Annotated in this window: 57 protein-coding genes and 2 pseudogenes (1 of these 59 running past the window's edge); 15 read left to right on the top strand and 44 right to left on the bottom strand. The window is 37.0% G+C overall.

Annotation, left to right across the window (positions count from 1 at the left end; genetic code table 11):
• Both DWA31_RS08365 and dapF read right to left on the bottom strand, forming a co-directional pair.
• Positions 1-499 carry the 5' portion of a DUF484 family protein gene (locus tag DWA31_RS08365; protein WP_114326144.1) on the bottom strand. It extends 188 nt beyond the left edge of the window, so 499 of the gene's 687 nt are visible here — the first part of the coding sequence; it begins with the start codon at positions 497-499; the stop codon falls past the left edge of the window.
• A gap of 133 nt (positions 500-632) precedes the next feature.
• Positions 633-1,463 (bottom strand): diaminopimelate epimerase, encoded by an 831-nt coding sequence (dapF, locus tag DWA31_RS08360; protein WP_114326143.1) that lies wholly within the window; start codon positions 1,461-1,463, stop codon positions 633-635.
• Between the two features lie 295 nt (positions 1,464-1,758).
• On the opposite strand from dapF, the gene cyaY reads away from it, so the two are divergent.
• The 5 genes from cyaY to DWA31_RS08335 all read left to right on the top strand — a co-directional run bounded on the left by cyaY (position 1,759) and on the right by DWA31_RS08335 (position 6,603).
• On the top strand, positions 1,759-2,079 hold the full coding sequence (gene cyaY, locus DWA31_RS08355) for an iron donor protein CyaY (protein WP_114326142.1): 321 nt from the start codon (positions 1,759-1,761) through the stop codon (positions 2,077-2,079).
• Between the two features lie 24 nt (positions 2,080-2,103).
• Entirely contained in the window at positions 2,104-3,039 is a 936-nt protein-coding gene (gene hemC / locus DWA31_RS08350; RefSeq protein WP_114326141.1) for a hydroxymethylbilane synthase, read from the top strand.
• Positions 3,023-3,811 carry a uroporphyrinogen-III synthase gene (locus DWA31_RS08345; protein ID WP_114326140.1) on the top strand — a complete coding sequence of 263 codons (789 nt, stop codon included), beginning with the start codon at positions 3,023-3,025 and terminating at the stop codon, positions 3,809-3,811. The genes hemC and DWA31_RS08345 overlap by 17 nt, the downstream gene beginning before the upstream one ends.
• A 159-nt stretch (positions 3,812-3,970) precedes the next feature.
• On the top strand, positions 3,971-5,407 hold the full coding sequence (locus DWA31_RS08340; RefSeq protein ID WP_168427314.1) for a uroporphyrinogen-III C-methyltransferase: 1,437 nt from the start codon (positions 3,971-3,973) through the stop codon (positions 5,405-5,407).
• On the top strand, positions 5,404-6,603 hold the full coding sequence (locus DWA31_RS08335) for a heme biosynthesis HemY N-terminal domain-containing protein (RefSeq protein WP_114326138.1): 1,200 nt from the start codon (positions 5,404-5,406) through the stop codon (positions 6,601-6,603). The genes DWA31_RS08340 and DWA31_RS08335 overlap by 4 nt, the downstream gene beginning before the upstream one ends.
• 149 nt (positions 6,604-6,752) lie before the next feature.
• Here the strand turns inward: DWA31_RS08335 and fre are convergent, their stop codons facing one another.
• From fre to trxA, 4 genes are all read right to left on the bottom strand, one after another.
• Complete coding sequence (fre, locus tag DWA31_RS08330) at positions 6,753-7,472, bottom strand: NAD(P)H-flavin reductase (protein WP_114326137.1); 720 nt, start codon at positions 7,470-7,472, stop codon at positions 6,753-6,755.
• Between the two features lie 17 nt (positions 7,473-7,489).
• Positions 7,490-8,986 carry a 4-hydroxy-3-polyprenylbenzoate decarboxylase gene (ubiD, locus tag DWA31_RS08325; RefSeq protein WP_114326153.1) on the bottom strand — a complete coding sequence of 499 codons (1,497 nt, stop codon included), beginning with the start codon at positions 8,984-8,986 and terminating at the stop codon, positions 7,490-7,492.
• 88 nt (positions 8,987-9,074) lie between these two features.
• Positions 9,075-10,334, bottom strand: a complete 1,260-nt coding sequence (rho, locus tag DWA31_RS08320) for a transcription termination factor Rho (protein WP_114326136.1) — start codon at positions 10,332-10,334, stop codon at positions 9,075-9,077.
• A 303-nt stretch (positions 10,335-10,637) separates the two neighbouring features.
• Positions 10,638-10,964, bottom strand: coding sequence for a thioredoxin TrxA (trxA, locus tag DWA31_RS08315; RefSeq protein WP_114326135.1), 327 nt, complete (start codon positions 10,962-10,964; stop codon positions 10,638-10,640).
• Between the two features lie 159 nt (positions 10,965-11,123).
• Here trxA and rhlB point away from each other — a divergent pair, with 159 nt between their 5' ends.
• Positions 11,124-12,401, top strand: coding sequence for an ATP-dependent RNA helicase RhlB (gene rhlB / locus DWA31_RS08310; protein ID WP_114326134.1), 1,278 nt, complete (start codon positions 11,124-11,126; stop codon positions 12,399-12,401).
• Positions 12,402-12,418: 17 nt separating this feature from the next.
• Positions 12,419-13,375 (top strand): Ppx/GppA phosphatase family protein, encoded by a 957-nt coding sequence (locus tag DWA31_RS08305; RefSeq protein ID WP_114326133.1) that lies wholly within the window; start codon positions 12,419-12,421, stop codon positions 13,373-13,375.
• An 8-nt stretch (positions 13,376-13,383) separates the two neighbouring features.
• Here the strand turns inward: DWA31_RS08305 and hemB are convergent, their stop codons facing one another.
• The 8 genes from hemB to rpoH all read right to left on the bottom strand — a co-directional run bounded on the left by hemB (position 13,384) and on the right by rpoH (position 20,651).
• Positions 13,384-14,433, bottom strand: coding sequence for a porphobilinogen synthase (gene hemB / locus DWA31_RS08300; RefSeq protein ID WP_114326132.1), 1,050 nt, complete (start codon positions 14,431-14,433; stop codon positions 13,384-13,386).
• Positions 14,434-14,471: 38 nt separating this feature from the next.
• On the bottom strand, positions 14,472-15,296 hold the full coding sequence (locus DWA31_RS08295) for a GGDEF domain-containing protein (RefSeq protein ID WP_245942556.1): 825 nt from the start codon (positions 15,294-15,296) through the stop codon (positions 14,472-14,474).
• Between the two features lie 11 nt (positions 15,297-15,307).
• Complete coding sequence (locus DWA31_RS08290; protein ID WP_114326131.1) at positions 15,308-16,102, bottom strand: TatD family hydrolase; 795 nt, start codon at positions 16,100-16,102, stop codon at positions 15,308-15,310.
• A gap of 6 nt (positions 16,103-16,108) precedes the next feature.
• On the bottom strand, positions 16,109-16,906 hold the full coding sequence (gene tatC / locus DWA31_RS08285) for a twin-arginine translocase subunit TatC (protein ID WP_114326130.1): 798 nt from the start codon (positions 16,904-16,906) through the stop codon (positions 16,109-16,111).
• A complete protein-coding gene (tatB, locus tag DWA31_RS08280) occupies positions 16,903-17,382 on the bottom strand; it encodes a Sec-independent protein translocase protein TatB (RefSeq protein WP_114326129.1) in 480 nt (159 codons plus the stop codon). The genes tatC and tatB overlap by 4 nt, the downstream gene beginning before the upstream one ends.
• A gap of 3 nt (positions 17,383-17,385) precedes the next feature.
• Positions 17,386-17,655: a Sec-independent protein translocase subunit TatA gene (gene tatA, locus DWA31_RS08275; RefSeq protein WP_114326128.1), complete on the bottom strand. Its 270-nt coding sequence runs from the start codon at positions 17,653-17,655 to the stop codon at positions 17,386-17,388.
• 133 nt (positions 17,656-17,788) lie between these two features.
• Complete coding sequence (locus DWA31_RS08270) at positions 17,789-19,336, bottom strand: putative bifunctional diguanylate cyclase/phosphodiesterase (protein ID WP_114326127.1); 1,548 nt, start codon at positions 19,334-19,336, stop codon at positions 17,789-17,791.
• A gap of 460 nt (positions 19,337-19,796) precedes the next feature.
• Positions 19,797-20,651, bottom strand: a complete 855-nt coding sequence (gene rpoH, locus DWA31_RS08265; protein WP_114326126.1) for an RNA polymerase sigma factor RpoH — start codon at positions 20,649-20,651, stop codon at positions 19,797-19,799.
• Between the two features lie 192 nt (positions 20,652-20,843).
• Here rpoH and DWA31_RS17695 point away from each other — a divergent pair, with 192 nt between their 5' ends.
• Entirely contained in the window at positions 20,844-20,966 is a 123-nt protein-coding gene (locus DWA31_RS17695; protein ID WP_281268624.1) for a hypothetical protein, read from the top strand.
• A gap of 157 nt (positions 20,967-21,123) precedes the next feature.
• Here DWA31_RS17695 and ftsX read toward each other — a convergent pair whose 3' ends face one another.
• Genes ftsX through ftsY form a run of 3 tightly spaced genes read right to left on the bottom strand, consistent with a single transcriptional unit; the run spans position 21,124 to position 24,066 of the window.
• Positions 21,124-22,098: a permease-like cell division protein FtsX gene (ftsX, locus tag DWA31_RS08255; RefSeq protein WP_114326125.1), complete on the bottom strand. Its 975-nt coding sequence runs from the start codon at positions 22,096-22,098 to the stop codon at positions 21,124-21,126.
• The gene (ftsE, locus tag DWA31_RS08250; protein ID WP_114326124.1) at positions 22,091-22,819 is read right to left on the bottom strand and encodes a cell division ATP-binding protein FtsE; all 729 of its coding nucleotides are present in this window, start codon (positions 22,817-22,819) and stop codon (positions 22,091-22,093) included. Before ftsE ends, ftsX begins: the two co-directional genes overlap by 8 nt.
• A 38-nt stretch (positions 22,820-22,857) precedes the next feature.
• A complete protein-coding gene (ftsY, locus tag DWA31_RS08245) occupies positions 22,858-24,066 on the bottom strand; it encodes a signal recognition particle-docking protein FtsY (RefSeq protein ID WP_114326123.1) in 1,209 nt (402 codons plus the stop codon).
• A gap of 399 nt (positions 24,067-24,465) precedes the next feature.
• Here ftsY and rsmD point away from each other — a divergent pair, with 399 nt between their 5' ends.
• Positions 24,466-25,053 carry a 16S rRNA (guanine(966)-N(2))-methyltransferase RsmD gene (gene rsmD, locus DWA31_RS08235; protein WP_114326150.1) on the top strand — a complete coding sequence of 196 codons (588 nt, stop codon included), beginning with the start codon at positions 24,466-24,468 and terminating at the stop codon, positions 25,051-25,053.
• 30 nt (positions 25,054-25,083) lie between these two features.
• Here the strand turns inward: rsmD and DWA31_RS08230 are convergent, their stop codons facing one another.
• The 3 genes from DWA31_RS08230 to DWA31_RS08220 form a co-directional block, all read right to left on the bottom strand.
• Positions 25,084-25,719: a DUF416 family protein gene (locus tag DWA31_RS08230; protein ID WP_245942554.1), complete on the bottom strand. Its 636-nt coding sequence runs from the start codon at positions 25,717-25,719 to the stop codon at positions 25,084-25,086.
• A gap of 35 nt (positions 25,720-25,754) precedes the next feature.
• The gene (locus DWA31_RS08225; RefSeq protein ID WP_114326122.1) at positions 25,755-27,878 is read right to left on the bottom strand and encodes a coiled-coil domain-containing protein; all 2,124 of its coding nucleotides are present in this window, start codon (positions 27,876-27,878) and stop codon (positions 25,755-25,757) included.
• A gap of 141 nt (positions 27,879-28,019) precedes the next feature.
• Entirely contained in the window at positions 28,020-28,787 is a 768-nt protein-coding gene (locus DWA31_RS08220; protein ID WP_114326121.1) for a SapC family protein, read from the bottom strand.
• Positions 28,788-29,186: 399 nt separating this feature from the next.
• Between DWA31_RS08220 and DWA31_RS08215 the strand changes: the two genes are divergently transcribed.
• Complete coding sequence (locus DWA31_RS08215; protein ID WP_114326120.1) at positions 29,187-29,489, top strand: hypothetical protein; 303 nt, start codon at positions 29,187-29,189, stop codon at positions 29,487-29,489.
• 50 nt (positions 29,490-29,539) lie between these two features.
• On the opposite strand, the gene DWA31_RS08210 is transcribed toward DWA31_RS08215, so the two are convergent.
• From DWA31_RS08210 to DWA31_RS08195, 3 genes are all read right to left on the bottom strand, one after another.
• Entirely contained in the window at positions 29,540-29,776 is a 237-nt protein-coding gene (locus DWA31_RS08210) for a hypothetical protein (protein ID WP_114326119.1), read from the bottom strand.
• 263 nt (positions 29,777-30,039) lie between these two features.
• On the bottom strand, positions 30,040-30,993 hold the full coding sequence (locus DWA31_RS08200; protein ID WP_114326118.1) for a pyridoxamine 5'-phosphate oxidase family protein: 954 nt from the start codon (positions 30,991-30,993) through the stop codon (positions 30,040-30,042).
• A 33-nt stretch (positions 30,994-31,026) separates the two neighbouring features.
• Entirely contained in the window at positions 31,027-31,668 is a 642-nt protein-coding gene (locus tag DWA31_RS08195; protein WP_114326117.1) for a glutathione S-transferase family protein, read from the bottom strand.
• A 269-nt stretch (positions 31,669-31,937) separates the two neighbouring features.
• Between DWA31_RS08195 and DWA31_RS08190 the strand changes: the two genes are divergently transcribed.
• The gene (locus tag DWA31_RS08190; protein ID WP_114326116.1) at positions 31,938-32,843 is read left to right on the top strand and encodes a LysR family transcriptional regulator; all 906 of its coding nucleotides are present in this window, start codon (positions 31,938-31,940) and stop codon (positions 32,841-32,843) included.
• Positions 32,844-33,128: 285 nt separating this feature from the next.
• Here DWA31_RS08190 and glmS read toward each other — a convergent pair whose 3' ends face one another.
• The 5 genes from glmS to DWA31_RS08160 form a co-directional block, all read right to left on the bottom strand.
• A complete protein-coding gene (gene glmS / locus DWA31_RS08180) occupies positions 33,129-34,961 on the bottom strand; it encodes a glutamine--fructose-6-phosphate transaminase (isomerizing) (RefSeq protein ID WP_114326114.1) in 1,833 nt (610 codons plus the stop codon).
• Positions 34,962-34,983: 22 nt separating this feature from the next.
• Positions 34,984-35,751, bottom strand: coding sequence for a DeoR/GlpR family DNA-binding transcription regulator (locus DWA31_RS08175; protein ID WP_114326113.1), 768 nt, complete (start codon positions 35,749-35,751; stop codon positions 34,984-34,986).
• Between the two features lie 336 nt (positions 35,752-36,087).
• Entirely contained in the window at positions 36,088-37,458 is a 1,371-nt protein-coding gene (glmU, locus tag DWA31_RS08170) for a bifunctional UDP-N-acetylglucosamine diphosphorylase/glucosamine-1-phosphate N-acetyltransferase GlmU (RefSeq protein ID WP_114326112.1), read from the bottom strand.
• A gap of 356 nt (positions 37,459-37,814) precedes the next feature.
• The gene (locus DWA31_RS08165) at positions 37,815-38,135 is read right to left on the bottom strand and encodes a lipid-binding SYLF domain-containing protein (protein WP_342766953.1); all 321 of its coding nucleotides are present in this window, start codon (positions 38,133-38,135) and stop codon (positions 37,815-37,817) included.
• A 139-nt stretch (positions 38,136-38,274) separates the two neighbouring features.
• Positions 38,275-38,616, bottom strand: a complete 342-nt coding sequence (locus DWA31_RS08160; protein ID WP_114326111.1) for an ATP-binding protein — start codon at positions 38,614-38,616, stop codon at positions 38,275-38,277.
• On the opposite strand from DWA31_RS08160, the pseudogene DWA31_RS17490 reads away from it, so the two are divergent.
• Both DWA31_RS17490 and DWA31_RS17485 read left to right on the top strand, forming a co-directional pair.
• Positions 38,609-39,099: pseudogene (locus DWA31_RS17490) on the top strand (ISKra4 family transposase); the annotation flags it as partial. The gene DWA31_RS08160 and the pseudogene DWA31_RS17490 sit on opposite strands and share 8 nt — an antisense overlap.
• A 30-nt stretch (positions 39,100-39,129) precedes the next feature.
• A pseudogene (locus DWA31_RS17485) lies at positions 39,130-39,354 on the top strand (transposase); the annotation flags it as partial.
• A gap of 193 nt (positions 39,355-39,547) precedes the next feature.
• Here the strand turns inward: DWA31_RS17485 and DWA31_RS08145 are convergent.
• Positions 39,548-39,904, bottom strand: coding sequence for a hypothetical protein (locus DWA31_RS08145; RefSeq protein WP_114326108.1), 357 nt, complete (start codon positions 39,902-39,904; stop codon positions 39,548-39,550).
• 723 nt (positions 39,905-40,627) lie between these two features.
• On the opposite strand from DWA31_RS08145, the gene DWA31_RS08140 reads away from it, so the two are divergent.
• Positions 40,628-40,834: a hypothetical protein gene (locus DWA31_RS08140; RefSeq protein ID WP_114326107.1), complete on the top strand. Its 207-nt coding sequence runs from the start codon at positions 40,628-40,630 to the stop codon at positions 40,832-40,834.
• A 166-nt stretch (positions 40,835-41,000) separates the two neighbouring features.
• On the opposite strand, the gene DWA31_RS08135 is transcribed toward DWA31_RS08140, so the two are convergent.
• The 15 genes from DWA31_RS08135 to DWA31_RS08065 form a co-directional block, all read right to left on the bottom strand.
• Positions 41,001-41,423 carry a F0F1 ATP synthase subunit epsilon gene (locus DWA31_RS08135; RefSeq protein ID WP_114326106.1) on the bottom strand — a complete coding sequence of 141 codons (423 nt, stop codon included), beginning with the start codon at positions 41,421-41,423 and terminating at the stop codon, positions 41,001-41,003.
• Positions 41,424-41,482: 59 nt separating this feature from the next.
• On the bottom strand, positions 41,483-42,868 hold the full coding sequence (atpD, locus tag DWA31_RS08130; RefSeq protein WP_114326105.1) for a F0F1 ATP synthase subunit beta: 1,386 nt from the start codon (positions 42,866-42,868) through the stop codon (positions 41,483-41,485).
• A gap of 102 nt (positions 42,869-42,970) precedes the next feature.
• Entirely contained in the window at positions 42,971-43,834 is an 864-nt protein-coding gene (atpG, locus tag DWA31_RS08125) for a F0F1 ATP synthase subunit gamma (RefSeq protein WP_114326104.1), read from the bottom strand.
• Between the two features lie 38 nt (positions 43,835-43,872).
• Positions 43,873-45,414 (bottom strand): F0F1 ATP synthase subunit alpha, encoded by a 1,542-nt coding sequence (gene atpA / locus DWA31_RS08120; RefSeq protein ID WP_114326103.1) that lies wholly within the window; start codon positions 45,412-45,414, stop codon positions 43,873-43,875.
• Positions 45,415-45,429: 15 nt separating this feature from the next.
• Positions 45,430-45,963: a F0F1 ATP synthase subunit delta gene (gene atpH / locus DWA31_RS08115; protein WP_114326102.1), complete on the bottom strand. Its 534-nt coding sequence runs from the start codon at positions 45,961-45,963 to the stop codon at positions 45,430-45,432.
• A 12-nt stretch (positions 45,964-45,975) separates the two neighbouring features.
• On the bottom strand, positions 45,976-46,446 hold the full coding sequence (gene atpF / locus DWA31_RS08110) for a F0F1 ATP synthase subunit B (protein WP_114326101.1): 471 nt from the start codon (positions 46,444-46,446) through the stop codon (positions 45,976-45,978).
• A gap of 50 nt (positions 46,447-46,496) precedes the next feature.
• Positions 46,497-46,715 (bottom strand): F0F1 ATP synthase subunit C, encoded by a 219-nt coding sequence (gene atpE / locus DWA31_RS08105; RefSeq protein WP_114326100.1) that lies wholly within the window; start codon positions 46,713-46,715, stop codon positions 46,497-46,499.
• Between the two features lie 197 nt (positions 46,716-46,912).
• Positions 46,913-47,698 carry a F0F1 ATP synthase subunit A gene (gene atpB, locus DWA31_RS08100; RefSeq protein ID WP_114326099.1) on the bottom strand — a complete coding sequence of 262 codons (786 nt, stop codon included), beginning with the start codon at positions 47,696-47,698 and terminating at the stop codon, positions 46,913-46,915.
• Between the two features lie 58 nt (positions 47,699-47,756).
• On the bottom strand, positions 47,757-48,137 hold the full coding sequence (locus DWA31_RS08095; protein ID WP_114326098.1) for an ATP synthase subunit I: 381 nt from the start codon (positions 48,135-48,137) through the stop codon (positions 47,757-47,759).
• A 560-nt stretch (positions 48,138-48,697) separates the two neighbouring features.
• Entirely contained in the window at positions 48,698-50,872 is a 2,175-nt protein-coding gene (locus DWA31_RS08090) for a bacteriohemerythrin (protein ID WP_114326097.1), read from the bottom strand.
• Positions 50,873-50,950: 78 nt separating this feature from the next.
• Complete coding sequence (locus tag DWA31_RS08085; RefSeq protein WP_114326096.1) at positions 50,951-51,844, bottom strand: ParB/RepB/Spo0J family partition protein; 894 nt, start codon at positions 51,842-51,844, stop codon at positions 50,951-50,953.
• Between the two features lie 14 nt (positions 51,845-51,858).
• Positions 51,859-52,695 (bottom strand): ParA family protein, encoded by an 837-nt coding sequence (locus DWA31_RS08080; RefSeq protein ID WP_245942552.1) that lies wholly within the window; start codon positions 52,693-52,695, stop codon positions 51,859-51,861.
• 19 nt (positions 52,696-52,714) lie between these two features.
• Positions 52,715-53,350 (bottom strand): 16S rRNA (guanine(527)-N(7))-methyltransferase RsmG, encoded by a 636-nt coding sequence (gene rsmG / locus DWA31_RS08075; RefSeq protein ID WP_114326095.1) that lies wholly within the window; start codon positions 53,348-53,350, stop codon positions 52,715-52,717.
• A 33-nt stretch (positions 53,351-53,383) separates the two neighbouring features.
• Positions 53,384-55,273, bottom strand: coding sequence for a tRNA uridine-5-carboxymethylaminomethyl(34) synthesis enzyme MnmG (mnmG, locus tag DWA31_RS08070; protein WP_114326094.1), 1,890 nt, complete (start codon positions 55,271-55,273; stop codon positions 53,384-53,386).
• Positions 55,274-55,739: 466 nt separating this feature from the next.
• Positions 55,740-56,207, bottom strand: a complete 468-nt coding sequence (locus tag DWA31_RS08065) for a flavodoxin domain-containing protein (protein ID WP_114326093.1) — start codon at positions 56,205-56,207, stop codon at positions 55,740-55,742.
• A 956-nt stretch (positions 56,208-57,163) separates the two neighbouring features.
• On the opposite strand from DWA31_RS08065, the gene DWA31_RS08060 reads away from it, so the two are divergent.
• Positions 57,164-57,382: a TIGR02922 family protein gene (locus tag DWA31_RS08060; protein ID WP_114326092.1), complete on the top strand. Its 219-nt coding sequence runs from the start codon at positions 57,164-57,166 to the stop codon at positions 57,380-57,382.
• The last annotated feature ends 289 nt before the right edge of the window (positions 57,383-57,671 follow it).

Below are 57,671 nucleotides of genomic sequence, written 5' to 3'. Positions count from 1 at the left end.
GTTGTTGCTCACTTTGCTGTAAACGACCAAAGTAATAATCACTGTTTGATAAACGGTTTTGCATCACACCTTGGCAATCATTTTTTGATAAACTGTCATGTGACATATCAACACCGTTAATCAAATACAGTTTAAAAGCAGATAAAGACAGTAACTCTTTCGTGGCTTGCGTTAAGCAATCCAGTAATTCATTTGCTGATTTGCTATCTAATAACCGTAAATACAAGTCACTGTAAAGCATAAATAAATTTTCATTATGACTAGCAACTGACATCAACTGAGTAATTTCATCTTCTAAATTATGTACTTGCTGTCTCAACTGCTGTTGTTGCCTTTCAACTAAAGACACTGTTCCTCGTTGATTATCTATCAGCCTTAACCCGGTCATCAATTCATTGTTGCGATTAAAAAAATCTGGATTATCCTGTAGGTAAGCACTCACCAACTCATCAGTTAACGGTAAATCATCAATATTTGTAGTTTTTTGTTCATTTTTCATAAAAATCTTCTTCACTTTTTGTAATTCAGCTTGCAAAAATTTTGTTCAAACTCTAGAAGAAAGTACGGAATATATGAATATAAATGAGCACTTTCGACAACGAAATTAGACAAAATAGCAATAAGTTCGATGATTATACAGACAGCTGTCCATCAAACACATGTACCGCAGGACCAGACATTTTTACTGGGTGTCCAGGGCCTTTCCAATAAATTCTTAATTTTCCACCAGGTAACTCAACGGTTACTTGTCGGTTTAATTTGTTTTGCATTTGACCAATAACCACAGCGGCACAAGCGCCACTGCCACAAGCCAACGTTTCAGCCGCTCCACGCTCATAAACACGTAATTTAATTTGATTTGGCGCTACAACTTCCATAAAACCAACATTAGCCTGTTCAGGAAAACGTTCGTGCAATGACAACTCTTTACCTAAAGTAGCAACAGGCGCTTCAAGTACATTATCAACGGTTACTACACAGTGAGGATTGCCCAACGAAACAACCCCACAAAGTACTGTTTCTGATTCACTGCGTAAAATATAGGTTCCTTCGGCTTTTTGGGCGGTAAAAGGGATTTTAGCGGGTTCAAATTGTGGAACTGGCATGGTGACTGAAATATTACCATCTCGCTCAACAAAAAGAGTCATTTTGCCTGAAGCTGTTGTGACTTTAATTTTATTTTTATTACATAAGCCTTTCATCCGCACAAAACGTGCAAAACAACGAGCACCGTTACCACACTGATTGACCTCGCTACCATCAGCATTAAAAATTCGATAATGGAAGTCTAAATCTGGATCATAAGGCGGCTCAACAATTAACAATTGATCAAAACCAACACCAAAATTTCTGTCTGCCAATTTAGCAATTTGTTCATTAGATAAGTAAACATTTTGCGTTACATTATCCAGTACTAAAAAATCATTACCTAGGCCATGCATTTTAGAAAAATTCACTAACATTATTTCGGCTTCTTTATAGTATCTGTATTCTGTTGTTGGGACTCTTTTACCATAGTACTTTGCTCTGGCTCAACCACTTGATATAAATCACCCTTGGAGCCACAGGCACAGAGAAGCAGGCTCATTAAAAAGCAGCTGAACAAAAAAGAAAAATGTTTAATTGAATGCATGATTACCAGTTTTTACCATGAAAGTTGTCTAAATCAAGCTTTGTACTTAACTTAATTGTTATATTTATCTCAGTTGATTGGTATTATACTCACATGCTGATCTCCCAAACAACTAAAGAAAGCCAATGAACGATAGCCAATACAATTTAATCGCTGAAGATCTATTACTTGCCGTTGAAGAGGCGATTGAAGAATGTGGTGTTGATATAGATTACGAAGGCGTTGGTGGCTTATTAACATTAACGTTTAAAAACAGCACTAAAATCATCATAAATAAGCAAGCGCCCTTACATGAAATATGGGTAGCGACTAAATTTAATGGCCACCATTTTTCATTTTCCGATGATATTTGGACAGATAAACGTGGCGGTGGTGAATTTTGGCAATTTTTATCTGCCGCAGTAAGTAAACAGGCCGAGACTGAAATAACCCTAATAACACAATAGCATAAACTTTTGAGAACAAGACATATGACTACAGTACGAATAGCAACACGTAAAAGCGCCCTAGCATTATGGCAAGCAGAATACGTAAAAGCACAATTAGAACTCTTTCATCAAGATATTACTGTTGAACTTGTGCCGATGACCACCAAAGGCGATATTATTTTAGATACCCCATTGGCAAAAGTAGGCGGTAAAGGTTTGTTTGTTAAAGAACTTGAAGTTGCCATGCTCGAAGACCGAGCTGATATTGCTGTTCATTCAATGAAAGATGTACCCGTAGAATTCCCTGACGGTTTGGATTTAGAGGTGATTTGTCCTCGCGAAGATCCCCGTGACGCTTTTGTTTCAAATACTTATGCAACTCTTAACGATTTACCTCAAGGTGCTATTGTTGGTACCTCAAGCTTACGTCGCCAATGTCAATTAAAAGCGAAACGACCTGATCTTGATATTAGAGACTTACGCGGCAACGTAAATACCCGTTTAAAAAAATTAGATGAAGGCCAATATGACGCGATTATTTTAGCTGCTGCTGGTTTAATTCGTTTAGAAATGAGCGAACGTATCGCTCAATATATTGAGCCAGAAGAAATGTTACCTGCTAATGGTCAAGGCGCTGTTGGTATTGAGTGTCGTATTAATGACGAGACTATCAAGGCCTTATTAGCTCCCCTTGAATGTAGCACAACGCGTATCCGTGTATTAACAGAGCGCGCAATGAACAAAGCATTAGAAGGCGGCTGTCAGGTTCCTATTGCTAGTTATAGTGTTATTTCAGCTGATGGTAAAGAAGTTCACCTACGTGGCTTAGTTGGCGCGGTAGATGGAAGTGAAATGATTGAAAGTGAAATTACTGGCCCTGTTGATCAAGGTGAAGCATTAGGTAATACCCTAGCACAAGAATTGCTTAGCCGCGGTGCTGATAAAATTTTACAACAGGTTTATGCAGACAACCAATAGTGTTTATCCGCTTAACGTTCTAGTCGTTCGGCCAACAAAAAAAGCGCAAGCATTAACCTTGTTACTTAACAAACAAGGTATCGCTTGCGTTAGCCAGCCGCTATTCGATTATCTACCGTTAGCTGATCACATTCAAAGTGAAAGGTTACTGACCACTGCCGATATTTTAATTTTTGTTAGTGCTGCCGCAGTTGAGTTTGCTCATGCTAACGTTGCAACAACACACTGGAAATATCAACATATTATTGCTGTTGGTAAAGCGACAAAAGCAGCGCTACAAGCATTAGCGCTTAAAAATATACAATGCCCTTCTCAAGAAAATAGCGAAGGTGTGCTAGCCTTAAGTACACTAAATGAAAATCTATCAAATAAAACTATCACGATAGTACGTGGTAATGGTGGTAGAGAACACTTGGCAATAGAATTAGTCAAGCGTGGCGCAATGATACATTACCTTGAAAGCTATCAAAGAGTATGGCGAACATTTCCTAAAGATATAAACAAGCAATGGTATCAACAACAAATTAATTGTATTGTCGTTACCAGTAACGCACTATTAGATAAGCTCGTACAATTGACACAGGCTACTAACGTAGCCGTAGAAAATGACACAACTAAGTACTGGAGAAATCAATGTATTTGGTTAGTAGCAAGTAAACGTATTGCCAACCAAGCTCAACAGCTTGGGTTAGTTAATGTAATACAAAGTGACGGCGCTAATGAACAAGCGATCAGCACTACGCTACAAGCAATCATTGAGAATAAATGTTAAGCAATAAGATTCGACTCTATTCACCATCCGTTATCTTCGTGGTATCTTAATCGAGGAATTGTATGTGAATAACTAATGTTCCGTGTTAAGAAATTACGGAATGATTCGCTTTTATAGCGTTTGTTGAATAGTTACTAAAATTCAATAATGGAATTAAAAATGACTGATAAAAAAACGCCATTAGCCACTGAGCCAGAAAAAAATATTGACACTAAAGCGCCCGTCACTAAAACGACTAAAGCAACAGAGACAAAAGTTTCAGCAAAAGAAACTACCGCTAGCAGTCAAGATAAGGTACCAACGAAAGAAACCACTGCGGGTGGTAAAACTAAGGTGCCAACGAAAAAAGCTACAGCTAGTAGTAAAAACAAGGTGTCAAAATTAGCACTCGTTGCTATTGTTATCGCTTTAGGTAGCACAGCTGGTCACTATTTTTGGCAGCAGCAACAAAGCCAATTATTGACAGCAGAGCTCTCTCAACAAATCGATCATCAAAATACTGCTACAGCTAATCAATATCAAACGCTAATTAAGCAGCAAGAAGCTTTTGCTAAGCAGCTACAGCAAGTAACCACTCAAGTTAACGGCAGTAACCAAGCAAAAATTAGAGAACTGAACACGACTGTCAGCCAACTTGAACAAAAGATGAAACAGCGACAACCCAGTGATTGGCTATTGCATGAAGCTGAATACCTCATTCGTATTGCGGCAAGAACCTTATGGTTAGAACATGACACTACTGCAGCGGTTGGTTTACTTAAAGATGCCGATGCCCGCTTAGCCGATCTGAACGATCCTGCTTTTTTACCGGTTCGTCAATTAGTTCATCAAGACATGAAGTCACTTGAACTAATGCCTACCTTACAAACTGATGAGATTGTTTTAACATTGATGGCAATGAACAAACAAGTAGCAATACTACCTTTGGCCATGGTGGATATCGGTGCAAAATCGGATAAAAATACTAACCTTGAATTGTCGAATGATGTTAATGATTGGCAAGCTAACTTAGCCAAAACATGGAAGAAATTTCTTGATGACTTTATTCGTGTTCGTCAAAGAACGGGAATGATTAAGCCACTAGTATCACCAGAACAACAGCAGCATTTAAGACAAAATTTAAATTTAAAAATTCAATTGGCTTTATGGGCGGCGAGTGAGCGCAAAGGGGACATTTACCAACAAGCTTTAACCGATGTTCAAGAATGGATTACTGAGTTCTTTGATCTGGGAGATGCAACTAATCAACATTTCCTACAATCATTAACTAACTTACAAACAAAACTCGTTAGTTATGATTATCCAAGTGAATTAACCTCTTTAAAGGCCATCAGAACAGCGCTGAAAAACCAACCGATGAAATCGAAAACAGCTGATGATACTGAAAAAGCATCTCCAGTGAAGCAATCTGGTGCAGTAGAGCCTCAACCTGTAATTTTACCTACTAAACCTCAGGCTTCGCCGTCAAACACAGCCGATGACGCTGAAAAATCACCTCAAAACAAGCAATCTGATGCAGTAACGACTGAACCTCAAAAATCATCTCCTTTACCCAAACAGCAAGATGATCAACCTAACGTTGAGGGCATCATATGATCCGTTTTATTGCCATCATTATATTATTCTTTACTGTTTTAGCCCTTAGCCCGCTATTAATTGATGAAAAAGGCTACATCCTGATTGCCATGGATGAAACCATTATTGAATTAACAATACTGTCAGCAACAATAATGTTCTCTCTATTCGTTATCAGCGCTTTTATACTTTTCAAAGTGCTACGTGGCGGCTTCAAAATCAGCTTCAAAACATGGGATATGCTAGCCTTTGCTAGCAGAAGGCGCGGCATTGCCAATTTCAACAAAGGTCTAGCTGCCTATATGTTAGAAGATTACCAAGGCGCAGAGCAACTGTTTGCGAAAAGTGCCGAGCCGGCTAAACGCCAACAGAGTGCGTATTTACTTGCCGCTGCTGCCTCTGCAAAACAGAAACTTGATACCAATACCAACCACTATTTAACCTTATTAGAACAAGAGAGTGCAAAATCAAAAACTGCCGATTTAGCCAGTGTTATTGTTAAAGTAAAGCTGTTAATGAATCAAAAATCGGACGATGCATATAAAAGAGCACGGTTATTAATTGATGAAAATCATAAACAAATTGGTCACGATGCTAGATTTTTAGTACTAGAAGTTGATTTATGTTTAATTGAAAAACGCTTCGAATCAGCGGTAGATTATTTAAGTATTGTCCGCAAAGAAAAGTCCATCAATGATGAAACCGTTCAAGCATGGGAAGCAAAAGCCTATTATGGCGCATTTAACCACATTATCCGTAAACAAGACCAAGCAAGCTTGCAAGATTATTGGAATTCACTTGGCCGTAAGGTAAAGCAACGAGAAGCAATTTTATTTGCTTATTGTCAGGTTCTAGCTGAGCAAAACATCACCGAACCATTAATCAAGCTCATTACACCTATGCTGAAGAAGCAGCCTAACGATCGCTTTCTTAAACAGTTACGCTCACTACCTATTAAGCGGAGTGAACCGTTAATAGCCTTAGTTCAAAAAAATCTCCATGATAATAGACAAAGTCCTCAATGGCTAAGTTGCTTAGGACATTTAGCCCTAATGAGTGAACAATGGTCAATGGCAGAAAAGGCCTTTGGCAGTTTAATTAAACTTGAAGGACAGCAATACGATAAACAAGACTTACAAGCTTTCGCTAAAGCCCTGACAGAAGAAGGTCAACACCAAGCAGCAAATGAAGTATGGGTTAAGGTTCATGCCCTGTAGTCGAATTAAAGTACCTTTGAATAAGTACTAGGAAGAGATACTAGGGAATAAAAACCTTTTAACCGTGAATTTTCAACAACCTTAGTATCTTCAACTGAACCCAATTGAAATAATATATTCAATTGGGTTCAGACGTAACGTTAAGTTATTTAAATGAAAGCAAAAGCATCTGCATACATATGTTCTACTAACGCACCATGCTCAACAAAGTCACTACGAATAGCGCCGACCATTTCAAAGCGTCCAGCAAGATAAATATCATAAGGTTCAAAGCTAACAATATCATGCATGGCCGCTTGATGGACTAAGCCTGTTTTTCCTTGCCATTTTTCGCTAGCATTTTCATCTATATTTTCAATAACTGGAATAAAGTTAGCATGCGGTAATTTAGCTATTACCGCTGCAGTTTCTTCAAGTTCATAGGCGGCGGCCAATTCACGTAAACCCCAGTACACCATAATATGACGTTGCGAGTTTTGCTCAGCTAAGTACTCGAACATGGACTTGATATAAGAAAAGCCTGTACCACCCGCTAACAATAACAATGGACGTTCACTTTCCGTACGTAACTGAGCTTTACCTGAAGGTATCTCAATAGTGACCGATTTATCATCTGCTTGTGCAGATTGAATGCGTTCTATTACCTGCATGGGATAGCTGTCAGCAACAAAAGCGCCTATTTGCAATTCAATCAAATCACTATTAGGTGAGCTAGCAATGGAAAATGGTCGTTTGTCTTTGTCGCTCATTATAAAGTTCAAATACTGCCCAGCAATGAAGTCTACTTTTTCAGCAGGTTTTAATAGTACTTTAAATACATGAGCCGTAAGTGAAGTTAACGACACTATTTGACAGCTAATTGTTTTCATTTATATATCTCTTTAATTTAATTGTTTTCTTCAGGGATGATAGCTAAATCATCCCAAATATCATCTATCTGTTGCTTTATTTCATCAGTCATTTCAATGGGCACGCCCCATTCTCTATTTGTTTCACCAGGCCATTTATTTGTCGCATCTAATCCCATTTTAGATCCTAAACCGGAAACTGGCGAGGCAAAATCTAAATAATCTATCGGGGTATTTTCAATTAACACTGTATCTCGGCTTGGATCCATACGCGTAGTCATTGCCCAAATCACATCTTCCCAATTTCGTGCATCAACATCATCATCACAAACAATGACAAATTTAGTGTACATAAACTGTCTCAGAAATGACCAAACGCCCATCATGACTCGTTTAGCGTGACCTGCGTATTGCTTCTTAATAGTGACAACCGCTAAACGATAAGAACATCCTTCTGGCGGTAAATAAAAATCTTGAATTTCAGGATACTGCTTTTGTAAAATAGGTACAAATACTTCATTTAATGCCACCCCTAAAATAGCAGGTTCATCCGGTGGTCTTCCTGTGTAGGTACTATGGTAAATAGGATCTTTGCGCATAGTGATATGGGTAACGGTAAAGACAGGAAAGTCATCAACTTCATTATAATAACCGGTATGATCACCATAAGGACCTTCTGGTGCTGTTTCTTCGGGATCTAAGTAACCTTCTAAAATAATCTCTGCTGTTGCCGGCACTTGTAAATCATTACTGATTGATTTTGCCACTTCCGTTTTTGAACCACGTAATAAACCAGCAAACGCATACTCTGACAAGGTATCGGGCACTGGCGTTACTGCCCCTAAAATAGTTGCCGGATCGGCCCCCAAAGCAACAGAAACGGGATATTTCTCACCTGGATTGGTTGTCTTAAACTCTTGAAAATCTAACGCGCCACCACGATGAGATAGCCAACGCATAATAACTTTATTTTTAGACAATACTTGTTGACGATAAATACCTAAATTTTGACGCTCTTTATGAGGACCTTTAGTGATAGTTAAACCCCAAGTAATTAAGGGAGCAACATCACCTGGCCAACAAGTTTGAATAGGCAACTTGGTCAAATCAACATCATCACCACTCAATACAATTTGCTGACAAAGTGGCTTTTTAATCACTTTAACGGGCATATTGAGCACTTGTTTATAAACAGGTATTTTACCTAAAGCATCACGAAGACCGGTTGGTGGCTCCGGCTCTTTAAGCATAGCCAATAGCTTACCTACATCACGTAAAGCAGTAACGTTTTCTTGCCCCATAGCAAGTGCTACTCTATCGGGTGTGCCAAATAAATTAGTGAGTACTGGCATATTATGAGGCTGACCATTTTCATCTACCGCATTCTCGAATAATAATGCCGGTCCTTTAGCGCGCAGTGTACGATCGCTAATTTCAGTCATAGCAAGGTGAGTGGAAATAGGGGCTGTAATACGTTTCAATTGCCCTATTTTTTCAAGCTGACTGATAAAGTCTCGTAAGTCGTTATATTTCATAAATGCCATTAATTTTTGCAAAGGGTTTTAAAAACAAAAAAACCAGCCGGTATGACTGGTTTTCATCAGTACTATACCCGTATAAAGATTACTTGCGTTTCATTGAATCAAAAAATTCATTATTGGTTTTAGACATTGCTAGTTTATCAATAAGGAATTCAATAGCGCCTATTTCATCCATTTCATGAACGATTTTACGTAAAATCCACATTTTTTGTAATTCATCAGGCTTAGTAATCAATTCTTCACGACGTGTACCACTACGATTAATATTAATCGCTGGGAAAACGCGTTTTTCTGAAATCTTACGAGACAGGTGTAATTCCATATTACCTGTACCTTTAAATTCTTCGTAGATAACTTCATCCATTTTAGAGCCAGTTTCAACCAACGCAGTAGCAATAATAGTTAAACTACCACCTTCTTCAATATTACGTGCTGCGCCAAAGAAGCGCTTCGGACGATGTAAAGCATTGGCATCAACACCACCAGATAGAATTTTACCTGACGAAGGAATAACGGTGTTGTAGGCACGGGCTAAACGGGTAATTGAATCGAGTAAAATTACCACATCTTTTTTATGTTCAACTAAACGTTTTGCTTTCTCAATAACCATTTCAGCCACTTGTACGTGACGACTTGCTGGTTCATCAAAAGTAGAAGCAATAACTTCACCTTTAACCAAACGCTGCATTTCCGTTACTTCTTCTGGACGCTCATCAATTAATAATACCATTAGCTCGGCATCAGGATAATTATGCGCAATACTTTGTGCGATGTTTTGTAATAATAAGGTTTTACCCGCTTTTGGCGGCGCAACAATCAAACCACGTTGACCTTTACCAATGGGTGACGCTAAATCAATAACACGAGCGGTAATATCTTCCGTTGAGCCATTACCACGCTCCATAGTCATGCGGTCGGTAGGATGTATAGGTGTTAAGTTTTCAAATAAAATCTTACCGCGGGTATTTTCAGGGCGGTCAAAATTAACTTCCGTTACTTTTAACAAGGCGAAGTAACGCTCGCCTTTTTTCGGTGAACGAATTTTACCTTGAATAGTATCACCCGTTCTCATGCTAAAACGGCGGATTTGACTTGGTGATACATAAATATCATCTGGACCGGCTAAATAGGAAGAGTCGGCAGAGCGTAAAAAGCCAAAACCATCTTGTAAAATTTCTAAAACACCACCACCAAAAATATCATTGTCGTTTTCGGCATGCTTCTTTAAAATAGCAAATATTATGTCTTGTTTGCGTGTTCTAGCAAGGTTTTCTAGCTTCATAGATTCAGCTAGTGCAACCAATTCATTAATGGATTTTTCTTTCAATTCGGTAAGATTCATAGGGGGTTTCTTAAACTATTTTAAGTGGTTATGTCCTGGCGATTGCCGATGACAGTTTATTTTAAATGTGTGTTTATAATCTTTTTATCTAATAAAAAGCTAAAAGAAAGCTAATAAAAGTAGTAAAAAAAGATAATAGAATAGGGATGTAGAAATGTTATTTTATACTCAGGAGCTAAATCTAGCATTAAAAGTGAACTAGGTAAAGTCACTCGTGAAAATGTAAGCAAATATTTAACTGTTTTTATAGTATGCATAAAAAAACCTGAAATAATTTCAGGTTTTTTTATATTTAATGACTAATTAAAGGTTTTTATCTAAAAACTCTTTTAATTGTGTTTTAGATAAGGCGCCTACTTTAGTGTCAGCTATTTCGCCATCTTTAAACAACAATAGAGTTGGAATTCCTCGTACACCATACTTAGGTGGAGTATCTGAATTTTCATCAATGTTTAATTTACCAACCGTGACCTTACCATCATATTCTACCGCTATATCATCAAGAACTGGCGCTATCATTTTACAAGGACCACACCATTCTGCCCAAAAATCAACCAACACTAAGCCCTGGGCTTTTAAAACATCAGCTTCAAAACTATCATCAGTTAGCTGAACAATTTTATCGTTCATCTTATTCTCCATCTCTTATGGCTATTGTGCCACGCTATTTAATTTTTATACTATACCTTTATGAGGCTATGTTGCCTATTTTTCAAGTTTGTTTTCTTTTATATTCACTTAACGCAGCTAAAGTTAGTTATTAAACAACTATGGTGTTAAGCTAGCGCCATGAAAAAAACACACTTAACAGAAACAAAATTCGCTGACCTAAATCTTGCTCCGCAAGTAGTAACCGGATTAGAAGCCATGGGCTTCCACCATTGTACGTCCATTCAGGAACAGTCTTTACCTATATTGCTTAAAGGCACTGACATTGCAGGCCAAGCTCAAACAGGCGAAGGTAAAACCATCGCATTTTTGGCCGGAACTTTTCACCGATTGTTACAAGTAGAAGCACCGACGCATAATCAACCTCGAGCATTAATAATGGCTCCAACACGTGAACTTGCTATTCAAATTCATCGTGATGCTATTGAAATGGCAAAAAGTACTGGGCTACGTCTTGGTATTGTCTATGGCGGTGAAGGTTATGAAAGTCAACGTTTAGAACTAGAGCAAGGTGTTGATATTTTAATTGGCACCTGTGGACGCTTATTAGACTATTTAAAACAAGGCATTTATAACTTAAGTAATATTGAAGTTATTGTACTTGATGAAGCCGACAGAATGTTCGATTTAGGCTTTATTAAAGATATTCGCTATATGTTTAATAAAATGCCCCCTGCAAAGCAGCGTTTAAGCATGCTGTTCTCAGCAACATTATCATTTAGAGTTAAAGAGCTTGCTTTCGAGCATATGAATGATCCGACCAGTGTGGAAATTGCACCAGAACAAAAAACAAATACTCGCATCAGTGAAGAATTATTTTATCCTTCTAATGAAGATAAAATGGTTTTATTACAAACATTAATAGAAGAAGACTGGCCTGAAAAAGCTATTATTTTCGCCAATACTAAACACGTATGTGAAAAACTTTTCGATCACCTTGTTGCTGATAAATTACGTGCTGGTTTATTAACTGGCGATGTTCCCCAAAAGAAGCGTCTAAAAATACTAGAGCAATTTACCGATGGAACTTTAGATATATTAGTGGCTACTGATGTTGCCGCTCGTGGTTTACATATTCCATCAGTTACGCATGTTTTTAACTATGATTTACCAGATGATTGTGAAGATTATGTACATCGTATTGGTCGTACAGGCCGTGCTGGTGCAACTGGACATGCTATAAGCCTAGCTTGTGAACAATATGTATTTAACCTACCTGCAATTGAAGAGTACATTGAACACGCATTGCCAGTAACAAAATACTTACATGAAGCATTGCTTGATGATTTACCTAAAGTAAGTCCGCGCCCTCGCCGCCATAAACCTGGTGGTAACAGACAAGGAGGCCGTGGTAACTTTAGACAAAGCGGCAACAGTAACTCTCGCCCTCGCCGTTAGTTTCTCTTTGTTTTTAAATGACCATGCAAAAAAAAACACCACAGCTTAAGGCCGAATATACAAATTCGCATTATGCTGTGGTCGATTTAGGATCAAACAGCTTTCACTTACGGATTACTCAACTCGTTAACAACAAAATTAAGGTTGTAGCCAAAATAAAACAAAAAGTACGCTTGGCTGCAGGTTTAAATGATAACAATGAATTAAACCAAGATGCTATTAACCGTGGCATTGATTGTTTAACCTTATTTTCCGAACACCTCAAAGGCATCCCTGCTAGCAATATTCGTATTGTTGCTACCGCTGCATTAAGAATAGCGATAAATCGTGATGATTTTTTAATACCTGCCAATAAAATTTTACCAGTAAAAATCAAACTGATTAGTGGCGAACAAGAAGCCAAAATAATCTACAGTGGCGTTGCCCACACCTGCCAAGATAATTTTGAGAAAAAACGTTTCGTTATTGATATTGGTGGTGCAAGTACTGAATTAATTATTGGTCAAGGCTTTGATGCGAAACATACCATTAGCCTAAATTTAGGCTGCGTTAGTTTTAAAGAAATATTTTTTGCTGACAATTTATTAACAGAGAGAAATTTTACTACTGCTATAGCTGCAGCAATCAAAATCATTACTCCAATATCCGTAAACTTTCTCAATTTAGGTTGGCAATCTGTTTTAGGTAGCTCTGGCTCTATGCAAGCATTAGCCGAAATCCTTCACGGTAGAAAGCAACCTATTATAATCACTTCAGATTTTTTGCAAGAAATAAAACAAGCGCTTATTCACTGTAAAATCATTGATAACATCTCGTTTTCCGGGTTAAGAGCCGATAGAGCACCAGTGCTTGCTAGTGGTTTGAGTATTCTAATTGCTTTATTTAAAGTTTTTAACATTGCCGAGTTAACACTTTCTACTGGAGCGCTTCGTGAAGGATTACTCTATGAGATGCTCCCTCCCCGAAACATCTAACTCTACGTCTATTTCTCTTCTTTTAACCATCTGGCAACTTGTTTGGCAAAATACGTTAATATACCATCTGCACCAGCGCGCTTAAACGCCAACAAGCCTTCCATCACACAAGGTTTTTCAGCTAACCAACCATTTTGAATTGCTGCCATATGCATGGCATATTCACCGCTCACTTGATATGCGTATGTTGGTACTTGAAAGGTATCTTTAACACGGCGTACTATATCTAAATAAGGCATTCCCGGCTTAACCATCACCATATCAGCACCTTCACTAATATCCTGTGCAACTTCATGTAAGGCTTCGTTACTATTCGCAGGATCCATTTGATAAGTATGCTTATCGCCACCTTTTAAGTTACCGGCTGAGCCGACAGCATCGCGAAATGGACCATAGTAATGAGAAGCATATTTGGCTGAATAGGCTAAAATTTTAGTATTAACAAAACCCTGAGCTTCTAACCCTTGGCGAATAGCACCAACACGACCATCCATCATATCCGAAGGTGCAACAATATCAGCACCCGCTTGCGCATGTGATAACGCTTGCTTAACTAATATTTCTGTTGTGATATCGTTTAATACATAACCTGTCGCACCGGCTTTATTGTCATCACTTTCACTTAAAATCCCATCTTGACCATGGGTGGTGAACGGATCAAGCGCCACATCGGTAATAACAGCTAACTGTGGAAATTTTTCTTTTAATGCCCGTACCGTACGTTGAGCTAAACCTTCTGCATTGTATGCTTCTTCAGCCATTAAAGATTTTTTATCACTGGGTGTCACCGGAAATATAGCAATCGCAGGTATACCTAGATCAACTAATTCTTGTGCTTCTTCTAATAATAAATCAATACTTTTTCGCGATACTCCGGGCATTGAAGTAATTTCTTCACATTGGTTTTCACCCTCTAAAACAAATACAGGATAGATTAAATCGTTAACCGTTAATTGGTTTTCTGCCATTAGTCGACGAGTATAATCATCTTTGCGCATACGACGCATACGACGTGCTGGAAATTGACCAAAAGACGACTGATTTATATTGTTATTCATAGTTTTTCCTGAAAATTGATGCTGAGAATTTATGCTGCTTATTCAATACGATCTTTATATACTTTAGTTTGATTACGTCCGTTATGTTTTGCCTCATAAAGCGCTGTATCAGCTCTTGTAAATATCTGTTCGGGCTGCACATCATCTTGCTGTATATAAGTACAAATACCACTACTAATTGTCAATGATATTTCAAACTCTTTATGAGTACATACCTGACGCTCAATATTTTTTCTTAAAGCCTCGGCTAAAGTCATTGCCCCTTTAGCATCAGTATCAGGCAATATTACACAAAATTCTTCACCTCCATAGCGAAAAGCCATATCACTACCGCGCTTTAGGCTTTTTTGGAGATGCTTGCTCAGCCAAATTAAACATTGATCACCTGCTAAGTGTCCATAACTATCATTGACTGCTTTAAAATGATCAATATCAATAATGATCAAACTTAATGGGGTTAAGTTACGCTTACTACGACGATATTCAGCAAGGATTTTCTGATCATAAAATCGACGATTAAATAATCCAGTCAATTCATCTAAGGTGTTTTTTTGCTCTAGCTCACGATTAGCTTCTTCTAGCTCTTGCAAGGCAATATGCAATTCCAAAGTGCGCTCTTGAACTCTCTCTTCTAGCAGATCTTGGCTTTCTTGTTGCTGATTTAACAGTAACTGATAAGAGTTTTTTGCTGCTAAAATGGCGTTCTTTGCTTGTGTTAGTTGACCTTTCAAAGATTTTTGCCCTATTGAATACTTTCGATAGAATGTATAAGCGATAATTAACATTACCACCAAGCAAATGATGAAGCCTATTGCTAACCCTTGAAAAAGTAGTTCGTTACATTGAAGTGTTTGGTCAGTCACGGCTAGCTTCTTTATAAGTTAAAAACTTTACGAGCATTTATACTAGTTTGACAAGCTATTTCATCTGGGTCAATAGCTGTTATATCAGCTATTTGTTGAACTATATAGGGTAAGTAGCCTGGTTCATTGCGACTACTTTTAGGGCGAGGTCTAATCGTTCTAGGAGTTAAATAAGGAGCATCTGTTTCAATTAATAGGCGATTTAAGGGGATTAATTTAATGATATCTTGTAGCTCTTTTCCTCTGCGCTCATCACAGAGCCAACCGGTAATACCTATATACATATTAGCTGCCACACACTGCTCTAATTCTACTTTATTACCGGTAAAGCAGTGAGAAACCATGGCGGGAATTTGATGAATAAAAGGCTTTAGTTCCGAAAACCAAGGGGAAAAGGCATCACGCTGATGGAGGAATAATGGCATATTAAGATCTGCAGCTAAGTTAATTTGTTCTTTAAATATTTTTAATTGTTGTTCTGGTGCGGAAAAGTTACGGTTAAAATCTAAACCACACTCTCCTATCGCTTTAACGTGGGGTTGTTTTGCCAATTGAATTAATTGTGCTAAATAATCATCACTCACGCCATCAGCATCGTGAGGGTGAACACCTGCTGTACTGAATAGGGTATTAGGAAATTTTTGTTGATAATGTTGGCATAAGGCTAAAGCCTGCTTACTTTCATTTACACTTGTACCTGTAATCAAGAGCTTTTCAACACCTTGATTTTTAGCACGTAGGATAAGCTCTTCTCGATCTTTATCAAAGCGCTTATTCGTTAAGTTAACACCAACATCAATCAACATTTTTCACTACACAGCTTCCTCGTCTTCATCATCATCTTTATGGTATAGCGAGGCAATAATAATGCCAATTTCAAACAACAGTAACATAGGAATTGCTAACATAGATTGCGAAATAATGTCAGGAGGCGTCAATAACATACCAATCACAAAAGCACCAACGGCCATATAAGGGCGCTTTTTTCTTAAGTCGTCCGGGCTAGTCACACCCGTCCAGCACAATAAGATAATCGCAACAGGAATTTCAAACGCGGCACCAAAAGCGAAGAACAATTTCAAAACAAAATCTAAATAACTGCTAATATCGGTAGCAATCACTACACCTTCAGGTGCAACCGAAGTAAAAAAAGCAAACACTACAGGAAAAACGATAAAGTAAGCAAAAGCAATACCGCTATAAAACAACAATGTCGATCCTAACATCAGTGGTGCGATTAAGCGTTTTTCATTACGATATAAGCCCGGAGCAACAAATGACCATATTTGATATAAAATGTAAGGCATAGCAAGAAAGATAGATAAGACTATGGTGAGTTTGAAAGGTGCAAAAAAAGGAGATGCTACATCCGTAGCAATCATTTGTGAGCCTTCAGGCATTGTTTGCAACAGAGGTTGTGCTAAATATTGATAAATATCTTGAGCAAAATAGGCTAAGGAACAAAAGACCAACAAAACGCCTAGCACTGCGTGTAATAAACGCGTTCTGAGTTCAAGTAAGTGGTCAAAAAGCGTTACATTTTTAGCTGGTGCTAAGGTTTCTTCTGCAATAGGCTCTGAGGATTTAGACTGTTCTACTGATGAATTCATTTGTCCTGCTTAACTTCGTGCTCAACATTTTGCGTACTTTTTTGAGGCTTTTCTGATGACTCAACGCTTTGAATATCACTTGTTTGAATAGTATCTTCCGGTTCACTACTAGCGGCATTACCTATAGTTGATTGACTCGCTAACGAAGTTGAAATGAATGAATCCATAGAGCTTTTATCAATCTTTTTAAATGGTTCATTAACCATGGCAGCAGCTTCTTTCAATGACTTAATCGATTCAGCGACTTCGGGGCTTAAGTTAGCCATATCTGTCTGCTCTGCTTTTTTAAGGTTTGCATGTAGCTCATGAATTCTGAGCTCTTCTGAGAGCTCAGATTTTACCGAGTCACTAAACTTACGTACACCTGTGACCCAACCTTTAATGGTTCGAATCGCTACAGGTAAGCGTTCAGGGCCAAGTACCACTAAACCCATAATACCAATAAGTGTTAATTCCCAAAAACCAATATCAAACATTAATTACGCCTGACTGTTATCTTTTTGGCTTTCTTTAGATTTGCTAGTTTCGTGTGCAGTAGTACTACTGTTATCACCTAACGTATCTGAATTTTTTTCTACTTTATTAGCTGATTCTGTGTCAGCTGAATCTTTTTCATCACCTATTGCATTTTTAAAGCCTTTTACCGCTGAGCCTAAATCGCCACCTAAGTTGCGTAATTTCTTAGTACCAAACAATAAAACTACAATAACAGCAACAATTAATAATTGCCAAATACTGATACCACCCATAACAAACTCCTATAATCTAATTACCACTATTATATACTCAAATGGCGTCAGTAAACGAGTAAAAGCACACACTCATTAGTAATATAATGTGCCAAAACAAAGTTTAGAATAGATGGTTTCACTAAAAAAGAGATTAAGCGCAGTTTTCACCTTGCTGTTCAGAAGAGTTTTCTACTAGTTTTTCAGGTCTACTTATATGATAACCCTGTCCAAAGTCACATCCCACAGAATGAAGCTTTTGCATGACATCTTCACTTTCAATACCTTCGGCCACTAAGCGATAACCAAATTGTTCACCCAGATCATGTAAAGCTTTAACCAATGAAAGGTTTTTGTCATTGTGTTTCAAGGTACTAATAAAAGCACGGTCTAATTTGATAAACTCAAATGGATAACTATGTAAAAAATTAAAAGAAGATACACCTGAGGCATAATCATCTAGCGCTAATTTTACACCTAACTGCTTCAATTTACGTAAACTTTTCAATGCTATTTCAGCATGACGACAAAAAGCTAATTCATTGAACTCTAAAATTAACCTCCGCGGTTCAAATGATTGCTTTTTAATTAAAGTTATTAGTTTATTTAATTGACTAACTTGAGTTAAGTGTCTACCAGAAAGGTTAATGGCAATAAAGGCATGCTGATAATCAGCATCATTGTTCCATAACAATAACTGTCGAGAAACTTCGTCAATAACCCAGTCCTCAATAGCTAAAATGATGCCCGTTTCTTCAGCAAGATATAAGAATTCACTTGGCGTTAATAAACCTCTAGTTGGATGTTCCCAACGTAACAATGCTTCAAAGCCAATAGTTTTAGAACTATGCAAATCAGATATTTTTTGATAGTAAAGTGAGAATTGTTGCTGTTCAATCGCAATTCTCAATTCTTGTTCGAGTGTCATTGTTGCAATGAGTTTTTCACGCATGCTCTCATCAAAAAACACATACCGACCTCGTCCTAAGCTTTTTGCTTGATACATGGCAGCATCTGCATCTCGTAGTATTTCATCGGCATTTTTGTAATGACTGCTACACAGTGCAATCCCTATACTTGCGTTTGAATACAACGTATTACTTTCAATAACAAAAGGCTGTTCTATCGCGCTAATAATTCGGATAGCGACTTCCTCAGTATCATCTGACTTCAACGTATCTAATAAAACAACGAACTCATCGCCGCCTAAACGGGCTAAAACATCGTTGTCTCGTACACATGCACGTAAGCGCTTGGCTATTTCAACAAGAAATAAATCACCCACATGATGTCCCAAAGTATCATTAATAACTTTAAATCGGTCAAGATCAATAAAAAGTACAGAAAATTGTTGGTTAGGGTGACGTTTAATGTGGCGAATAGCATAGCTAAGCCGGTCTGAAAACATGGCACGATTAGGTAACTTGGTCAGAGCATCATGATGAGCGTCAAAATAAAGCTGTTGCTCTGCTTTGCGTCTTTCAGACATCTGCATACGCAAATTCAAATTTTCAGCTTGTAACTCTTGGGTACGTTCAACCACCAAAGCTTCGAGTTCCACACGGTGCTCTTGCTTTAATGCTTCATACTGTGCCTTTTCGTGATCAAGTCGCGTATTGACTAATTGCAACTCTTTCACCAATGACTTTATGTTAGGCCATTCTTGTGACGCACATACCTGTTTCTTTACCTTTAATTCCATTCAAGGGTCCCATATCTTCCAGCTATACTTAAAGTTAACACTAAATTATTTAAGTATAATTTTTATATAATTATTCACCATACCCAGCGTGCAAGTCATTCCGGTTGTGTCTTTGCCTACAGGACGTAGGGTCTAGCTTTGGTCTGGACACCAAAGCTGAAGCCGGAATCTGCCTGTTTTAAACATTAGACTCCCGATTAAAACATCTCGGGAGTGACGATAGGTGAGTAGTTACATTTTTATTAGTATTCTTTTTAAGCAGCTAGTGTAACAAAGTTTGATATTTAGGCTAGCTAAAATAAAAATAGATTATCAAAACAACATCTTCGGGGGATGAATTCAGAAGTATTGCAAAAAACATTTACGTTTTTATAAGGCTCTATTATCTGTTCAGAGTTCAAATTGTTGGCACAAAAAAACCGACCTAAGTCGGCTTTTATAATACGAGACTAAATTAACGTTATAGCACCATAGTATTTTTCAGCTTGTTCAAAGCATTTTTTTCTAATTGTCGAACACGCTCAGCAGAAATTTGATATTTATTAGCTAGCTCTTGCAACGTTGTTTTATCTTCGCTCAACCAACGAGTTTTAATTATATCCTGGCTGCGATCATCTAGCGCAACTAATGCTGTAGATAAACGATTATTCGCATGACTTTCCCAGTCAGCACTTTCTACTTCAATCGCTAAATCTGATTGTTTATCTTCTAAGTACTGCGCCGGTGAAAAATTACTTGCACTTGCATTATCGTCATCATCAGAAGAAAGCTCAAAAGCTTGATCATGGCTACTCATGCGATTTTCCATTTCCAAAACATCTTTGGTACTAACACCTAAAGTTTCGGCAACGCTATTCACTTCATCATTACTAAACCAACCCAAGCGTTTTTTATTCTTACGTAGATTAAAAAACAATTTACGTTGTGCTTTAGTAGTAGCAACTTTTACAATACGCCAGTTTTTCAATACATATTCATGTATCTCTGCTTTGATCCAATGCACTGCAAACGATACCAAACGTACACCCACTTCAGGGTTAAAACGTTTAACGGCTTTCATTAAACCCACATTACCTTCTTGCACCAAGTCAGATTGTGCTAACCCATAACCGGAATAGCCTTTAGCAATATGAATAACAAAACGTAAATGCGACATGATTAGCTGTTGAGCAGCTTGTAAGTCATTCTCATTATAGAGGCTAGTGGCAAGGCTATGCTCTTCTTCAGCCGTTAGCATCGGAATGCTATACGCTGATTGCATGTATGCTTCGATACTACCACTTTTTGGTAAAATAAGTTGCATTGTATTACTCATATATAAAACCTCTTTCCTTAAACTTTTTACTTGTTTTTCGCTCGCTATTCTAACATAAAATGGGTGTTTTAACTACTTATACCCATGATACTTCAAGATGTGCGTTTCAGGGCAGCTGAACGATTCATGATCAAGGCGCATCTTTTTATTAAGGGTCGTTCCCTTAAAAAGAGATGCAACGAAGAACATGATTTGATCAGGGGCCCCTGTAAGGCTGGTTTAGAAACGCTTTATGCTACGTTATTGATTTCGACAATGGAACAACCATTCTCTTCAATCAAAGCCTTGCCTAAAGGCGTTTCTAACTCCAGCTGAATCCGACATATTGAAGTAACATGGGTATACACCACACAGGAGCGCCAAGTGCCGACAAACATTAGCTTAATAGAAAGGGCAAAACAAGATCATCTTTCATTTAATTTGTTAAGATTTGTTAATTCAGTATTATATAATGTTTGAACAAGAGAGAAATTTAGTCTGCATTAGGCTCTATTACTCTAATATGTTTGCGTACCGAAATGTAGCTACCCACTAAACCAAGTAGTACCGCAAAAGCAATAAGCATTAATGCTTCACTAAATGCTAACCCTTGTAATTGAAAGTCACTTTGATATAAATCAGCTAGCTTGCTAATAGCACCCGTTAAATACTGTGCCAATAAACTCACCGCTAACCAAGATAGTAAACCTCCAAAAATACCATACCAAATACCGCTGTAAAGAAATGGTCGTTGAATAAAACTATCGGTTGCGCCAACTAATTTCATTATCGCAATTGCATCTTGCTGGCTTAAAATAGCAAGCCGTATAGTATTACCAACAATAAGTATCACCGATACACACAATAACAAAGCCACACCACTAACGATATTTTTTATTAACTGAGCCATGGCCTCTAAACGTGTAAGCCATTCCAAATCAAGCTTACCTTGTTCGACTTCTCGCTCTTGTTTTAATTTTGCTAACAGTTCATTCGCGGCATCCGCTTGACTAGCGCGCTTTGTTGGCGTGACTAATATAGTAGCAGGCAAAGGGTTATTTGCTAAGTATTCAAGAGACTGACCAAAACCTGAGAGTATTTTAAACTCTTTTAGAGCTTGCTTTGCTGAAATATAATGCACATCACTAACTTCAGGGTATAGCTTAAGCCTTTTTACTAAGTTCTGAGCAGTTTTGTCATTAACTGATAACTTCAAAAATAAAGTTATTTGCGAAGCACTGTCCCATTGCTCACTTACCTGCTGAGCATTTTTAACAAACAAGTGAAGGGTGGCAGGTAAAGCTAAACTAATACCTAAAACAAAGACGGTCATCACGGAAGTAAACGGTGTTCTCCATAAATCACCTAAGCTACCTACTGCTTGTTGAAGGTGCCTAATGGGTAAAGTTAATAACCTTCTCAACAAGCTATCACGCTGACTTAACTGACTAGAATGAAAATTACTCACCCATTGCTCCTTGCGTTGAGGTACCTGATGGAGTTATACCATCGGCACTTAACCCCTCAATGATGCCATCATTAATCATAGTGCCTTCTTTCAATGTGAGCGTGCGATATCTCATGCGAGCAATTAACCCTAAATCATGGGTAGCAATTAATACCGTAACGCCTGCGGCATTGAATTCTTCAAACAAACGAATAATATCTAAGGATAGCTTGGGATCTAGATTTCCGGTTGGCTCATCTGCAAGTAAGATAGGAGGTTTGTTAACAATAGCCCGGGCAATCCCCACTCTTTGTTGTTCACCACCAGAAAGCATATGCGGAAAACATTTGAGCTTAGCGCTTAAATGCACTTTATCTAAAGCCGTCTCAACACGCTTTTTAATTTCTTTATGGCTAACCCCTTCAATAATAAGCGGCAAAGCGACGTTATCAAATACGGTACGATCCTTTAGCAAGTTGTGATTTTGAAATATCATCCCTATACCGCGGCGTACATAAGGAATTTGTTTGTATTTAATTTTAGCAAGCTCAGTACCGTTCACTAAAATACTACCTGAACTTGGCTTTTCCATCATGGATATAAGCTTCAGCAAGGTACTTTTACCAGCACCCGAGTGACCTGTTAAAAATGCCATTTCACCCGCATCAAGAGTAAAATTCACTTGTTTTAGGGCGAGAAAACCACCGGGATAAGTTTTATTAACATCTTTAAAGCTGATCATAATTATTATTTTATTTAGTAATGATTTATTTAAGTCTATTACTCTTTGGTAAACAAAGCACCAATAAAATCATCGACATCAAATGGACGTAAATCATCAATGCCTTCACCAACGCCTAGGTAACGAATAGGAATACTGTGTTTATCAGCAACAGCAAAAACAACACCACCTTTAGCTGTACCATCAAGCTTAGTTAACGTTAAGCCCGTTAAACCAACAGCTTCATTAAATAATTTAGTTTGGCTTAATGCGTTCTGACCAGTGCCAGCATCAAGGGTTAGCATCACCTCATGAGGGGCATCTACGTCAAGCTTCTTCATTACTCGAACAACTTTCTTCAATTCTTCCATTAAATGTGATTTATTTTGTAAACGCCCTGCGGTATCGGCAATTAATATGTCTATTTTGCGCGCTTTTGCGGCACTTATCGCATCAAAAATCACAGAGGCACTATCAGCACCTGTATGTTGAGCTATGACAGGAATATCGTTACGTTCACCCCAAACTTGCAATTGCTCTACCGCAGCAGCTCTAAAGGTATCACCAGCGGCTAGCATTACTGATTTTCCTTCTGCTTGAAATTGCTTTGCTAGTTTACCAATAGTGGTGGTTTTACCGACGCCATTGACGCCCACCATTAGCATAACAAAAGGCCCGTCACTTTCAGGAATCTCTAACGGTTGATTAACATCTTCAATAATTTTTTTCAGCTCAACCTTTAATAACTCATATAATGCTTCAGCATCTTTTAACTGCTTACGACTAGCACCTTGCGTTAGTGAGTTAATAATTTTCGTGGTTGTTTCAACACCAACATCCGCCAGTAATAAATGTGTTTCTAGCTCTTCAAAAAGCTCATCATCAATTTGTTTTCCGCGAAACAAATCAAATAAACCACCGCCTAAATTTTGCCGAGTTTTAGCCAAACCTTGCTTTAAGCGAGCAAAAAAGCCAAGTTTAGCTGCCTTTTCTGGCTTGTCGACTTCCGGTGCTACCTGTACTTCCGGCTCATTTATTTCAACTGTAGGAGCTTCTTGTTCTTTAGGTTGCTCTATAAGAGTAGGCTCTGGTACTATCTCATGAGAAGTAATAGGCTCTGCAATGACAACTGCTTCATCAACAATCGCTTCGCTCTGCTCAGTATCAGCGTTTAATCCCGCCTCTTCCGCAATTTCTTCAACAGCTTGAGAACTCTCTTGTGTTGCTTGCTCTTTCTCATCCTGATCAAAGCCTAACCAGGAAAACATACCCTTTTTTTTCTTCGACACTTTTTTAGACCTTTTGCTATTCGATATAGGTAAATTACGTTATTTGATTGGTATTGAGACCAAAGATACCCATGCCACTTCAAGATGCAGGATTCAGCGAGAATTAAAAGGCTTATAGGCAAGGCATTGATTGAAGAGAATAGTATTCTATTGTCAAAATCAATAACGCGGCATATACGCCTTTTAAACTCGCCCTGCGGGGACAACAGAGAAAGTCATGCTCATCGTTGCCTCTATTATTAAGGGAACAACCATTAATAAAAGAAGCGTCTTGATCAGTAATTTCTCTGTTGTCCTGAAACTCACATCTTGAAGTATCATGGGTATATAGATAAAATCGCCGCTATATTAGCATTTAATAGCGTAGCTGTCAGTGATATGAATCAAGGTAAAAAACAACGTAGTAAAAAAGCAACAACAGGCAGTATTCGCATTATTGCAGGTAAACATAGGGGAAGAAAATTACCTGTGTTAATGGCTGAAGGTTTAAGACCCACCACAGACAGAGTGAAAGAAACGGTATTTAACTGGCTAATGCCCTATATACATGATGTAAATTGTTTAGATTGCTTCGCTGGTGCAGGCAGCTTAGGCTTTGAAGCATTATCTCGCGGCGCAGCGCACATTACCTTAATTGAGCTAAATAAGGCTGCAGCAAAGCAGTTACAAGAAAATAAAGAATTACTTAACGCCGATAATGTCATTGTAACCAACACTAATTCGCTAGATTTTCTTAAATCATCGGCCAAAAAACACTATAATATAGTATTCATTGACCCTCCTTTTAGGGGAGACTTGGTTACACAAACCGCTGAATTATTAAATGATGGTTGGTTAGCCAACCAAGCATTAATTTATGTTGAAATGGAGGTTCAGAGTAACCAACAGCTACCTAACAACTGGCTGTTACTAAAAGAAAAAGTGGCTGGGCAAGTGGCTTATCGCTTATTTCAATATACATACTAAAGTAACGAGTAGAAAATAATATTCAGCGCATTACTCTATTGCAATACCAAGGTTAGACAATCCTTCTGACAACACCATTTCTGTTGCTAATTGACAAGAGCGTTTAGTTTCTGAGGCAATCTTTAAAAAATCAAACAACTCATTTTGTGTCTCTTTTTCCCAAACGATTAACGGGTGCCCATCAATATTTGCAGCTTGAATATCTTCATCGCTCTCATCAATAAGTAATAACTCAACATAGTAATTAACACTATTTAGCGATAAACGGCTGACACTGTTAATGTCTTCATGATCTTTATCAGTGCCATTAGTCTGCATTAGCTGCCATAAAGACATCATAGCCATACACACATCAAGCGCAGGAAAAACACCAAAAGAGTCAAAGGCTTCTGGGTCTGGGGTTTGTTCTTCTAACTTAGTTAACTGAACGTTAATATTAATTTTGATTTTGTTGTTTTTATCTAACCACTGCCATATTAAATCAAGCTGATTGCGTAATAATCCATAACTACCAAATTGGCTGCTTTCACTAAACATTTGATAATTAGGTAACATCCGCTCTAATAAGGCACTAGCAAAAGCAACTTGTTGCCAATGACTTAACTTTGCAAAAGGAAGGTGGATAGCCAAATTTTTTTTCTCATTGAAATATGAATATTGAGCCATTGTAAACTAACTGTATATACCCAAGCTACTTTAAGTTAACTATTTTGAGTTAACTGCTTTTGTGCATATTCAAATTTCAATCGATATTCTGTTAGCTTATGTTCTAATTCACTAATCTTCTCAACAGACTCTTCTTTTTGGATATTATTTTGAGTGATCATCTCGCTATTTTCATCACGTAAGTATTTAATCGTTTCCCTTACTTGATCATTGTCTTTTTCTTGTTTGTCACGGGTAGCATTGAAGCGGTTAAGAATGTTTTCATGTCCTTCTTGAGCTAACGTCACCTGAGACTTTAACGTAGACACTTCTTTTTGGTACAACTTGATATCCGCTTGCTCGGTTATCAAACTATTTGTTAATTCTTGATTTTTTATTTCTAATTGATCAATTTGTTGTTGTGATATTGCTTGCGCTTTCTGCTGTTGTTGTTGCTGTTTATCATTTGCTTGTTTATCTGCTAATTGCTGCTGCGTTATTTGTGACTGTTCCGTATTTAGTTGCTTGATCGCTTGTTTAAAATCTTGAACTTCTTTTATTTTCTGCTTAATTTTCTCATCAAGAGCGACTAACTGTGCTTGTTGGTCAGCAACTATTTTTTGTTGGTTTTCTTCAGCTAATTGAGATTTTTGAAATTGCTCGGTAAGTTGAGATACTTTTTTCTCTGACTCTTGCTTTAGGCTGGCTGTTTGCTGCTGGTGTTTTGCTTGCGTTTGCTCTAAATCACTTACTGAAGTATTTAACTGTTTTGTTAGCTCTTTAATTTGACTCTTTTGTTCAGCCAAACTGTTTAGTTGTAACTCATCTGTTTCTTTCCAACTTGCTGCTGCTTTTTCTAACTTGTTATCACTATTATTACGCAGTTGTTCTACAGTATTTAAACGCTCAGTTAAACTTTGCTCTTGTTCTGCAAATGCCACTAATCTTTCATTTAACGCCTCGATTTCTTGTTGCTGCTCCAATAATTCTTTTTCATTAGACGCTATTTGGCTTTGTGATTGCTGATTTTGCGCATTAGCTTGCGTTTGTTCTTGATGCAATTGCTCTTTTTGTGCAGAAAGCTCCTGCTTTAAAACTTCAATAGTTTGACCTGACTTTTCCGTTTTTTCACTCAGTTCAGTTTTTAAACGTTGCTCTTGCTCTGCAAATACCGCTAAACTTTCATTCAGCGCCTCGATTTCTTGTTGCTGCTCCAATAATTCTTTTTCATTAGACGCTATTTGGCTTTGTGATTGTTGATTATGTGCATTAGCTTGCGTTTGCTCTTGGTGTAGTTGATCTTTTTTTGCCGAAAGCGCTTGTTCTAAATTTTTAATCGTTTGATTTACGTTAGTTGTTTGCCCACTAAGCTCTGCTTTTAACCTTTGCTCTTGCTCTGCAAATACCGCTAAACTTTCATTCAGCGCCTCGATTTCTTGTTGCTGCTTCAATAATGCTTTTTCATTAGACGCTATTTGGCTTTGTGATTGTTGATTATGCGCATTAGCTTGCGTTTGTTCTTGGAGTAATTGATCTTTTTGTGTAGAAAGCGCTTGTTCTAAATTTTTAATCGTTTGATTTAAATCGGTTTGTTGTCCGCTAAGAGCTGATTTTAAACTTTTATGCTCACTAGATAACTTTTCTTGCTCTTGCGTTAATGTAGATTTGAGCTGAGTATTTTCATATTCTAAACGTTCAATAGTTTCGGTAAAGTTAATATTGTTTTGCGTCAATTCAACTTGATAATTTAACTCATTACCTTCTTGCTTATCTATTTCATCCGCTAACTGTTGTTTAATGTCGACATTCTCCTGCGATAACTGAGCAAGTTTTGTCGCTGAATCCGCATCATGTGCTTTTAATGCCGCGGCACTATTCGCTTGTTTACTTCGTTCATCGTTTAGCTGTTCTTTTAACGCACTTGTATTTTGTTCTAATTGATGGATTTGTTCACAGAGATTTTTACTTTTTTCAGCCAACTCATTTTGACTGGTTTGATAATTATTTTGCAACGCAAGGTAAGCAGGATCTTGCTCCACGTTGATTTTTTTAGTCGGTGCTTTTGGCGTAACTGTGCATATAAGCTGAGTTAACTTCTCTTCTATTTGAATATAAACTTCACTTGCTAGGCTTTGTATTTTCTCTTCTACTTCCTTGGAAAGCTTATCTTTCTCAGCCATCATATTTCCACTATAAATAACGATTACGATTAAATTAGCACAAGAAAGCGCACACCGAAATAAACAATTACTATTATTTTTATTTAAAACGAAAAAAGGAGCAAAAGCTCCTTTTTTTTACTGAGGCATATTCTTCAAAAACTAACTTTCATTTGCCGCTTTATCAACAATAGGAGCAATCTGCACGCCTGTTACTTTAATTTCTGACGATTGGTTGCGCAATTGCGCTAAACGGTTCATTTGACTTATAGAACCTAACATTGAATAGATAGGAACAAATAAACCTCGCTTGTGGAAATCAAGCACTTTATCATCAGATAATTCTTTCACTTTCTCTTCATTGATAGTGAAAATACCCACTAGTTTTTTCTTTTCTCCAGTACTTAAAGCTATATTTAACTCAAGCTCTTGCAATAAATCATTTTCTTGTAATTCATTAATGAATTTTTCAGTCATTCTTTCATTGTCATATAAACGACCCAATGCTTGTTGCACGTTAACCAAAACTTCAGATTCTTTACCATCATCTTCAAACAAGGGTAAATCTTGTTCTTCGCCGACAAACCCGCTATCTAAATCAACACAAGCAATTAAGGTATTTTCTTTTTCAGGATCTATACCTAAAGAGAAAGGTACCATTGAAATACTTTGCGGTATTGAAATAGCAGTCCATTTATCATCTTGATAAAACAAGTTTTCACCTGCCTCTAAACCTAACATTGCAACACTACGGTAACGCTCTGAATCTGGGTTTTTAACCAGAACGATAGGAAAACTTGCTGATGCTTGGGCGAATTCGGCAGCTGTTACCGGAATAATGTGTTGTCCTGCAACGTGGGATAAATCACGTGCTTTAGCAAGTTTCAAATTTTGATGTTGTTCTTTTCTGATTGGAACGATATTCGCCATGATTTATTCTCTTTTATTGGTACTTCTATTCATACTTTACTTGAATATAAAGACACATTTTTTATAATTATGTAATCTATTAATTACTACGTACGTTTTTACGTGTAGGTTAGTTAACCTGAGCTCGGTTTAATAAATACTTCTCTAGCAGCTATTTTCACTAACTTCTGCGTTAAATTCACTTACAATAGACTAGCTATTGACGCGTAAATTTGCCTTGAAATAAGTAAAACTATCAAGCTAGAGGCGTTGTGACTATTTAAGGTGTGTATTTCAATAAATTAAACATCTCTTAAACAGAGTTCAGGTTAGTTATGGAGACACCTGTTTTCGCTTTCAATGCTAAACTTAAAAATAATTAAAATTAATGTACCCCTTGTATTATAGTGAGCTTCCTCAATGAAAATAAAAATATTTATTGGTTTCATACTATTAACTGTTGTCACAACAGCTCATGCCTCACCTAAATTTTTGGTGAAGCATCATCGTAACGCCAGAAATTTAGCTGAAATTCAAATTATTAATCAATCAATAGATAAATTAATTTGTTATGTCGCTATAGATGGTCATAAAATTTACTTTCGTTTACCCGCTAGGCAACCATCAAAATGGTATGTAGCAACTGATGAAGGTTTTAATCATGCTAATTTTAGTACCTGGTGTGACTACCTATCATTACACCCTAAATATCAGAAAAATTAAATTATAAATAAACAAGGAAAATTAATATTAATGAATGCAACCGATGTAAATCAATTTGTAAAGTCCTGACGATTCAAACCGTATTTTTTTAACTTTGACGCCAATGTCGTCGGTTTTAAAGCTAATAACTCAGCCGCTCCGTTATCACCATAAACTTTCCCTTTACAATATTTTAAAGCCTTTTCCACATTAGTTTTTTCAAGTGATTTTTGTTCTTCTACCCTCATTAACTGTGGAGCTATTGTAGGGGTAAATGATTCATTATTAAATACAGATTCTCTCGCCAAAAAACCGAAATTTATTTTATTGTTCTTTGCTAAGGTTATCTGACATTCACTTCATGAATCGCTCTAGCAAAGGCTACGTCTGCGCCTTCAGTGCACTAGTATTAAAATAAAATACTGCACACCTTTTTCATTCAGGTGACACCAGAATTTATCGTTTAACTGGTCAACAATTAGAGCAATTAACAAAAGATCACCGTCGAGTTGTTTCTGCCGGTGTTAGTTATTTAACACGTGCTTTAGGGATTGAGCAAACTTTTGATATTTTACCATATGCTTGTTCCTTGAAGCACAGGAGAAAACTCTTTTAACTCAGCTGTCATCTCCATAAAAGCTGGCAGGTAAACACTTTGTTCAATATTAACTTCAACAATACGTTCAGCGCCATTAAATCCGGCTCTCGCTTCTTCATCCCATAAAACATGTGCTTGTCCTGCAACAAAGACCGCATTGCCTGTTGAAAAATCAGGAAAAAACAAGCCTACTCGGCTATCTGATTCAATGTTACCTAAGGTGTTAAAAAAACCATTTCCCTTAAAATCTGGAAATTTCAATCGATTGTTTTCTACTTTAACAAATCCTGGTTTGCCGCCACGGTGTGATGCATCAATGCCACTACGTTTATCTTTATCAAAGTATTTAGTGCGTGATGCAATAAAAAAAGTATCTGCCTCTTCTATTAACGCTATTGCGTTAGCATCTATTGCTGTTACTAATTTTTCATCTAGGGAATGTGGTAATGATTGTGAGTGAGATGCCCAAATTAATTCTCGTTTTTGAATATATTTAGGGCAATTACCAAAACTTTGCTCTACTTGAATGGAAAAACTTTCGCCGCTAATCGTTTGAATAACCCCATTGACTCTATTTCGTCTTCTTGTTGATAGTTGTATACCCAGCATCCCAATTTTTTGCCCTGTTATAAATTCAAGAGCAAGAGTTTTTATTAAGCGAGGTAAACCTCTAAACTGTAAAGTGGTATCGTTTGTCGATTGAATAAATCCAGCTCTGCCAAACAAAGGAATTGGCCAAGGGTATCCTTTGGAATCAGTAACACCTAAAACCACAAAAGGTAATTCACTGTAAAACTTTCTATGTTGTTCAGGCATTACTGCCCGAATTAAACCTTCGCTATAGTGGGCAACTGACTCTGCAATACCTAACCGTTCTTGCACGGCAATTTCTGCCAAATGAAATTGTGACTGATTAGTTTGAGTCATTGTGTCACCAGTGGGTTTTTAGTGTGGATAAAACTATATACTTTCAGGTGAACGCGCCATACCTATAAATTTAGGCAGTGCTTCTATTCTAGCTAACCATGCACGAATTGCAGGGTAAGGCTGTAAACTTACACCGCCTTCTGGTACATGTGAAACATAACTGTAGCCAGCCACATCGGCCAAAGTGATGTTGTTACTTGCTAAGTAATCACGTTCTGCTAACAACGGTTCAAGCACAGAAAAAAGCGCATCTGTTTTTTGCTTCGCAACGTCCCAATCTAAATCAACACCAAAAACTTTCACTAAACGAACAGCACAAGGGCCATAAGCAATTTCACCTGCAGCCACTGATAACCAGCGTTGTACTTCTGCATATTCTGTAGGCTCTTGAGGGAACCACTCATAACCGTCATTATATTTTTTTTCTAAATACGTAATGATGGCGTTGGAATCCGATAATATGAAGCCGTTGTCGTCAATAGCAGGGACTTGGCCAAATGGACTAATTTTTAAATACTCTGGGGCTTTATGAGCACCGTTAACCAAATCAATATCAATAGTTTCATACGGAATATCAAGTAATGCCAGCATAAGCTCTACTCGATGACAGTGCCCTGAAATAGGATGACGATAAAGTTTAATAGGTGTGTTGTTTTTTGAGAATTTAGCATTCATTTTGAGTTCCTAATGTGTTGTAAAAATAAATAATAATTTATGTTTAACCTAGTTAAATGTAACTTGAATAGTAACTATGCGACAGCCACTATATTTACTGTAGTAGATCAACCCCTTTATCAATAAAAGCTAAGGTATATATCCGTTACATAATTTATGCCTTGGTAAAACTGTTGGATTAACTATAATCATGTTACCAGTGGAAATAATTAACTAATTATGAAATTAATTATTACGATATTTATAACAATAAAAATAAGGCTGAAAAATTGGATAAACTTGATGCGATGAAAGTATTTGTGGAGGTCGCCAAACAGCAAAGTTTTATTAGGGCTAGCAAACAGTTAAATTTATCAGCTCCTGCGGTAACAAGATTTGTCGCCAGTCTTGAAACTTCGCTTGGTGTTAAGCTTTTTAATCGTACCACTCGGCATGTACGTTTAACTGAATCAGGCGAACATTTTCTAACTGATTCAAAGCGTATTTTAGACGATATTGTGGAAGCGGAGGCTGCGGCAACAGGGATTTATTCAAAGCCTAAAGGAACATTAACTATCACCGCTCCTGTGCTGTTTGGAGAAAAGCACGTGTTGCCTATTATTACTGAATACCTAGAACTTAATCAGGAAGTAACGGTTAAAACTCTTTTCTCGGATCGTGTAACTAGTCTTGTTGAAGAAGAATTAGATATTGCTATTCGAATAGGCCATTTGAAAGATTCAAACCTTTATGCAACTCATGTTGGTAATGTTCATCGTATTGTTTGTAGCTCACCAAGTTATTTTAAAAAATACGGTAAGCCAATCTACCCTTCAGATTTACGTGATCATAATATTGTTTTTCCAACAACCTTTGAAACATCCCCTGTTTGGCATTTTATCAATAATGGCGAAAAAGAAGCTGTGAAATTAAATCCTAGATTACATTGCAATCAAACTAATTCGGCTCTACAAGCAGCAATTCAGGGGTTTGGTATCACTCGATTGATGTCTTACCAAGTAGGGGAAGAATTAGAAAAAGGAACATTACAAAGTATATTGACGGGTTATGAAGAAAAACCTTTGCCCGTTAATATTATACGTATAGAAGGACGACGATCTAATGCTAAAATTCGCTCATTCTTGGATTTAGCGACAAAATGTTTGAAAGCTAATCCATTTATTCATACTAAGTAACCACACGTATAGAAAATGAAAAACAGGCTTAATACCAATCCGATTAATTAATGGTTCAAATTTTAATGAGGATAAATTTTCAAGAACAAGACGCTTGATTGAGCAATAGCTGGCTATTGGGATTGAAAGCAACGATGTTATTAGATATTTAGACCATTTAAAAAGATCACTTAGTTAGTCTGATTGGTATAACTTAAGGATTGGTTACTAGGGCGATATACCAGAACTATTCTACTAAATATAGAATAGCTCAAGTTTCACAATCAATATTTTCAGAGAGCCTTTCTATTCCACTGTGACTGACTTCGCTAAATTTCGTGGTTGATCAACATCAGTACCTTTAATTATCGCTACATAATAAGAAAGTAGCTGTAATGGTAGGGTGTAAACAATGGGTGCTATGATGTCATCACACACAGGCACATCAATCACTTTCATGGTGTCATCACTAGCGAAGTTAGCATCACTATCAGCAAAAACATACATTAAGCCACCACGAGCACGTACTTCTTCTACGTTAGATTTAAGTTTTTCGATTAAATCATTTTTTGGTGCCACAACAATGACTGGCATTTCAGCATCTATAAGCGCTAATGGTCCATGTTTAAGCTCACCCGCAGCATAGGCTTCAGCATGAATATAAGAAATTTCTTTCAGCTTGAGCGCGCCTTCCATTGCGATAGGGTATTGGTCACCACGACCTAAAAATAGTGCATGATTTTTATCGGCAAAATCTTCGGCTAAATCTTCAATTGAAGAAGCAAGTGCTAACACTTCATCAAGTTTGGATGGCAACGACATTAGTGATTGAGTAATTTCGACCTGTTTCTCATCAGACATGCCATGATGCTGACCAATGGCTACGGTCATCATTAATAAACCAACAAGCTGAGTAGTGAATGCTTTGGTTGATGCTACGCCAATTTCAGCGCCCGCTTTAGTCATAAAGGCAAGATCAGATTCACGTACTAACGATGAACCCGGTACATTACAAATAACTAAACTAGATTGATAGCCAATCTCTTTCGCTAAACGCAAAGCAGCTAAGGTATCTGCTGTTTCCCCTGATTGCGAAATGGTAACCAATAAAGAGTTTTTCGGTACAAAAGATTTTCGGTATCTAAACTCACTGGCAATTTCAATATTACAAGAAACGCCGGCAAGTTCTTCTAACCAGTATCTTGCAACCATGCCTGAGTGGTAACTCGTACCACAGGCAATAATTTGTACATGCTCTACATTTTTAAATATCTCATCAGCGCCTTCGCCAAACGTATTGATATCTAGCATGCCACCCACTAAACGACCTTCTAATGAATTACGGATAGCGGTAGGTTGCTCATAAGTTTCTTTTAACATGTAGTGACGGTATTCACCTTTGTCGCCACTATCGTGTGAAACGTTTGCTTCTTTCGCTTCACGCTCAACTGGCTCGCCATTGGTATCAAAGATACTGACGTTAAATCGACTGATTTGTGCAACATCACCTTCTTCAAGGTAAGAGAACTTACGTGTTACAGGTAGTAACGCCATAATATCTGACGCAATAAAGTTTTCACCTAAGCCGTAACCAATAACTAATGGGCTACCTGAACGAGCAACAATAATACTGTCTTTATCACGACTATCCATGACAACCGCACCGTAAGCACCTTCAAGCTGCTTAACAGTTTTTTGTACTGCCGATAATAAGCTATCACTGGTTTTTAGTTCATGATGAACTAGGTGTGTAATAACTTCGGTATCGGTTTGCGATAGAAACTCATAACCTAAACCCTGTAGCTGACTACGTAAGGTTTGATGATTTTCGATAATACCATTATGTACAACCGCAATAGTATCATTAGAAATATGAGGGTGAGCATTCACTTCGCTTGGCACACCATGTGTTGCCCAACGTGTGTGTGCTATTCCTGTGCCACCACTTAAGGGGGTTTCTTGCAAAGCTTGCGCTAATTCTTGTACTTTACCTAAACGCTTAGCACTCGCTAACTGGTGATTTTGATCTACTGTTGCAATACCTGCTGAGTCATAACCACGATATTCTAAACGTCTTAATCCTTCGACTAAAATCTCTGCTACGTCACGTTGTGCTACCGCACCAACTATGCCACACATATCTTATTTCCTTTTCTCTTTTTTAAACCACTTTGGCACATATTAAATTTACGCCTTGAGCGATTAACTGTGTTCTTACTGATTGATCTAAATCATCATCAGTAATGAGGGTGTGTATTTGTTGCCAAGTTAACTCTAAGTTAGGTATTTTTTTTGTTATTTTTTCTGATTCAACCATAACAATAACTTCTCGAGCCACTTCCGCCATAACTCGACTTAAGCCAGTTAATTCATTGAAAGTGGTGGTACCTCGTTCAATATCAATACCGTCTGCGCCGATAAATAATTGATCAAAATCATACGAGCGTAATACTTGTTCAGCGACCTGACCTTGAAAAGCTTCTGAATTTGCATCCCAAGTACCACCAGTCATCAATAAGGTAGGTTCATTTTCAAGGGCATGAATTTCATTGGCTATACTTAATGCATTGGTCATCACAACTAAGCCCTTTTTACTCTCTAACTCACTCACTAAGGCCGAAGTCGTTTGACCACTATCAATGATAATTCGATTATGGTCACGAACTAAAGTAGCTGCATATTTAGCGATGGTTTTCTTTTGTTTTGAAAGTTTTGCATATTTAGGCTCTGTGATCTCACATGGCAACGCTATAGCACCACCATAACGTCTAAGTAATAAGCCGCTGTTTTCTAATGCTGCTAAATCTTTACGAATAGACACTTCACTTATATCAAATTGCTTCGCTAAGCTATCTACGCTTACTTCACCACTCAAATTAAGATCGGTAATAATGTGATGACGGCGTTGTTGGGTGTTTCTTTTTGACATGATTTTTGAATAAATCTTCGATGAACTTTCATTTTGAATGCCATTATGTTTCAAAACGAAAGTTAAAGCAATAAAGCTATAACTTACTTAGTTATAATTTAAAATATTTAAGGTCTTTTTAAAATATTAAAAATCGATCCATGTAAACAATTTAATACACTTTTATGCCTGTTCTTATTAGCCGCAAGCACAACTTTAGTGTCTACTCCCCCGCAGATATAAGAGTTTTCCCACAAATTGAAAAACAATAACGGTAATATAAAATTTTTCACCATCAACTAAGTAAACTACCGAGCTAGATAAAATTGAATACACTTAATTTAATTTTATCTATCATTATTTTTTAATCGGTCGTGGCCAATTCTTAATATTACGTTGTTTACCACGCCCTACCGCTAGCTCGTCTTTTTCAACATTTTTAGCAATAACAGAGCCTGCGCCTATTGTTGCACAATCGCCAATAAAGACAGGCGCAACTAATGAACTGTTTGAACCAATAAACACATTATCATTAATAATTGTTTGCGACTTATTAACACCGTCATAGTTACACGTAATTGTACCTGCACCCACATTAACATTTTTGCCTATAAGCGCATCGCCAAGGTATGTTAAGTGCCCTGCTTTGCTTCCTTCACCAAGGGTAGTTTTTTTCATTTCAACAAAGTTCCCTACGTGAGAATCTTTATTCATAACACTGCCTGGACGAATACGGGCAAACGGGCCAGCCGAACAATTTTCACCAATAGTTGCGTCTTCAATAATGCTATTAGGTTTAATTTCAACATTGTTGCTAATAGAGCAATTTTTAAGAATGCAGTTAGCACCAATTTTTACGTTATTTGCTAAGGTTACCGACCCTTCAAAAATACAATTAATATCAATACTCACTTCACTGCCAATAATTAAAGAGCCACGAATATCAATTCGGGCTGGATCGCGTAAACTAGCACCAGCTATCATTAACTCTTCAGCTAAACGAGCTTGATAAGCACGTTCAAGTGCCGCTAGTTGTACGCGATTATTAGCGCCCTCCACTTCAATTTCAGTTTCAGGGTGAGCAGTAGCAATAACTTTTCCTTCACTATGAGCCGCGGCGATAATATCTGTAAGGTAATATTCTCCCTGAGCATTGTCATTAGAAAGACCACTTAGCCAACGCTTTAAATCGCCACCATTGGCATATAAAATACCGGTGTTAGCTTCATTAATTAATAGCTGCTCTGGTTTAGCATCTTTTTGTTCAATAATACCAACTACTTGTCCATCCGTTCGCACTATTCGACCATAGCCAGTAGGGTTAGCCAAATAAACAGTTAATAGTGACATGCCGTTTTCAGGTTTAACTTGAAGTAAGTTTTCTAATGTTGATACTTTAGTTAATGGCACATCACCATAAAGCACTAAAACATCTTCATCATCTTTTAAAAATGGCGATGCTTGGTCAACGGCGTGACCAGTGCCCAGTTGTTCTCTTTGCTCAATAAAAGTTAGATCATCACCCGTATTTTTTGTGGTAATTGTCGCTTTAAGCACTTCACCACCAAAACCATAAACAACATAAATATTTACGGCTCCTAACTGACGTGCGCTATCAATAACATGAGAAACCATTGGTTTATCAGCAATAGCATGTAGTACTTTAGGTAAAGAAGAGCGCATGCGAGTACCTTTACCCGCAGCAAGGATGACAACAGAGAGCGACATAGAAAGTCCATTCAATTAAGCGTATTTATTATGCTTGTTATTGTAACCAAGTTTTATTTTGCTGAATAGAGGAATAATAAAGTATTGATGACTTCAGGCACTCGTAATCACAATTGTTGCCTGATATTCATTAACTATTTAACAGATATTGATGGTTGATGGTTGATGGTTGATGGTCAATTAGCTGCTGTAAAATAAATTTAATTGTAGATTTAAGCCGCTTAATTTAGAGAAAGCGGTTTTTTTTGAGGGAACTATTTATTTACTATTTTCCACTACATCATCAGTACAATCTGTTGGCCAGAATTTATAACCTTGCACTGTTGCCTGTGCTGCAGCGCACCAGCATCCCAACCTTATTCCTTAAAGCGACGTAATGCCTCAGCATCTTGATAAGCATATACAAAAGCCACTTTTTTAAAACCCACACCTAACGATGCAAAACGATAGAAACTTGAACTACCACCCTCTTTTAAAACACAAACACCGCCACCAGAAGAAGCAGCCAGTAAGTAACTATCACTGCCAGTGCAAACCAAGTAGCCTAAACTACTCGAAGCTTTTGCTTTCGATGCTGGGTGATCCTCATAAATTTGCTGTAAAGCATCATCAGTTTCACTGATTGCATTTGCTTTTTTTGCTGCGGGTGTATCACCCGTAGCACAACCTGCTAACAAACTGGTATCCAAGCGGCTAAGGCTAATTTTTCCCCTTATTTAATCCTTTCTTTTGTTAAAAAGTGTTATTTTTAATGGACCGACTAAACCTAGCAGTTTTGTTCTAAAAAAACTGTTTTTTTGCTTTATGCACACCCAATTAACTTTCTACGCGAAACGTATAAACTGACGCTTGATTGCACGCGCTTTTATTCGGTAATTTTATATAAAAAGTTGTACCGTACGAAACACTAGTATGAAAATAAAGTTCTCCTGCTAATTCTTTTATAATTAAAAAAGCCAAATATACACCGATACCTGTCCCTGTTGCATTGTTAGCGGTCACAAACAATTGATCAAAATTATCAATAAATTCATCAGGAATAACACTGACGTTGTGAATTTTTATTAAAAAGAAATCATTAATAACATCAGATGTAACAGATATTTTTGAACCACGCGGTGCTGCTTCAATAACATTACGATATAAACTAGTAAACATAACGATAGTGTTGGACTTTATTCACATACTTGAGTACCTATGGAAAGCAGCTTGGTGCTTCTTTGATAAAGGTGATGAAGCCTTCGAAGCATGGATCAGTAAATATGCAGTCAAGCTATTGAAAGGTGGCTGTAGCCAGGTAGCCAAAGGTTTCGTCAGAGTGCGACTAAACGCAAACTAACGAAGCGAGATGCCGTCGACAGTTGTGCTAAGTACTTGCTGAATAATAACAAAAGTCTGAAGTATGATGAGGCCTTGGTTGCAGGTTCCCCTATAGCCATCGGTATTATTGAAGGAGCCTGTCGCCACCTAATTAATGATAGATTAGATATAACAGGAGCTCGTTGGGGGCTGAAAGGAGCAGAGGCATTACTTAAGCTGAGATCGTTAAAATCAAGCGGTGATTTTGATGAGTACTGGGACTTCCATAAACAGCAATCGAAAAAGCGTCTGTATACAATCAATTCACTCGAGGTAGCTTAGTAATAGGTCGTCGTTTTAAAAGAACTACACCATATCAAATTGCATTATCTACCACCATATAGCCACAATTTAAACCCAATAGAGCGGCTTTGGAAAGTAATGAATGCGCATGTAAGAAATGGAACATATTTTGCGTCGGCGAAATAGTTTCGACAGAAAATCAACGAGTTTTTTGTTAAAACACTACCAGACATAGCTGAAACGTTGGACAGTTGGATTAATGACAATTTTCAAGCACTGACGCCTGCATATTGAAGAGTTATGGTTATAAATGCTCGTCGTTACGGCTTTAATATGGGTATTGATATAGCTTAAAGGGCCAGAAGATACTGTTTTCTATATTCAAGCTGGCTCTGCTTGGTGAGATTAATTAATATCAAGTGTATTAACACAGATATAAAAAAGAGCTTAGTAAGCTCTTTTATCTTTTACAATAGCTAACCAAAGACTAATGGTCTTTCAGGAATCTATAGTTACCTTTTATCGCTGCTTTGTATTGTTCACAAAGCTCACCTAGCGGCGCTTCAATTTTTAACATACCATATTCTTGATGAGCTTTACGTTTAACACGATCCCAGCTAATCCCTTCAATAGTCATATAACCTTCAGAAAAAGCTTTTAACTTTGATAACTCTTTAAATTTTTCAGCGTCTATTGCTTTACCACAATCTCGGTCTAAGTAAATCAATTTACTGGCCGCTTCTGCAAGTAAGGATTCAACTTCACCTTTTTCGGCTTTAGTTAGTGACTCAGCAGCAAATGCTGCGCTGCTTAATAATAATAAAGGTAAAATTAAACGTTTCATCTATTACTCTTCCTATTTAAATATTTTTAGCTTGTTATATTGGTATCCATGGTTAGGATTTTCGCTAGTAATTCAAGTATCGCTCTGTTCTAAGCTAACGCTATATCGAGCCTTGTAATAAATTTTGGTTAATAAGACTAAGTCAGAGCTTATACCAATTGAATTAATGAATGTACCACTTAGCGAAAATTAAAAGGCTTAGAGGCAAGGCATTGATTGAAGATAAGGGTTATTCCCTTGTCAAAATGAATAAAATATAGAATCACTATGTTTAACTCATTTTGTTTGTTCTAAGCTCACTACGTAACTCTAAGTTGGTCGATTCATTATTTCAATTGGCATTTCTTGTATATTTAGCATAACAGGTTTATCTACAAAAGTATTCGTACTTTATTAAAAGGCTTTATGTACTAAAATCATATTTAACATTAACATAACTAACTTGTTAACATAGGTAACCTTTCTATAGTTATCTCATCTATTTTTACTGTATATATAACGTGTAAGGAAGTAAACCATGTCACATTCATCAAATAAAACCTTAATTTTATTACTTTCAAGCTTGGCATTTTAAACTGTTAACGCCCGACAGTTTGTTTTTCCTTAAAATGGACAAACAGCAGATCAACAACAAAAAGCCGAATACAGTTGTCATACATGGGCAGTAGATCAATCAGCTGTAGATCCCACACAACCACAAGTCGCAGCAACCCCACTGTCACAATGATTACAACTGCTCCAGTGGCACAAGACCCTAAACGTGGTTCTGGTATGCGTGGCGCTATTGGTTGCGCACCAAAATATGCCGCTGTTGGTGCTATTGCAGGTAGAAGACAAACTAGTAGAGCTGTACCAGAGCAGCCGGCTGCTTCTCAAGCCGCTGCACAGCAACAAGCATCTCAAGCTCAAAGCTATCAAACGAACAACTGACTAACTACAATAAAGCGCGTAACGTTTGTTTAGAAGCATAAGGTTATAGCGTTAGCGAATAATAGACTACATCACACAAATAAAAATGCCCTGTTACAGTAGTAACAGGGCATTTAAATTAATTCACTAAAACTTTTTATAGAGCGATTAACATATCGCCTACACGTTAGCTTTTCTTAGTAGACGCTTGAATAACACGTAATTGTGCAACTGCACGTGCTAATTCAGCAGCAACAGCGGCATAATCAACATCTCCGCCATGAGCGTTCATGTTTTCTTCTGCACGTTGTTTTGCTTCTAGCGCTGCTTGTTCATCCAAGTCATCTGCACGACAAGCTACATCAGCGAGTACGATAATTTGATTTGGTTGAACTTCTAACATACCACCCGAAAGATATATAACTTCTTCGCTATTATCTTCTTTAGTGATTAATGCCATACCAGGTTTTAGTGAGGTCAATAAAGGTGCATGACCAGGCATAATACCTAACTCACCTTCACTACCTGTGATCTGTAATGATTTAATGCTGCCTGAAAACAAGCTTTCTTGTGCACTAACAACATTTAGATTAACAGTAAATAATGCCATTTGACTCGACCTCTAATAATGTAAGTATCTAAACCAAAGCTTAGATACTTACTAGATGATTACATCTTACTCGCTTTCTCTACGGCTTCTTCAATAGAACCAACCATGTAGAATGCTTGCTCAGGCATGTCATCATAATCACCAGCTATAATGCCTTTAAAGCCAGCTATGGTGTCTTTTAATGATACATATTTACCTGGAGAACCTGTAAATACTTCAGCAACGAAGAACGGCTGAGATAAGAAACGCTGTATTTTACGTGCACGGAATACAGTTTGCTTATCTTCTTCAGATAACTCATCCATACCTAAGATGGCGATGATATCTTTAAGTTCTTTGTATCGTTGTAATAACGTTTGTACACCACGAGCAGTTTCATAATGTTCAGTACCAACCACTAATGGGTCTAACTGACGTGAAGTTGAATCTAGTGGGTCAATCGCAGGGTAAATACCTTGCGAAGCAATATCACGACTTAATACAACAGTTGCATCTAAATGCGCAAAAGTAGTTGCAGGGCTAGGGTCAGTTAAATCATCTGCAGGTACATATACTGCTTGAATTGAAGTGATTGAACCTTTCTTAGTTGAAGTAATACGCTCTTGTAATACACCCATTTCTTCAGCAAGTGTTGGTTGATAACCAACCGCTGATGGCATACGGCCAAGTAGTGCTGAAACTTCAGTTCCCGCAAGAGTATAACGGTAAATGTTATCTACGAAGAATAAAACGTCACGACCTTCGTCACGGAATTTTTCAGCCATAGTCAAACCAGTAAAGGCAACACGTAAACGGTTTCCTGGAGGCTCGTTCATTTGACCGTACACTAACGATACTTTATCAAGTACATTAGAGTCGTTCATTTCGTGATAGAAATCGTTACCTTCACGTGTACGCTCACCAACACCAGCGAATACTGAATAGCCGCTATGCTCGATTGCGATGTTACGGATAAGTTCCATCATGTTTACTGTTTTACCAACACCAGCACCACCGAAAAGACCAACTTTACCACCCTTAGCGAATGGACAAACTAAATCGATTACTTTGATACCAGTTTCTAGCAATTCGCTAGACATTGCTTGTTCTGCGTAAGCAGGCGCTTCACGATGAATAGACCAACGAGCTTTTTCGCCGATAGGGCCAGCTTCATCAATTGGCTCACCAAGTACGTTCATGATGCGACCTAAAGTCTCAACACCAACGGGAACTTGGATACCTTCACCTGTATTTACTACATTCAGGCCACGACGCAAACCGTCTGAGGAACCCATTGCGATAGTACGTACAACGCCGCCACCAAGCTGCTGTTGAACTTCAAGTACTAAACCTTCAAGGTTACCTTCGGTTACTTTTACTGCGTCATATACCTGAGGTACGGCATCTTGTGGAAATTCAACATCCACAACTGCGCCAATTATTTGGACGACTTTACCTGTACTCATGTTTATTCCTCTTAATTTAAGTTAGCCAAGCATTGCTTAAGCTAACTTTTCGTTAAATTACGAAAATTGTTATCAGACTAATTCGTTACAGAATTATTCTGCTTACCCTACCGCAGCTGCACCAGCAACAATTTCACCCAATTCTTGAGTAATCGCTGCTTGACGCGCTTTGTTATATACCAATTGTAGGTCGTCGATTAAATCACCCGCATTATCAGTTGCAGCTTTCATTGCAACCATACGCGCTGCTTGTTCACAAGCAATATTCTCAACAACACCTTGGTATACTTGAGATTCAATATAACGAACTAACAGCTTATCTAACAAAGCGTTAGCGTCTGGTTCGTAGATATAATCCCAACGATGACTAATTTCTTCGTCATCTGATTTAGGTAAAGGTAACAATTGATCAATTGTCGCTTCTTGCGTCATGGTATTAACAAATTTGTTATACACAACGTATAGCCTATCAATTTCACCGTTATCATAAGCTTTAAGCATTACCGCTACACTACCAACTAAGTCAGTTAGTGAAGGAGCATCACCTAAGCCCGATATTTGTGCAGATACTGTAGCACCCATGTTATTGAAAAATGATGTGGCTTTTGAGCCAATTACACCAAATTCAACTTCAGCACCTGATGCTTGCTTTTGTGAAGCATCAGCAAGTACTTTCTTAAATAAATTAATATTTAAACCACCACACAAACCACGGTCACTTGAGACGACAATGTAGCCAACACGCTTAGCTTCACGTTCTTCCAAATAGGAATGACGATATTCTAAGTTACCAAGCGCGATATGACCGATCACATTTCGTATATTTGTCGCATATGGACGAGAGGCTGCCATGCCCTCTTGCGCTTTGCGCATCTTGCTAGCGGCAACCATTTCCATAGCGCTTGTGATCTTTTGAGTATTTTTAACACTCGCAATCTTGGTTTTTATTTCTTTACCAACGGCCATGACTCTTCTCCAAAAAGGTTACTTAATTAAAGATTCTATTACCAAGTTTGCGTAGACTTGAATAATTCAAGTGTCTTATTCAAACTAGCTTCGATATCTTTATTGTAGTCACCGCTTTCGTTGATAGTAGCCATCAGCTCAGCATGCTCATTGTTTACATAGGTATGTAACGCCGCTTCACAATCAACAATTTTGTTGATTTCAACATCATTTAAAAAGCCTTTTTCTGCGGCAAATAATGACACTGCTGTTTCAGCGATTGACAATGGGCTGTATTGCTTTTGCTTCATCAATTCAGTAACACGTTGACCATGCTCTAATTGAGCGCGAGTCGCGTCATCTAAATCTGATGCAAATTGAGCAAATGCTGCTAATTCAGCATATTGGGCTAAAGCTAAACGAATACCGCCACCAAGTTTCTTGATGATTTTCGTTTGAGCAGCACCACCAACACGAGATACTGAAATACCGGCGTTAACTGCTGGGCGGATGCCCGAGTTAAATAAGTTAGATTCTAAGAAAATCTGACCATCGGTAATTGAAATTACGTTTGTTGGTACGAAAGCAGATACATCACCCGCTTGCGTTTCAATAATTGGTAATGCAGTTAATGAACCTGTTTTACCTTTAACTTCACCGTTTGTGAATTTTTCTACGTATGCTTCGTTTACACGAGCAGCACGTTCTAATAAACGACTGTGAAGATAGAAAACATCACCTGGGTATGCTTCACGACCTGGCGGACGACGTAAAAGTAATGAAACTTGACGGTAAGCAACTGCTTGCTTAGACAAATCATCATATACGATTAGCGCATCTTCACCGCGGTCACGGAAGTATTCACCCATTGAACAACCAGCGTATGGTGCTAAGTATTGTAATGCTGCAGCTTCAGAAGCAGATGCAACAACTACGATTGTGTTTGATAACGCGCCGTGCTCTTCTAGGTTACGAACAAGGTTCGCTACAGTAGAAGCTTTTTGACCTATAGCTACGTAAACACACTTAATACCCGTGTCTTTTTGGTTGATGATAGCGTCAATTGCAATCGCTGATTTACCGATTTGACGGTCACCAATGATTAATTCACGCTGGCCACGACCAATTGGAATCATAGAATCGATAGACTTAATACCAGTTTGAACTGGTTGGTCTACTGATTTACGTTCGATTACACCTGGTGCTACAACTTCTACTGGAGAGAAGCCATCATTATCAATTGGGCCTTTGCCATCAATTGGTTGACCTAATGTGTCAACTACGCGGCCTAATAAACCACGACCTACTGGTACTTCTAAAATACGACCAGTACCTTTAACTTTTTGGCCTTCCGCTAAATCAGCGTAAGGACCCATTACTACCGCACCGACCGAATCTCGGTCAAGGTTTAACGCGATAGCAAAACGGCTACCAGGAAGTTCGATCATTTCACCTTGCATTACATCGGCAAGGCCATTGATACGAATAATACCATCTGTTACAGAAACGATAGTACCTTCGTTACGAGCTTCGCTGACAACGTCAAACTGTTCAATTCTATTCTTGATCAGTTCAGCGATTTCAGTGGAATTCAGTTGCATGCTCTGTTCCCTTATCTAAGATTGTAGTGTTGTTGCTAAGCGGTTCAGTTTACCTTTGATTGAACCATCTATTACCATGTCACCAGCTTGTATTACTAAACCGGAAACGATACTCGCATTAACAAAACAATTAAGCTTTACTTTACGTGCCAAGCGCTTTTCAAGCGCGGCGCTTAATGTTGTTTTTTGCTCTGCTGTTATTTCTACAGCAGAGGTTACATCCACAGAGACCTCTTGATCAAATTCAGCTTTTAATGCTATAAATTGTTCAAGAACTTGTGGTAGCACCAACAAACGTTCGTTTTCTGCCATTACTTTTAAAAAGTTTTGGCCTTGGCTGTCTACTTGTTCACCACAAATATTTAAAAATAATGTTTGTGCTTGCTCTGCTGATGCTCCACCAGATATATAACCGGTAACGGTTACATCTTTAGCAACTTCAGCAGCAAAAGTTAGCTGGCTTAACCAGCTATCAATTGCTTTAGCTTCAACAGCAAAGTCGAACGCTGCTTTAGCGTAAGGACGAGCGACAGTTGTCAATTCAGACATAGCTCTTTCCTCTTAAAGTTCAGCGACGAGTTTGTCTAAGATATCGCTGTGTGCAGCGACATCAATTGAACGCTCAAGAATTTTCTCGGCACCAGCTATAGCAAGAACAGCTACTTGTTTACGTAGTTCTTCTTTAGCACGGTTACGTTCAGTTTCGATTTCTGCATGACCAGAAGCTAAGATTTTTTCTTTCTCAGCTTGTGCTTTACCGGCTGTTTCCTCAACAATTTTGGCTTCATGTTTTTTAGCAGCATCAACGATAGACGCAGCTTCAACTTTAGCTTCTTTTAATTGGGCTGTAGCTTTCTCTTGAGCAAGCTCAAGATCTTTAGCAGCACGGTCAGAAGCAGCAAGTCCATCAGCAATAATTGCTTGACGAGCTTCGATGGCAGCCATAATTGGTGGCCATACAAACTTCATACAGAAAATTACAAATACGACAAATGCGATTAACTCACCTATTAATGTGGCATTAATATTCATTTGTGTACCTCCTAATTAGTTATTCGTTAAAAATTCTAGTAACTTACTTATTAAGCAAGTACGAATAACATATATAGGCCGATCGCAACACCGATCATCGCGATAGCATCAATAAGACCCGCTACGATGAACATTTTTACTTGAAGTTGTGGTGCTAGTTCAGGTTGGCGAGCAGCAGATTCTAAGAACTTGCCACCTAAAATACCAAAACCAATCGCAGTACCTAAAGCACCTAGACCGATTAATAACGCAACAGCGATGAATAACATATTTATCTCCGATAATTTAAAGTTAATGTTAAAAAGTTAAAAGTTAAAGTTTAAAAAGTTGTACAAAAAATGTTCTTTGGGACATCCTGTCCCCATTAATAGAGTTAACCCCATCAATGTAAATTAGTTTTTTAGGCTTCCTGCCTTCTACTCTACAATAAGAGCCGACTCCGTCGTTCTAAATTTGCTTAGAAAACCTAGTGATCTTCATGCGCTAAACTAAGATATACAATAGTTAACATCATAAAGATGAAAGCCTGTAATGGGATAATCAACAAGTGGAACGCTGCCCATAAAAAGTGTACTGGCAATTGGAATAAACCAATGGTTGCAATAAGTAAAAATATCAACTCACCCGCATATAAGTTACCAAACAAACGTAAGGCTAATGATAATGGACGTGCTAATAAGGTAACCAATTCTAATACAAAGTTAATTGGATACATTGTCCAATGACCAAAAGGTTGCGTAGTAAGCTCTTTAATGAAGCCACCAACACCTTTCACTTTAATTGAATAGTAAACTGTTAGAATAAATACGCCTAATGCCAATGCAAAAGTCATATTTGGATCTGCTGTTGGTACAGGTTTCATGTAAACATGCGACATTTCAACACCACCAACCGTAGCGATTAACCAAGGTAGTAAATCAACAGGTACCCAATCCATCGCATTCATTAATAACACCCAAACAAAGACGGTTAAGGCTAATGGTGCAATTAAAGGATTAGAGCCGTGAAAAGTACTTTTGACACTATCATCAACAAATCCCACAATTAATTCGACGCCAGATTGTAATTTACCTGGTACACCCGTTGTTGCTTTTTTAGCAACTGAGCGAAAAATATAAAGAAAAATACAGCCTAAAAACACCGACCAACCTAAAGTATCTAAATGTAAGGTCCAAAAACCTTCACCGACAGTTAAATTGGTTAAATGATGTTTAATATATTCTTGGCTGGTTAACTCAGCAGCAGCAGACATATTAATGTTCCTAATGATTAAAGTTTAAAATAAAATTCTTTTGTTACTATTTTATTAGCTATTGTTTAATAAAAAAGGGCGTTACTAATGGTAAAGCCATTACAAAACAAAACATGCTAAAAAAAGGTATTGGCAGTAGTACTAAAAATTTAAAGGCGAGTACAAATAACAAAGCCGTTAATACCATTTTCAATTTTACACCGCTAAAAAAGGATTCAACCACTAATTTAGACGATTTGGCTCCAGCATACTTAAATGCTTTAAGCGCAAAAACTATATTGGGAATTATCGTTACTACACCTGCAGTCAAAATTGACTTAGCATGGTCTAATCCCCAAATAAAATAACTGAGTAATGAACATAATAAAACAACACTAATGGCTAAAATATTTTGTTGCCATGCTAGCCTTCGACCAGCAATAGTAAGTTTATTTATCATTATTACTTCTTACATAAAGTTAAAACAAAGCATACGAATAAAGTTGTAAGCTATGTGCTCTTTTAAAGTAAAAACTTTATAAGTAAAAACTTTTCGCAAGTATACCCATTGTGGTTGTTTTTGCAAGAAAATAGGGCAGAGAAGCCCTCATTTTTTGCGAATAATTACTATTTATTTAATAAATACGACTAAAGGATTAGACCTTTCTTCAACTTACTTAAACTAAAGTATATAGCCACTTCATTCTCAAGTATAAAGCTCGGATGAATAAAAAAATATTATTTAAGACAAAAATCGTAAAACAACCTAGAAGTTTATAAACATACCTATTACAAAGTTAAAAAATAGCTTGTTTATAATAGGGGCTGTTGATCTTTCGAGATTGTTTTTGCAGCGATTTGTTGAGTAGTATTTGCTTAGAATGATTAGGCTAGATACTACTCGCCGCGATTTAAACGCTTTACTCTCTTTAAAAAAGGCGAACAAAATCTGTTACAGGGTAGTGTTTTCTGTTACTTCAGATCAACGAGTTGCTTAAACGTACATTTAGTTAAAGACAATTACTTGATAACAACTCTATTTTGACCATCAACTTTAGCTGCATAAACAGCCTTCTCCGCTTTTTCTAGTAAATAACTCATAACACCAATACTTTCATCCCACGCAGTAACTCCTACGCTGACAGAAAATTTTATTTTAGTATCATTAATGATTACAGTGTGATTTTCTACCGATGTACAAATACGCTCAGCTAAAGCATGAGCTTGTTGTATCTTGGTTTCAGGCATAAGAATAACAAACTCTTCTCCTCCAATACGTGCAAAGATATCTGTATTTCGTACATTAGCATTACAAACTTGACATAATTCTTGTAATACACGGTCACCGGTTGCAAGACCATAAGTATCATTCACTTTTTTAAAGTTATCAATATCTATAATCATTAATGCAAGTCCATGTTTATAACGTTTAACTCGCATTAATTCATGTTCTGCCAATTCATTAAATTTACGTCTATTCATCACGCCTGTTAATCTATCTAGTGAGGAAAATGAGAGAGGTATTTCTTTTTCATCTTCTTTTTGATCTTCAAAAATAGTCAGTTTTACCGTTGTAAGCGTTGCTGCTATATCAGCTTGTAATAACTTACGGCGGCTATATTCATAAGCATTGATGATGTTACTTATTTCGTCATGAGCAAAGTGATTCGTAAATCGTAAATTTCTATACCCTTGAGATAAGTGAATCATTGCTTTGGTTATACGGCGTATAGGGAAAATAATGCTTTTAGCTAATAACCAAGATATAACAAGTGTCATTATAATAATAAAGAGCAATATGATCGCAATGCTATAAGCAAGTTGTTGCTGGTAATCAATTGTCTCATTAATGGAAGTTTCAGTATTTACAACAAGTTGTTTAGTTAATTGCTCAAGCAGATCTATTTTACTTGTCATGGATTTAAACCATTGTTCACTACTTATTTCAATCTGAGTTTTGTCTGTGCTTGATCTAATAATATCTGCTTCAATTTGTTTAACTACATTAAATTCTTTACTGCTATCAAGTTGCTTCCACTCAATATTTTTCTGATTACTAGTAAGACTATTATAAGTTCTTGATAGTCCTTCTTGTTTGCCAATTAACTGGAAAAATAACTGATATTTATCATACTCTTGATTTTCTAGTAAATTCATACCCAAAGCACGCTCTTTTCTTACAGCTTCTTTTAAATCAATTATTACGGATATAACGGTAATATTACGGGAAAAATCACCCTCAATATCTAATAAAATCATGCCATCATAAAGGTTTAATAAGGTTTCAATTGTGCTCTGATAATATTTCTGCATATTATTAACATTGCTAAGTTGCTCATCAATAGTCTGGCGTTTTTCATTTAAACTTACCAATAACCCTTTACTTTCATTAATATAAAGCTGCATACCATCATTAATCAATGGTGGTGACAATAGAGATAAATTCTTTTCATAATTATTTAATGCTGTATCTGTATTAAATCTCTGCTCTGTTAACCTAGTATAATTCTCCTGATAATTTGAGCTTATATACTGTGAAGATAAGTCACGCTCAATTTGCAGGTTGTGGGAAAGGTTATTAATATTGCGAATGGCACCACTAAGACCTAGTAACTGCTGTGCGCTATTGTAATGCACAAAACTTTGCCAAAAAATAAAAATACATAGTGACATAAAGCTAATAATGGGGACAAAAGCACTTAAAAAAATACGTTTATTTAACGTTATTTTTTGGCCAATATTGCATAATAGTTGACTTAAAAAGGAGTTTTTAGTTTTTGAAGTGGTTGCTAGGCCATTATCATGCACCGTTTGTGCATAAGACATATCATCAATAATAATATGTGTCATTAGCCAATTAAATAGAAATAAATGAACTTCTTTAGCTACTTCAACGGTATCTGAATGTAATAATTTATCTCTAAGTTCATGAATTTTATTTAGAAAATCAAGGTGCTGCTGTTTATGTTCTTCTATATCTCCATAATTACATTGCTCTAACAATAATTCTTCTTTAGAAAAATGTTTTTTGACATGTTTTTCTAACTTTTCAAAGATACCGATAATTACAAGATGAGTACTGCCATTATTAATAGCGTCATTGATTTCATTAATTAACAATAAAAGTGTCTTATGATCTTCATCTATTGACTCAACGCCAACACTCATTCCGTCATTCCACTCAATATTGCTCATAGTGGTTAATACCCTTTGTTTTTTTATTATTATTATTTAATATATAGGCTGATTACTTGAGTGATAAACAACGGTTTGCTAATTAATTTTTGTGAGTAAACCTTCCAACTCAGCTAAATTAGTATAAGAGATTACTAATTTACCTTTACCTTTTTTATTATGATTGACAGTAACTTTGAGCCCTAATTTATCAGCGAGGTTTTGCTCAATAGCAACACTACTTTGATCTTTCTCTTTTACTGGGTTTTCTTCACTTGGGTTTTGAATTTTTTTAATTAAAGCTTCTGTTTCTCTCACCGTAAATTCTTTTGTTGCTACTGTTCTTGCCGCTTCAGCTTGCAAATCATCATCAAGTGCTAATAATGCACGCGCATGACCCATTTCAATGTCGCCATTTTCCAAAAAGGTTTTAACTTCATCATTTAGATTATTTAAACGTAATAAATTTGTAACGGTAGTACGAGATTTACCTACCGCAATAGCAACCTCTTGATGTGTTAAATCAAATTCAGTTAGTAAACGTTCTAACGCAATAGCTTCTTCCATTGCATTAAGATCTTCCCGTTGAATATTCTCAATTAAAGCAATCGCAACCGCTGACTCATCAGGTACGTCTTTAATTATACAAGGAACTTCTGTTAATTGAGCCAATTGAGCTGCACGCCAACGACGTTCACCAGCAATAATCTCATACTCGCCTTTTACTTCATCTAATAGTCTAACAACAATCGGTTGAATAATACCTTGAGATTGAATAGATAGTGATAGTTCTTCTAACGCGGTATCTGACATATCTTTACGCGGCTGATATTTTCCTGGTGATAATTTATCTATTGCTATTTTTCTTAAATCCCCATCCTTTGGTGTATATTCACCACTTTCTTTTTCACCATCTAGAACAGGCGCTTTTATTTGGGGAGTAAGTAAAGCGTCAAGACCTCTGCCTAATCCGCGTCGTTTTGCTGTGCTCATAATATTCCTTGAATTTATTCAGCTGACTTTTCAATTGCAGAAGCTTCACTCTCTGATGAAGATGACGCTATTTTTGTATTTTTAACTGGGCTATTTTTACGTAACACTTCTCCCGCTAATGCTAAATAAGCTTTAGCGCCTGTTGAAGATTTATCATAATACATAGCAGGTGAGCCGAAACTAGGTGCTTCAGCTAAACGAACATTGCGAGGAATAACACTGCGATATACTTTATCACCAAAATGACGTTTTAATTGCTCTGAAACATCATTAGCTAAACGGTTACGAGGATCATACATGGTACGTAAAATACCTTCTATATGAAGATCGCTATTAACTACAGTGGTTAATTTAGAAATAGTATCCATTAAAGCAGTTAAACCTTCCAAAGCATAATATTCACACTGCATAGGTACAAGCACAGAATCTGCTGCGGTCATAGCATTTACGGTAAGCATATTTAATGAAGGAGGGCAGTCAATAATGATAAATTCATAATAGTCTTTTACGGGTGCTAATGCTGTTTTTAGTCTTTGCTCACGTGCGTATACTTCCATCAACTTAATTTCAGCCGCAGTAACATCTGCATTAGCAGCAATAAGATCATAAAGACCGGAGGTTTCTGTTTGAACGACTTGTTCTACTGATTGTTCTTCAATTAATAGTTCATAGCAGGTGGCTGGTACTTCATATTTATCAATACCACTTGCCATAGTGGCGTTACCTTGCGGATCGAGGTCTATTAATAATATTTTGCGCTTAGTTGCGGCTAAAGAGGCGGCTAAATTAACCGCGGTAGTGGTTTTTCCAACCCCACCTTTTTGATTTGCAACTGCAATTATTTTTCCCACAAACGCCTCTTTTTAAAATTTATTTTTCAATACATTTTTTTAATACAATAACATGTCGTTCACCAACAAGCTCAGGAACAGTTATTTTATGAGTAGACACTAATTTTATATTGTCAGGCAATTGTGCTAATTCATCCTTTGGGTATTGTCCTTTTAATGCGAAGAACTGTCCATGCTCAATAGTAATTAAATGTGAGCACCAACTAACCATGTCATTAAGTGAAGAAAAGGCTCTACTTAACACCCCATCAAAAGGCGTTTCAACAATGTATTCTTCTATGCGTGCTTTTATTGGCTGAACATTAGTTAATTTTAATTGAAATACTACTTGTCTCAGAAAAGTAATACGTTTTCCTAAACTGTCTAATAGTACAAAATTTCGTTCTGGATATAAAATAGCCAGTGGAATACCCGGTAAACCAGGGCCAGTACCTACATCTATAAAGTTTTCACCTTGTAATACTTCGCCTACCATTAAGCTGTCCATAATATGCTTAACAAGCATTTGCTGTGGATCACGAACAGACGTTAAGTTATACGCTTTATTCCATTTATGTAAAAGCTCTACATATTGAATAAGTAATTGCACCTGTTGTTCAGATACTTGTAATGTTGTTTTCGCAAGTAATGCTTTTAAATCCGTTGTTAGAGTCATTTTTTATTGCTTTATTAATACTGACTGAACTTACTAAGCTATTTTGCTTAGTAAACCATGTTTTTTTAAGTAAACCAATAATAACGAAATTGCAGCAGGAGTAATACCAGAAATTCGAGAAGCTTTACCAATAGTTTCTGGTCGTGCATCTTTTAACTTAGCAACCACTTCATTAGAAAGACCCGATATTTGATGATAATCAAATTCCAGTGGAATCAAAGTGTTTTCATTACGATTTTTCTTCGCTATTTCATCAAGCTGTCTATCAATATAACCGGCATATTTTGTTTGAATCTCAATTTGTTCTGAAGCTTGCTTATCAGCAATTTCAGGTCCTAGTCCTTCAATTTTCATCAAATCTTCATAACGCACTTCAGGTCGACGAATAAGATCTTCAAGACTTGCTTCTTTGCTCATTGGGCTTTTAAGTAATTTATTTACTTGTTCAACACAAGCATGGTCTTTTTGCACCCAAGTATCTTTTAATCGTTGACGTTCTAATTCAATATTTTCCATTTTTTCATTAAAACGCTGCCAACGTAGATCATCAACTAAACCCACTGATCGTCCTTTTTCAGTTAAACGAATATCAGCATTGTCTTCACGTAGTAATAAACGATACTCGGCACGTGATGTAAACATTCGGTAGGGTTCTTTAGTACCTAATGTAGATAGATCATCAATAAGCACACCCATATAGGCTTGATCACGTCCTAAAGTAAACTCATCTTTACCCTTAACACGATTAGCCGCATTAGTTGCTGCAATAAGTCCTTGGGCACCGGCTTCTTCATAACCCGTAGTACCGTTAATTTGTCCCGCAAAATATAGATTTTCAATAAATTTACTTTCTAGCGATTGTTTTAAATCACGGGGATCAAAATAATCATATTCAATTGCATAACCAGGACGAGTTATAAAGGCATTTTCAAAACCTTTAATTGAACGCACTAAATTCATTTGTACGTCGAAAGGTAGACTCGTAGAAATACCATTAGGATAAATTTCGTGAGTAGTTAAACCTTCTGGTTCAACAAATATTTGGTGAGAGTTTTTATCAGCAAAACGAGTGATTTTATCTTCAATAGAAGGGCAGTATCGTGGGCCTATTCCTTCAATGACACCTGTATACATCGGTGAACGATCAAGACCATCTCGAATATGTTGATGAGTTTGTTCGTTAGTATGCGTGATATAACACGAAATTTGCTCAGGATGATCCTTTCGTGATCCCATAAATGAAAATACAGGTCGGGGTGTATCACCGGGTTGTTCTTCCATTACTGAAAAATCTAACGATCTCGCATCTAAACGAGGTGGCGTACCTGTTTTTAAACGATCCATTCTAAATGGCATATCACGCATTTTAGCGGCTAAATTCATGCTAGCAGGATCACCTGCTCGGCCACCTTGATAATTGTTTAAACCAATATGTATTAGGCCAGAAAGGAAAGTTCCTACGGTTAGCACTACCGTTTTACTTTTAAATTTTAGTCCCATTTGAGTAGAGACACCAACAACACGATCATTTTCTAAGATCAGATCATCACAAGGTTGCTGAAAAATAGTTAAATTCTCTTGATTTTCCAAGCTTTTTCGAACGAAAGATCTATACAGCGCTCTGTCTGCTTGGGCACGTGTAGCTCGTACGGCAGGGCCTTTGCTAGCATTCAATGTTCTAAATTGAATAGCGCTATGATCAATGGCAGTAGCCATTAAACCACCTAAGGCATCAATTTCTTTTACTAAATGACCCTTACCAATACCACCAATGGCAGGATTACAAGACATTTGTCCTAACGTATCGATGTTGTGAGTCAACAGCAAAGTTTTGCAACCCATTCGTGCAGAGGCAAGTGCGGCCTCGGTGCCAGCATGACCACCACCAACAACGATTACATCATAAAACTCTTGATACCACATAAATCTAAACCTTCAGGGTTACGTTTTTAATAAAAAATAAATAACTCAGCTTGATGAAATTATTTTCATCAAAAAAAGTAATTCGAAAAATCAGGAGACATATTTTAGCGCTTTTTTGGCTTGAGGGAAACGATCAAATGATTAAAAAGATCAGACACCGATCTCTCTAATATATTATAAGATCTTTATAAAGATCTTATTACTATTACTTATTAAGGAATGATATTTCTGTGTGTAAGCCATTTTTAAGTATATTTTATATAGAGTTACCTGAATGATAAGTCTGTGATCAATACTTGATCAAGTAGCAAATAAGCTTTGATCAAAACACCTAGTTATACACAGGGACATTTAATTTAAAAGTTAACCACTGAATAATAAAGTTAAATTAATAGCTTATTCACTAAAGTATCCACAATGGCTTTAATATGTGATCTATATTGTGAATAAGTTATGAGTAAGATCACTATAAAAGATCTATATTTTGTTTTAACCAGTTTTGGGCAAGTAATTCTGGATCGATATCTTCACTCATATCTAGCATATTGATCGCTATTAACTCTTTACAACCTTTTGTTTTTAAAGTCTTATCTAATTCTACGCCAGCTTTGCAAAAAGTATCATAACTAGAATCTCCGATCGCTATGATCATAAAGCTAACTGAGGATAGATCTTGTTCACAATTTTTAAGATCAGTTACAAAAGCTTGAATATTGTCAGGGAAGTCACCAGCACCATGAGTTGACGTACATATTAACCAAACCTGTTTTTTGGTGGTATTTTGAGCAAATGTGTTTTTAAGGATCGATGTGAAGTCTGGTTTTAAATGTAAATTTACCTGATGATCAAGTATGTTTAGTTGTTCTTCACAGGCTTCAGCAACATATTCTGTTCCACCTAGCATGCTACCAACAATGATTTGAAATGTGCTCATATAACAATTTCCAATAGTTAATTATGGGGTTATTGTAATATTATCGAGCAATTAATTTAACTGATATTTTGTTATTTGAGGTAATAAAGTGAGAGTTTTTTAGCCGAAATTTTCTTTGATTGAGTAGTATATGGTTAGTGTTTTTTAGTAAAAAGTAGTGATAAAAGGATAAAATTTCACCGCTAGTTAAGATTGTTCTACTTATTTATTTTGGCGTTCAATCGGCCAATAACTTTAAAGTTTTTGCCATATATTTTCTAATGAATTACTTATTAGATGTAATAGTAAAAAACTTCATTTATTATGGCAAAGTAAATATACACAAATTCAAAATTTAGATCCGGCTTTTCCGCACCTTTCTGTTATGGAGTTTATTGCAATAGACAATCCTAGGTTAGTACCACACTAAGCTATTACGACTGTTACTAATCTTGATAATATAGAAGCTTATATCTTAGACAAGGAGATTAAAGATAGTGCTTTATACATAAGGGCAATAGATATTCCTGCTGGTTCTATGTTTTCCAGTATAGATGGAGTCTGTGAATAACTTAGGGAACGGAACTTTGATATATAAGTAAAAAATCAAAAAGAAGGGCACGGTAAACCACACATCATTTTGGGATATTATCAATACAAAAACTAATCTAAATTTCATTCTAGAAATTAATCGGTGCAAAATTTAGCCAAATATTTTGAAAGGTCTTTTTGCGCATTGCAGACATTAGCTTCAAATTCTTTGCCATATATAATCTTATCAAAATCAATGTTTTATCTTGATAGGGCAATGTACGCAGTGTGATTTTTTTTGTCATGAGCTGAAAGTTATTTTCTACGGCATTTTAATATCCGTATATTTATCGAACAAAAAAGCCTTTACTTTAGGGTGTATTTTATTTATAAGGTACTATATGTAACCACAGCATGGATGCAGAACAATAATAAAAAGGTCCAACATGCTGCAAAATTTAACCCAAGTCACTATCATTTATTATCAAGAGGAATCACTTGAATTACTACACGAAGTGAAATTAATACCAAGCAATGAGCAAGGAAGAGTAGTCATAGCTGAAGGGTTTAAAGAAGGTAAATCAATTATTGCTGTATGCGTAGGTGAAATTCAAATTTTAGATAAAATAGGCGATCGTATTTTGCCCATCGTCAATGTCGCTTAGTCAATTATTGAGTCTGAATAAAAATATCTGGTAACCATCCTAAAGAAAATGAGTGTACCTTTTAGTTACACTATACCTAACTATTATAGGTTCTTGTTTGAGGCGTTGGTACAAAATCTAATCTGAAGTATTGAATGGCGCTTATTAACTAATGTCTGCTTGTGTTGCTGCCGGAGTGAACCCGCTGTTATTTGCCGCAGAATAAATTGCCGATAAGAACGTATTCACCCGATTGTTCTTTTATGATGATCAGTGCTTAAAATAACAACTCATCAGTAGACCCACTGCT

Origin of the sequence: Candidatus Colwellia aromaticivorans (genome assembly GCF_003333305.1) — a bacterium.
Taxonomy (GTDB): Bacteria; Pseudomonadota; Gammaproteobacteria; order Enterobacterales; family Alteromonadaceae; genus Colwellia; species Colwellia aromaticivorans.
Note: the sequence above shows the minus strand (reverse complement) of the source record. Positions and strands in the feature narration are given on the sequence as shown.

Coding starts and splice junctions, on each gene's coding strand:
- ubiD (WP_114326153.1), bottom strand. CDS start 8,986: ATGAAATATAACGACTTACGAGACTTTATCAGTCAGCTTGAAAAAATA.
- DWA31_RS08175 (WP_114326113.1), bottom strand. CDS start 35,751: ATGTCAAAAAGAAACACCCAACAACGCCGTCATCACATTATTACCGAT.
- DWA31_RS08060 (WP_114326092.1), top strand. CDS start 57,164: ATGCTGCAAAATTTAACCCAAGTCACTATCATTTATTATCAAGAGGAA.
- dapF (WP_114326143.1), bottom strand. CDS start 1,463: ATGTTAGTGAATTTTTCTAAAATGCATGGCCTAGGTAATGATTTTTTA.
- atpB (WP_114326099.1), bottom strand. CDS start 47,698: ATGTCTGCTGCTGCTGAGTTAACCAGCCAAGAATATATTAAACATCAT.
- mnmG (WP_114326094.1), bottom strand. CDS start 55,273: ATGTGGTATCAAGAGTTTTATGATGTAATCGTTGTTGGTGGTGGTCAT.
- DWA31_RS08290 (WP_114326131.1), bottom strand. CDS start 16,102: ATGTTGATTGATGTTGGTGTTAACTTAACGAATAAGCGCTTTGATAAA.
- DWA31_RS08270 (WP_114326127.1), bottom strand. CDS start 19,336: ATGGAATTAAAGGTAAAGAAACAGGTATGTGCGTCACAAGAATGGCCT.
- cyaY (WP_114326142.1), top strand. CDS start 1,759: ATGAACGATAGCCAATACAATTTAATCGCTGAAGATCTATTACTTGCC.
- DWA31_RS08085 (WP_114326096.1), bottom strand. CDS start 51,844: ATGAGCACAGCAAAACGACGCGGATTAGGCAGAGGTCTTGACGCTTTA.
- tatB (WP_114326129.1), bottom strand. CDS start 17,382: ATGTTTGATATTGGTTTTTGGGAATTAACACTTATTGGTATTATGGGT.
- rho (WP_114326136.1), bottom strand. CDS start 10,334: ATGAATCTTACCGAATTGAAAGAAAAATCCATTAATGAATTGGTTGCA.
- DWA31_RS08095 (WP_114326098.1), bottom strand. CDS start 48,137: ATGATAAATAAACTTACTATTGCTGGTCGAAGGCTAGCATGGCAACAA.
- fre (WP_114326137.1), bottom strand. CDS start 7,472: ATGAAAACAATTAGCTGTCAAATAGTGTCGTTAACTTCACTTACGGCT.
- atpA (WP_114326103.1), bottom strand. CDS start 45,414: ATGCAACTGAATTCCACTGAAATCGCTGAACTGATCAAGAATAGAATT.
- atpF (WP_114326101.1), bottom strand. CDS start 46,446: ATGAATATTAATGCCACATTAATAGGTGAGTTAATCGCATTTGTCGTA.
- DWA31_RS08230 (WP_245942554.1), bottom strand. CDS start 25,719: ATGGCTCAATATTCATATTTCAATGAGAAAAAAAATTTGGCTATCCAC.
- DWA31_RS08225 (WP_114326122.1), bottom strand. CDS start 27,878: ATGGCTGAGAAAGATAAGCTTTCCAAGGAAGTAGAAGAGAAAATACAA.
- DWA31_RS08220 (WP_114326121.1), bottom strand. CDS start 28,787: ATGGCGAATATCGTTCCAATCAGAAAAGAACAACATCAAAATTTGAAA.
- DWA31_RS08345 (WP_114326140.1), top strand. CDS start 3,023: ATGCAGACAACCAATAGTGTTTATCCGCTTAACGTTCTAGTCGTTCGG.
- atpE (WP_114326100.1), bottom strand. CDS start 46,715: ATGTTATTCATCGCTGTTGCGTTATTAATCGGTCTAGGTGCTTTAGGT.
- rpoH (WP_114326126.1), bottom strand. CDS start 20,651: ATGAGTAATACAATGCAACTTATTTTACCAAAAAGTGGTAGTATCGAA.
- DWA31_RS08215 (WP_114326120.1), top strand. CDS start 29,187: ATGAAAATAAAAATATTTATTGGTTTCATACTATTAACTGTTGTCACA.
- atpG (WP_114326104.1), bottom strand. CDS start 43,834: ATGGCCGTTGGTAAAGAAATAAAAACCAAGATTGCGAGTGTTAAAAAT.
- DWA31_RS08335 (WP_114326138.1), top strand. CDS start 5,404: ATGATCCGTTTTATTGCCATCATTATATTATTCTTTACTGTTTTAGCC.
- ftsY (WP_114326123.1), bottom strand. CDS start 24,066: ATGTTTTCCTGGTTAGGCTTTGATCAGGATGAGAAAGAGCAAGCAACA.
- tatA (WP_114326128.1), bottom strand. CDS start 17,655: ATGGGTGGTATCAGTATTTGGCAATTATTAATTGTTGCTGTTATTGTA.
- DWA31_RS08200 (WP_114326118.1), bottom strand. CDS start 30,993: ATGACTCAAACTAATCAGTCACAATTTCATTTGGCAGAAATTGCCGTG.
- hemB (WP_114326132.1), bottom strand. CDS start 14,433: ATGAATAACAATATAAATCAGTCGTCTTTTGGTCAATTTCCAGCACGT.
- DWA31_RS08340 (WP_168427314.1), top strand. CDS start 3,971: ATGACTGATAAAAAAACGCCATTAGCCACTGAGCCAGAAAAAAATATT.
- DWA31_RS08145 (WP_114326108.1), bottom strand. CDS start 39,904: ATGAAACGTTTAATTTTACCTTTATTATTATTAAGCAGCGCAGCATTT.
- atpH (WP_114326102.1), bottom strand. CDS start 45,963: ATGTCTGAATTGACAACTGTCGCTCGTCCTTACGCTAAAGCAGCGTTC.
- rhlB (WP_114326134.1), top strand. CDS start 11,124: ATGAAAAAAACACACTTAACAGAAACAAAATTCGCTGACCTAAATCTT.
- hemC (WP_114326141.1), top strand. CDS start 2,104: ATGACTACAGTACGAATAGCAACACGTAAAAGCGCCCTAGCATTATGG.
- glmS (WP_114326114.1), bottom strand. CDS start 34,961: ATGTGTGGCATAGTTGGTGCGGTAGCACAACGTGACGTAGCAGAGATT.
- DWA31_RS08135 (WP_114326106.1), bottom strand. CDS start 41,423: ATGGCATTATTTACTGTTAATCTAAATGTTGTTAGTGCACAAGAAAGC.
- DWA31_RS08140 (WP_114326107.1), top strand. CDS start 40,628: ATGATTACAACTGCTCCAGTGGCACAAGACCCTAAACGTGGTTCTGGT.
- rsmD (WP_114326150.1), top strand. CDS start 24,466: ATGAATCAAGGTAAAAAACAACGTAGTAAAAAAGCAACAACAGGCAGT.
- atpD (WP_114326105.1), bottom strand. CDS start 42,868: ATGAGTACAGGTAAAGTCGTCCAAATAATTGGCGCAGTTGTGGATGTT.
- DWA31_RS08305 (WP_114326133.1), top strand. CDS start 12,419: ATGACCATGCAAAAAAAAACACCACAGCTTAAGGCCGAATATACAAAT.
- ftsE (WP_114326124.1), bottom strand. CDS start 22,819: ATGATCAGCTTTAAAGATGTTAATAAAACTTATCCCGGTGGTTTTCTC.
- DWA31_RS08160 (WP_114326111.1), bottom strand. CDS start 38,616: ATGTTTACTAGTTTATATCGTAATGTTATTGAAGCAGCACCGCGTGGT.
- DWA31_RS08195 (WP_114326117.1), bottom strand. CDS start 31,668: ATGAATGCTAAATTCTCAAAAAACAACACACCTATTAAACTTTATCGT.
- DWA31_RS08065 (WP_114326093.1), bottom strand. CDS start 56,207: ATGAGCACATTTCAAATCATTGTTGGTAGCATGCTAGGTGGAACAGAA.
- trxA (WP_114326135.1), bottom strand. CDS start 10,964: ATGAACGATAAAATTGTTCAGCTAACTGATGATAGTTTTGAAGCTGAT.
- tatC (WP_114326130.1), bottom strand. CDS start 16,906: ATGAATTCATCAGTAGAACAGTCTAAATCCTCAGAGCCTATTGCAGAA.
- DWA31_RS08090 (WP_114326097.1), bottom strand. CDS start 50,872: ATGAGCAATATTGAGTGGAATGACGGAATGAGTGTTGGCGTTGAGTCA.
- glmU (WP_114326112.1), bottom strand. CDS start 37,458: ATGTCGCTCTCTGTTGTCATCCTTGCTGCGGGTAAAGGTACTCGCATG.
- rsmG (WP_114326095.1), bottom strand. CDS start 53,350: ATGACTCTAACAACGGATTTAAAAGCATTACTTGCGAAAACAACATTA.